The sequence below is a fragment of the Pseudolabrys sp. genome (assembly GCF_035943735.1).
In the GTDB taxonomy this organism is placed as follows: domain Bacteria; phylum Pseudomonadota; class Alphaproteobacteria; order Rhizobiales; family Xanthobacteraceae; genus Pseudolabrys.
Genome location: NZ_DASZBV010000027.1, coordinates 111,483 through 166,923, shown reverse-complemented (window position 1 = coordinate 166,923; position 55,441 = coordinate 111,483). Strand labels below are relative to the sequence as shown.

Genomic DNA, 55,441 nt, shown 5'->3' with positions numbered 1-55,441 from the left:
CCGACGTGGCGCCGCCGCCGGATCCCAAGCGCGACGCGGCAACCGACAAGGCCAACCAGGACATCCTGCGCCGCGTCGAGCGCCGCGAGGCCGAGAATCCGTTCGCCTTCTTCGACAAGATTTTCCGCTGAACATCAGAGCTGACGCGTGCGGCGTCATGGCCGGGACTCGCCCCGCCCCTGACGCCGGGAAATGGAACTATAGTTCCGCAAGCAGCGTCATGAATATTGCATTTCGTTCCCCGCGAAATTGCAGAAATCAATTCTCACGGTGCAATAAGACCGAAGTTCCCGCGCTTGCCGCATCCCCGACCCGGCCTCGACCATTTTCCGCCACGCTTTGCCGGTAAACAGCCGTAGTTCCGCGGGGGCAGCGACGAGCATCAACAGCGCCGATCCCGTCAACACTCATTCAAGCTTTGCTGCGGCGGGGACCCGCATCCGCGGCATCGGACGGTTGGGGCGTTTCAATTGTACGGACATCGCCAGTGGCATTGAGAGCCGCGCGTCGCCGCTTGCTGTCGAGCGCGCTCACGCGCATCGGCGCCACTGCCGCAGCCGCCGGCGTTCTCTTGTTCGCCGCCAGCATGCCGCTGCAAACCGCGATCGCCGAAGGCGACACGCGCGCGCTCACGTTCCATCACGTTCACACCGGCGAAAACATCACCATCACCTACAAGCGTGACGGCCGCTATGATGAGGCCGCGCTGAAGAAGCTCGACTGGTTCATGCGCGACTGGCGCAAGGAGCAGGCGACGAACATGGATCCGCACCTGTTCGACGTGCTCTGGGAGGTCTATCGCGAGCTCGGCGCGACGCAGCCGATCGAGGTGATCTGCGGCTATCGCTCACCGTCGACCAACGCGATGCTGCGCGGCCGCGCGGCCGCCTCGGGCGTCGCCGAACTGAGCGAGCACACGCTCGGCCATGCGATGGATTTTTATATTCCGGGCGTGCCGCTGGAGAAGCTGCGCGAGATCGGCCTGCGCCTGCAGCGCGGCGGCGTCGGCTTCTATCCGACGTCCGGCTCGCCGTTCGTGCACATGGACACCGGCAACATCCGACACTGGCCGCGCATGACCTATGCGCAGTTGTCCAAAGTATTCCCGGACGGGCGCACCGTCCACGTGTCGTCCGACGGACGGCCGCTGCCCGGCTATGCGCTGGCGCTCGCCGACATCGAGCGCCGCGGCCAGGCGCCGAACAAGTTGTCACTCGAGCAGGCGTTCGCGCATGGCGCCATCAGCGCCAGCCAGGAGCAGACGGCGGAAGCTGTGGCGCTCAGGCAGAAGCGAATGCTCGTCGCCAAGATTTACGGCAAGCAGGACGCCGAGGAGATCGCGGACGCTGCGGATGACGCGGCGCCGGTCGCAGCAGCCGGGAGCGGCCGCATAACCCTGGCGAGCGTCGGCGTCACGCCGGTCGTCACCCATCGCATCGTGCCGATGCCCCGCGTGCGGCCGCAGGCGGCCATGACGCTGGCCGCGGCCAAGACGGTCGCGAAGCCGGAGATCACCGCGTCCATCAAGAGCTTCACCGATCGCGGCGTCTGGCCGGCAGCGCCGAAGCCGAAGGCGTCGCCGTTCCAGGTGGCCGGGCCGGGCGCGGACGCGCTCGCCTACGCCGCCATCGCCGACGCCGCGCCCGCGCCGCAGCCGCGTGTTCGCGTCATGGGTCTCGGCGTGACCCAGGCGATGGCACACGAGGCGCCGGTCGCGCGCAACATGAGCATCGTCGCCGAGGCCGGACCGTTCGCGCAGATGACGAGCGGCGCGCAGCGGCTCGACAGCCCGTGGCTGCGCGCGGCGATGCTGACGCCGAGCGTCAGCGGCGCGATGACGGCGACGCGGCTCGGCGAAGTCGATCCGCGCGGCTACGAGCCGCTGCTGCACAAGCCGGTGCAGGCCGTGGCGATGAGCTTCTCGGGCGATCCGTGGTCGGGCCTGCGCGCCGACCGCTTCTCCGGTAGCGCCATCGTGTTCGTCGGCACCGCGACCTTCGTCCGCACGCGGACCGCGTCGCTGGACTAGCGCCTTACTGCGTCATCCCGAGCGCGTGCATGTAGGTCTCGAGCACGGCTTCCTGCTCGCGGCGCTCGTCGGTGTCCAGCTTGCGCAGCCGGACGATGGTGCGCAGCGCCTTCACGTCGAAGCCGTTGCCCTTGGCCTCGGCGTAGACGTCGCGGATGTCGTCGGAGGTCGCCTTTTTCTCCTCCTCGAGGCGCTCGATGCGCTCGATGATCGCCTTGAGCTGGTCGCGGGCGAACGAGGTGTTGGCCTTCTCCGCGGCACCTTCTTCGAGTTTCTCGGCAGCGGAACTGGCTGGCATCGACGTCTCCTTCAACTCCCGGACCGGCGGCGCGCGCCGTCGCTTTCGAGGAAGGAGCATTCGGAGTTGGCCGCCGCCGGGTCAAGGCGAGCGGGGGGTCATCCACGCTGTCCACACGCAATGGATTGGAACGAGAAAAGGCTTGCCAGCCTAATGCTGCGGCTTTGCCTTCTCGAAGGCGGCCTGCTGTGCCGGCGAAGCCTCCTTCTGGTGCTTCGCGCGCCACTCGTCGTAGGGCATGCCGTAGACGATCTCCCGGCTCTCGTCCTTGGTCATGGCGAGGCCCTTGGCGTCGGCGGCGTCCTTCATCCAGTTGGACAGGCAGTTGCGGCAGAAGCCGGCGAGATTCATCATGTCGATGTTCTGCACATCGGTACGTTCACGTAAGTGCTCGACCAGGCGGCGGTAGACGGCGGCTTCGAGCTCGGTGCGGGTTTTGTCGTCCATGACGATGGGCTCCGGATGCTTGGCCCGAAACATAGTTGCCGGCCGGGCATCTTGCCATAGGGCGGGAAAATGGGCCGTATCGCCCCATGTCGGACGCGCACGTCTTCCTTGATTCGCTCTTCGCCACGGCGGTCGCGGCGGCGCATCCGGCGAGCTTCCTGCCACCCCTGCTGCCGCCGCCGCCCAAGGGGCGCATCGTGCTGCTCGCCGCCGGCAAGGCGGCCGGCTCGATGGCCGAGGTAGCCGAGCGCGTCTACCTCGACGAGCGCACGCTGGCGCCGGATCGGCTCACCGGGATCGCGGTGGCGCGGCACGGCTACGGGCGACCGACGCGCGTCGTCGACATGGTCGGGGCGGGACATCCGATTCCCGACGCGGCGGGGCTCGCCGCCGCCGAGCGCGCGCTGAGCTACGCCGATGCTGCCGACAGCGACGATCTCGTGCTCGTGCTCATGTCCGGCGGCGCGTCGGCCAACTGGATCGCGCCGGCCGCCGGCATCAGCTTCGCTGACAAGCAGACGGTGACACGCGCGCTCCTGAAGTGCGGTGCGCACATTGGCGAGATCAACACGGTGCGCAAGCACCTCTCTCGGATCAAGGGCGGGCGGCTGGCGCGGCATGCCTTTCCGGCGCAGGTGGTGACGATCGCCATATCCGACGTCCCGGGCGACGACCCCGCAGTGATCGGCTCGGGGCCGACGGTTCCCGACCCGTCGACGCTTGCCGAGGCGCGCGCCATCGCTGCCAAGTATCGCCTCGATGTGCCCGGTACGATCACCCGGGCGCTCGCCGACGCCGCCAACGAGTCGCCGAAGCCGGGCGACAAGGTCTTCGCCAATGCGCGCTTCGTCCTGGCGGCGCGGCCGGCGGACGCCCTGCGCGCGGCCGAGACCGCCGCCATGGCCGTCGGCTACGAGGTGATCTCGCTCGGCGACCGCGTCGAGGGCGAGGCGCGCGAGGTCGCCGCCGCGCATGCGCGGCTCGCGCGCGATCTGCGGGCCGCCGGCCGGCGCGCCGTAATCCTGTCGGGGGGCGAACTCACCGTGACCATCCGCGGCCGCGGCCGGGGTGGTCCCAACCAGGAATATGCGCTGGCGCTGGCCATCGAGCTCGCCGGCATGGCGGGGGTCACGGCGCTCGCCGCCGATACAGACGGCACCGACGGCGGCGCCGGCGCAGCCACCGACCCCGCGGGCGCCGTCATCGACGGCGACACCGCCACGCAGGCCAAAACCCGCGGTCTCGATCCTGCCGCCTTTCTCGCCGACAACGATTCCACCGGCTTTTTCTCGCGTGCGGGCGGCCTTCTCGAGCCCGGCCCCACCTACACCAACGTGAACGACTTCCGCGCCATCGTCGTTGACAGCCCTTAGAGGGCCGCGCGACAACCCCCACCAGCGAAACCGACGGCCCGTGACCGCATTGGCTTTTTCCGCACCCCGGCGCTTTCTCCGCTCCGTTCTCCGCGCCGCGGTGCCGGCCCTGCTGTTCGCCGTCGTGACGACGCTGCCGGCCTTCGCCGACTTCCGCGTCTGCAACAACACCGGCAGCCGCGTCGGCATCGCCATCGGCTACAAGGATGCGGAAGGCTGGACCACCGAAGGCTGGTGGAACATCTCGGGCCGTTCCTGCGATACCTTGCTGCGCGGCGCGCTGGTTGCACGTTACTATTACATTTACGCGGTAGATTACGACCGCGGCGGTGAATGGTCCGGCCACGCCTTCATGTGCACGCGCGACAAGGAGTTCACCATTCGCGGTACCGAAAACTGTCTCGCACGCGGCTATGACCGGACCGGCTTCTTCGAGGTCGACACCGGCGAGCAGCGCTCGTGGACGGTGCAGTTGACCGACAGTGCGGAGCAGGGCGCGGGGCGCACGTTGTTGCCGCCGGGGCCGCCGCCGCCGCTGGCGCCGCCGCGACGGCAACCGCCGCCGCCCGGCGCGCCGGGAACACCGCCACCGCCTGCACCAGAAGGCCTACGGAAATGAGACGGCTGCGCCGCACCAAGATCGTCGCCACGCTCGGACCGGCGTCGTCGAGCCCGGAGATGATTGCGCGGCTGTTCGAGGCCGGTGCCGACGTCTTCCGCATCAATATGAGCCACACCTCGCCCGACCGCATGCGCGAACTCGTCGCCATGATCCGCGGCGTCGAACACGACACCGGGCGGCCGATCGGCATCCTCGTCGACCTGCAGGGGCCGAAGCTGCGCCTCGGCACCTTCGAGGGCGGCTCCGCGATGGTGAAGAAGGGCGACAGCTTCGTGCTCGATTCCGATCCGACGCCGGGCGACGCGACCCGCGCCTACCTGCCGCATCCGGAGATCTTCGCCGGCGTCGAGCCCGGCCACACGCTGCTCATCGACGACGGCAAGGTGCGCCTCACCGTCACCGCCGCGCAGCCCAAGCGCATGGTCACGCACGTCGAGGTCGCCGGCAAGGTGTCCGACCGCAAGGGCGTCAGCCTGCCCGACTCCACCATCCCCTTCTCCGCCCTCGCCGAGAAAGACCGCACCGATCTCGAGGCCGCGCTCGACGCCGGCATCGACTGGGTGGCGCTCTCCTTCATCCAGCGGCCGGAAGACATCGCCGAGGCGAAGAAGATCACGCGCGGCCGCGCCGCCGTGATGGCCAAGATCGAGAAGCCGCAGGCGGTGGTGCGTCTCTCCGAGATCATGGATCTCGCCGACGCGCTGATGGTCGCCCGCGGCGACCTCGGCGTCGAGATGCCGCTGGAGAAGGTGCCCGCCGTCCAGAAACAGATGACGCGCATGGGCCGCGCCACCGGCAAACCGGTCGTGGTCGCGACGCAGATGCTGGAGTCGATGATCACATCGCCGGTGCCGACACGCGCGGAGGTCTCCGACGTCGCTACCGCCATCTACGAAGGCGCCGACGCGATTATGCTCTCGGCGGAATCGGCCGCCGGCCAGTATCCGGTCGAAGCAGTGACGATGATGAACCGCATCGCGCGCGAGACGGAGAGCGATCCGACCTTTCGCAGCATCATCGACGCGCAGCGCGCCGAGCCGGAAGCGACCGGCGCCGACGCCATCGCCGATGCGGCGCGGCAGATCGCCGACACGCTCGATCTCGCCGCGGTGATCTGCTGGACCTCGTCCGGCTCGACCGCGCTGCGGGTCGCGCGCGAGCGGCCGCGGCCGCCGATCGTGGCGCTGTCGCCGAACATGTCGACCGGACGGCGGCTCGCGGTTGTCTGGGGCGTCCACTGCGTCGTCACCGAGGACGCACACGACCAGGACGACATGGTCGACCGCGCCTGCCGCATCGCCTTCAAGGAAGGCTTCGCCAAGCCGGGACAGCGCGTGATCGTCGTCGCCGGCGTGCCGCTCGGCACGCCCGGCGCCACCAACATGCTGCGCATTGCCTATGTCGGACAGGAGCTGGCGGGGGATTGAGACGTCCGTCGCCGGTGCGTTAAATTTCAAAGCCGATATGATTGCGCGCCAGGCAAGCAAAAGGCCCGAGACCTCAATCGCACGATGGACGACGTCGACGTTCTTATAGCCGGGGCCGGCCCGATTGGCCTCGCTTTGGCCGCCGATCTCGGCCGGCGAGGCGTGAACACGCTTGTCGTCGAAAAAGGGCCGAACGAGATCGGCTCCGCCAAGATGCTGGAGGTCAGCGTCAGGACGATGGAGTTCTGCCGGCAATTGGGAATTGCCGACAAGGTCCGCCACTGGGGCTTCCCCGACGATTGGGCGCTCGATACCGCGTTCGTCACCAGCATGACGGGATACGAGCTCGGCCGCGTCCGCATTGCTGACCTTGGCAGCCGATCGGATTCGGACTTCAGCCCTGAACGGGGGCGGCCGTGTCCTCAAACCTGGTTCGATCCGATCCTGCAGGATTTCGCCCGCACCTTCCCGAACGTCAGAATCGAGCACCAGTGCAAGCTGGAGAGCTTCCTGCAGGACGATAGCGGCGTGTCAGCGAGCATCCGGCTGCTCAAAGCCAACAGATCCGAGACGGTCAGAGCGCGATACCTTGTCGGTTGCGACGGCTATGCGAGCACGGTGAGGGACTTGCTCGGCATCGAGGTGCGCGGCGACAAGCACATCGACTGGTCGATGACGATCTACCTGCGGCTGCCGGAGTTCTCGGCCGTTCACGATAAGAAAAGCGCGTTCCGCTACGTGTTCGTGGGCGCCGAGGGGACGTGGTCGTTCCTCTCGATTGTGGATGGACGGGACCTGTGGCGGCTTCAGCTCGTCGGAGTCGACCGCGAGCGGCTTCAGGCGGCAGACATCGAAGCGCTTATCTTCCGTGCCGTCGGCCGACCTGTTGAATATGAAATCGTCGACCGCACTCTTTGGGTGCGAAAGCGGACTGTCGCTGACCGCTTTCGGGACGGCCGGGTGTTTCTCGCCGGCGATTCGGCCCATGCGCATCCGCCGAACGGCGGCCTCGGAATGAACACGGGCATCCAGGATGCCTTCGATCTGGGTTGGAAACTGACCGGCATGTTGCAAGGCTGGGGCGGCCCGGGCTTGCTGGACAGTTACGACTGCGAACGTCGCCCCGCGGCTTCGCGTGCGGTGGAGGTTTCGCTCCGTAACTATCGCAGCCTCCTTAGCGCCGAGCAGCGCTCGCACATCGAAACGGAAGGTCCGGCCGGCGACGCTGCACGCGCCGCAGTCGGAGCGGCGCTGGAGTCGGAGAATCAAAAAGTCTGGCAGGCCGTCGGGGTGCATCTCGGCTACATCTATCACCCCTCCCCGATCGTCGTTCCCGACGACAGCGAAAAGCCGATCGACGACACGATCGGCTATGTCCCGACGACGTTCCCCGGAGCCCGCGCACCGCATGTGTGGGTTGCCGAGAACAAGTCCATTCAGGACCTTTTCGGCATGAGCTTCGTGCTTTTGGACTTCGGCGCAGAGTCAACAGCACCGTTCGAGGCCGCGGCGGAAGAAAGGAAAGTGCCGTTCACTGTTCATCGGATCGACAATCCGGCGGCAGCGTCGCTTTATGCGCGGAAACTCGTTCTTGTGCGTCCGGACGGCCACGTTGCGTGGCGAGGCGAGGCCACTCCGAAAAACGCGGGAGCCGTCATAGACACGGTTCGCGGCGCGGGACTCAATGCTGTCGCCCGACGGGCGTAAACCGGCCGTATATTTGATCGATGGCCTTGAGAAACGGGCGAACATCCCGGCATGCCTGCCATGTGCTGGCGCGCGCTGCGCGTTCCGCCTAAACAGGGGCAAACCTGTCCGCACCGGGCGGCGCGACGCGGCCGCTTCGAAATGAAAACACACGGCGGACGCGCGGGAGAGACGTGACCGACAGCAACTCCGAAACCATCGCACGGCCTGGCGCTCGCCGCGGCGGCGCCGGCCGTCACGCCGGGCGCATATGGGTCTTCATTGCGGCGATCGCCGTCATCGTTATCTCCGCGATCGAAGGAACCATCGTCTCGACCTCGATGCCGACGATCGTCGGCGCGCTCGGCGGCTTCGAGTCGCTCACCTGGGTGTTCTCGGCGTATTTCCTGACGCAGGCGGTCACGATCCCCGTTTATGGCGGCCTCGCCGACCTCTACGGCCGCAAGCCGGTGCTGCTGTTCGGGATCGCGCTCTTTCTCGTCGGTTCGGTGCTGTGCGGCATGGCCTGGCGCATGGACATGCTCATCGCGTTTCGCGTCGTACAGGGCATTGGCGCCGGCGCGCTGGTGACCTTGGCGCAGACCATCATCGGCGATCACTACGAACCGGTCGAGCGTGCGCGCCTGCAGGGCTACATCTCGGGCGCCTGGGCCATCGGCGCGATCCTCGGGCCGCTGCTCGGCAGCATCATCGTCACCCATGTCAGCTGGGCCTGGGTGTTCTGGGTCAATGTGCCGGTCGGATGCGCGGCGGCGGTGATGATCATTGCCGCGCTTCATGAAACCGTGGAGCCACACCAACGGCGCATCGACTATGCCGGCTCGGCGCTGATGGCGGCCGGCACCGGCGTGCTCATGTTCGTGCTGATCCAGGCCTCGGCGCTCGGGATGCTCACGATCCTCGTGCTGACTGCGACGTCGGTCGCGCTGCTGACCTGCTTTGCCATGCACGAGGCGCGCACGCCCGACCCGATCCTGCCGATCGGACTGTTGACCAATCGGATCATCGTCGGCGGCATTGTCCTCGGCGTCGCGGTCGGCTCCGTATTGATGGGCAGCACCGTGTTCCTCTCGCTCTACATCCAGGGCGTCATGGGCCTGAGCGCCATGATCGCCGGTATCGCGGTCGGCGCGTCGTCGGTGAGCTGGCCGCTCGGCAGCTTCATTGGCGGCCGGCTGCTTGGCCGGATCTCGTACCGGGCGACGACCTTCGTCGGCCTGCCGCTGCTGGCGATCGGCGTGCTGATGTTGATCGCGCTGACGCCGACGCGCGGCGCGCTGTGGACCGGGGTCGCGCCGATGATCATCGGCATCGGCCTGGGCTTCATCGTGCCGACGTTTCTCGTTGCCGTTCAAGCGTCGGTCGGTTGGGAGAACCGCGGCATCGCCACGTCGACGACGGTCTTCTCCCGCATCGTCGGTCAGGCGATCGGCGCCGCGGTGTTCGGCGGCCTCCTCAACGCCGCGGTGTCGTCACACGCGATCGACAACGGCGAGGCTATCAACCGCGTCCTCAGCCCGACGTTGCGCGCCACGATGCCGCCGGCCGAGCTCAACCTCCTGGTGCAGGAGATCGCCACCGGGCTGCATCACGTCTATCTGATCCTCGGCGTGCTGGTGCTGGTCGTCTTTTGCGCGACGCTCGCGTTGCCGGCGCGCCTGCGCGTGTGACGGTCACGCGGATCCCGGCGACGCGGCGGGCAGCAGGCCAAGCTCGTCGAGAGCGCCGGACATGATCGCGCGCTCCGCCTCGAGAAACGCGGCGAGCGCGTCGCCTGTCATGAAGGTGTTCGCCCAGTATTTCCTGGCGAGCTCGGCGCGCCACTGTTCGGTCGCGGTCGCCTGTTTCAGCACCCCGTGCCAGAACACCGTCGCCGCCGGCGCGATGCCGGCCGGGGCGATGACGCCGCGCCACATGCCGATCTTGCAGTCGACGCCGCTCTCGACGAGCGTGGGCACGCCAGCGAACAGGCGATCGAGCCGACGCGGCGCCGAGATCATCAGCGCCGACAGCGCGCCGCTCGTCAGTTCCGGAACGGCGCTCACCGCGGTGATGACGCCGAGCTCGGCGCCACCCTCGACCACGTGCGCGATGGCGTAGCGCGCCGAATCGAAGACATCGATCGTCAGCGCGCGCGGATCGCAGCCGGCATGACGCGCCACCTGCGCCAGCGCGATGTGATTGGTGTTGCCGATGGCGGTGGCGAGCGCGACGCGCAACCCCTTGATGTCGGCCTTGAGGCGGCGCTCGAGCGCGGCCGCATCGGCGAGCGGCGAGCCGGCGCGCACGATGAAGATCGGATACTCTGTGTAGAGGTTGGCGAGCGGCGTCAGCGCGGCATAGTCGTAGGCGCTGACCCCGAGCAGCTTGTTGCTGATGATGGTCGGCGAATTGATCGCCAGCACGTGCGCGTCGCCGCTCTTGCCGCGCAGATAATCCCAGGCATTGCCGCCGCCCCGGCCGGGAATGTTGGTGAGCTTGATTGGCTGCTCGACGAGCTTGAGGCTCGTCAGCACCTCGATCAAGGCGCGCGCCGGCCGATCCTGGCCGCCGCCCGCCGGCGTCCCCGCCACGAGCTCGATCTCCCGGGTCGGGCGCCAGTTCGCGTCGTTCTGCATCGGCACGCTCCGGCTTACTTCTTTTCGTTCGCCTTGTTGCCGAACACCTTGCGCCACAGCGCGACCTCGTTCGTGTAGAAGCGTTCGAAGTAGGCGGGACTGCGCTCGTTCGGCGGCGGCACGTCGTAACCGAGAGCGGCGAAACGTTTGACCACCTCGGGATCGCTCAACGCGACGTTCAGCGCCTTGCTGAGCTTGTCGACGATCGGCTGCGGCGTGCCTTTCGGCGCCGACAATCCGAACCAGACCGACAATTTGAAGTCCGGCATGCCGGCCTCGGCGGTCGTCGGCACTTCGGGCAGCATCGTCGAGCGCTTGTCGCTGGTCACCGCATAGGCCTTCAACTTGCCCTGCTTGATGTACTGAGCGGTGGTGACGGGCTGGTTGCAGCCGAAGTCGACATTGCCGGCGAGCAAATCCATCGTCACCTGCGGCGTGCCGCGATAGGACACGACGGTCGGATGCACGTCCGCCAGCATATGGAAGACCGAGCAGGCGAGATTGGAAACCGAGCCGACGCCGGCATCGGCCTCGGTCAATTTCTTCTCGTTGGCGCGCAGATAGACGAGGAAGTCCTTCAGGTTGTTCGCCGGGACGGCGCTGCGCGCGACCAGGATCATCGGCGAGGTGTTGATCAGGCCGATCTGCGTGAAGTCGGTCGCGTGGTAGGGCAGCCCGGCATGCAGGAATTCGGCGGCCGAATGCGTGCCGGAGCCGGAGATCATGATGGTGTAGCCGTCAGGCGCGGACTTCGCGACCTTGTTGGTGCCGATGACGCCGCCGGCGCCGGTCACGTTGTCGATGATGATCTGTTTGCCCAGCGCCTGCGACATCGGCCCGACGACGATCCGCGCCGCCGTGTCGGACGGACCGCCGGGCGGAAACGGCGAGACCAGGGTGATGACGCGCGACGGATAATCGTCGGCAAAAGCCTGCGGCGCAAAGGCGAGCAGCGCCAGCGCCAGCAGCAAACTCCTCGTCTTCATTGCTGTCCTCCTCTTTTCCGGCCTGTCGAACACGCGCCGTATTATTCTTCATTGCGAGCGTACCTTATCGGCGCGGACACTGCTGCCGGTCAACGGGTGCCGGCAATGGCCGAGCACAGGTATCGCCGTGGCCGCCGGGCTCTCGACAGAGAGGGTAAGCAAAGCCGAGAATGTGACATCATGAAACCTTCGACGCTGTCGACGCGGCTCCGGCGCTCGGCCCTCTTGCAATGGTTGGTGCCCGGCACCTGCGGGGCGCTGGCGCATTCGCTGCTGATGTATCTGAAGGCGCGGCTGGGATGGCTGCCGGCATTCTCGCCCTACGAGCGCCTGCAGGCGGCGCTGAGCACACTGTCCGGCAGCGACGTGAGCCAGGTCGTGCCGTGGGCGCTTTCCTTCGTCAGCGGCGCCACCGTGCTCGGCTTCCTGTTCGCCCGTCTCTATCGTTTTCTTCCCGGCACCAGCGGCATCGTCAAAGGCGCGACTTTCGCCGTGCTGGCCTGGGCGCTGATGAACCTGCTGCTGTTTCCTGCGATCGGGCTCGGCTTCTTCGGGCTGGCAGCCGGATTGGGCGCCGCCGCGTCGCTGTTCTCGCTGGCGATGCTGCTCGTCTACAGCACGGTGGCGGGCGTCGCCTATGCGATGATGCAGGACCGCAACTAGACGCGCGGCTCAATGATGATGCGCGGAGCCGGCAAGGCCGCGAGCGGGATTGGCGGCCTGCGCGAGATCGTGAACTCTCTGCTGCAGCACTTCAGGATTCGTCCAAGGCTCTCCGTGTTCCGGCGACCACTGCGCGCGCAGCAGGCCCTGCGCATCGACCAGCCACTCCGATGTCGTGGACCCCTGCCCCATCTGCTGCGCGTAGAAGCGCCCGAGCCGCAGCGCATCCGGCGCGCGCGCGACGCACGCGCGCGCGAGCTTGCCCGCGTACGCGGCGACGAGGATCGGCAGCACGGCCTTCGGCTCGGCCTCCATCCGTTGCGCGCTGACGTCGCCATCGGCGAAGACAATGTGCAGCGCCTGTCCCTTCATTTGGTCCGTTGCAACGATGGCGCCGTCCGGGCACTCGGCGGAAAACCGCGGCACCGGATATCCGTTAGCGGTGACGCGCCCTTCGGCCGCGCGCAATCGCACGGCGTCGGCATTGGCGTGGATGAAGTCGACCAGATTCCAGCGCGCCTGCTCGTCCAGCGCGGCGGCGAACGGCGGCATGACGCCGCCGAAACCATTGCCGATCCACCAGAACATATCGCCGTCGAGATGCGCATAGACGTGATCTGCGGTGAGGTCCGCCGGCGGGACCTTCAGGCCGGCCGCGGCCGGTCCGTCGCCGCGGCCTTCCGCGCCATGACAGGTCGAGCAGTTGGTGCGGAAGAGCTGCTGACCTTTCAGGATCGACGCCGCGGTGTATTCGGTCGGCGACGACCAGTACGTCGTCGGATAGGCCTGCTGTGCGGATTGCAAAAGCACCGGCACGCAGAACGGAACGGCGGCGACGGCGGCGATCACAATGGGCCAGCGTGAGGTTGCCGACGTGAAAGCGAAGGCGATCACCAGGACGAAAGCGAGCACGAGCAGGCCGAGCAGAATTTCCGTCTTCGGGTCGAAAACGATGCGGAACGGCAAGGGCCAGACCGGCTGATCGTGCAGCCCCGGCGTCATCGTGCCGAGCAACGCGACGGCAACGACGACGCCGAGGCCGAGCACCCATTCGACGAGGCTGTTGCGCACGAGCGACCGCATGGCGACGATCGCATCGCCCGCCGTCATCAGCGCCGGCGTGAGCCGGCGCCGGTTGACCGCAGCGAGGCCAATCATTGCGGCGAACAAGGCGATTTTGACGATGAGCAGGCGACCGTAGGGCGTGCCGATCAGCGCCGGCACCGAGCCCGCAAGAACGTAGGTGTTGACGATGCCCGTGACGAGCAGCACCACGACGCCGGCGAGCGCCAGCAGCGAGAAACGCGCCGTCGCGTCACGCGCCAGCGTGAACCCGGCCGGTCCCTGCCGACACGCGAGCGCCAGCGTCACGGCAAACGGCAGCAGCCCACCGAGCCAGACGCCAGACGCCACGAGATGCAGCACGTCGCCTGCCAACTGGATGTCGCCGATCGCGGCGGGCGTCGAGGCGCCATGACCGGCCCAGGCCAATGACCCCAGCAACGCGGCAGCGACAAGCGCGGCCGCGGCATCGCGCCAGACGCGCGGCGCACCGGACCGTTGCAGCACCAGCAGCGCAAGCACAAGCATGAGCGCGGACCGAATTTGCCAGACCGCGCCGAACTGCGTGTCGGTAAGCACGGTGAGCGCCGCGCCGTGCGAGACGGCTTCGCCGACCGGCACGGCCGCGATGCGCGCGGCGAGCAGGACAAGCCACGCCGCGCCGGACACCACGCCGACGGCGAGCGACGACCACATGGTCCAGAGCAGCCAGGGTCGGAGCGCATGGCGCAGCTCGTCGGCTTGCGGCGACGCCGGCACGCGCGCGAGGACGAGAAGGCGATAGACGATCGCGCCCTCGAGCATGATCATCGCGGCGAAATGCGCCGCGCGCGCGATGATCAATGCGTCGAGGACGGGCATCTCGCTTCGCCTTCCCGGGCCTTTCGCCTAACGGCCGACCGTCAGATTGTAGTTGCCCTGCGTCCGGTGCGTATCGACCGACAGCACGTGCCAGTTCACGCGATAGCTGCCGGGACCGACGGCTTTCAAGGGGACGTGCATCAGCCTGCGGTTATGCGCGTCGATCTGTGCCTTGCCGGCATTGACCGCATGCCCCTGCGCGTCGGTGACTGTCGCGCCGCTGAACGCCGGCTCCAGGTCTTCGGAGAACCAGAGCGAGAGTTGCGGCGGCGCCTTCTGCATCGCGCTGCCGACCGGCGGCTCGGCGTGATCGAGAAAGGCGTGTGCGCCGGCCGGCGCGGTCAACGCGAGCATCGCGGCGAGAGCGATGATGAGGGATCGCATGTCAGTTTCCTTTGCCGATGGCGGACGTGTCGATGAGCGGGCGGCCGATGGTGTTGGGGAAGATGTCGTCCAGGTAGAGATGAACCTGCCCGATGACCCCGATATTGCCGCCGCTGTCGCGATTGATCGGAACGATAGCCTCGACGCCGACCTGGTATTTGTCGCCGATATAGATGATGCCGGGGTTAACGGTGCCGGTCGTCTTGGTGCCGCTGTCGATCGTGTTGCCGACCGGCGTCGAGAATTGCGCCTCGACGATCGGCACGAGGCGATTGACGACGTCGGGCAGGCCGAGATCGACGACCGCCGACTTGAGATAGGGCATGCTGTATTGCAGGGAGCCGCCCCATTGCAGGACGCGCGGGTTCTGCGTGGCCGTTGGGTCGCCCGTGTCCGGATCGGTCGACGTCGTCGACGAGCTGCCGGGGATGGCGTAGCCGAGACCGCCGGTGACGGCGAAGGCGCGCAGCCAGCCGACCTCCGCCGGCAGATCGCCGAAACCCTTTCCGAACAGAAGCGTCGGCGTAGTGGTGGTGAAGGGATCCGCGCCGACCGAGGATGCGCCGGTGCGGCCCCATTCGATATCGAGGCTCGCCATCATGGCGAACTCGTGCGTCGCGTCCTTGAGCAATTGATACTGGAACGCCGTCTCCAGATTCTGGAAGCCGCTCACCGTCGGGCTTCCCGGCGTTCGCAACTGGCTCCACGTGCTTCCGACCGAGACCCCGAACCTGTCGGTGATCCGTTTGGAGAATTCACCGGAGATATCGAGCTCGCGTGCCGCCGGATCGTCGCCGGTCTTGAACGACGAGATGGTCGGCAACGATAGTTCATCGGCGACGCAGGGGTCGTCGACATTCAAGGTCGCAGGAAAGAAGCGATTGCCAACGACGCAGTGCGCGAACGCACTGCCCAACGGCACGAGACTAGTCATCAGCGCCAGCAGTCCGGCGCGCAGCCACAGGCGTCCCATCGGGAGCCTCCCTCACAAGCGTAAATTGGACCGAGTGATAAGCCGTCGCGATCAGGCGAACGGCGGTCCGCGCGGAGGGCCGGCCGGATGGCGCGAGGGACGCGGCAGCAGGATCTGCACCGCAACGAGCGCCGGTCTCGTCCAGGTGACGACGAGCGGAAGCTCGAGCTTGGGGCCGGTGTCGGCACCGACGAGCGAGGGGCAGCAGCCCTGGCAGCACTGGCCGCCGTCGTCGGTCCCGTTCGGATGCTGGGTCTGGCCGTCGCCGCTGTCGGAATGATGGGCGCAGATCGGCTGCCCAAAGGCGTCGAGGGTCGGCTGCTGGGAATTGCAGAACGGGCTGAAGGCGACGTTCAGCGCGATCACCCACATCGCGACAACAGCCGCAATGGAGCGCCCGCCGAACCGACGCGACCTCACCTCGAACACCGATCCATACCCCGCAAGCCACCTGCGCGCGGAACATTAGATGCGATCCGGCACCCGCACCAGAGCATCGGCCGGCGAACAGCACAGCCATGCGTGCGGCCCCGGGGAGTAGGCATTTGCCGGCTTCTGGCTTATCAGAGGCCCCCGGCCGCGCGCGCCGCGGCCCGTTCTCCCACGGGTCTTTCAGAACGTGTCCACGACAATGCCGGCTTCCATATCCGACCAGGCGCAGGCACGCGTCCGCGTGTTCCTCGCGCTGTTCCTGCTCTGGCTGGCGGGCAATGCCCTGCGCCTGACCATCCTGGCGGTGCCGCCGGTCATTCCGCTCATCCACGATCAATTGCGGCTCTCGGCGACGCAAATCGGCATCTTGACCGGCCTGCCGTCGATGCTGCTCGCCGCCGCCGCCGTGCCCGGTTCGCTGATTGTCGCCAAGCTCGGCGTACGCTGGGCACTGGTTGTCGGGCTACTGGCAACCGCGATCGGCGGTGCGCTGCGCGGCCTCTTCCCGGATGTCGGCTGGCTCTACGCCATGACCATCGCGACCGCCGCCGGCGTCGCCATCATGCAGGTCACCATGCCCTCGGCGGTGCGCGCATGGGTGCCGGACCGTATTGCTTTCGCCACCGCCGTCTACACCAACGGTCTGCTGATCGGCGAAGTGATTCCGGTGGCGCTGATGCTGCCGTTCGTCGTGCCGCTGGTCGGAAGCTGGCAATGGGGCTTCGTCGTCTTCAGCGTTCCGGTCGCGATCATCGCCCTCATCGTCGCCGCGTTCGCGCCGAAGCCCGCAACGGCCGCCGGAGCTCCTGTGCGCCGGCGCTGGTGGCCGGACTGGCGCAATCACCTGATCTGGCGGCTCGGCTTCATGCTCGGTACCGTCAACGCCGTTTATTTCTCCACGAACGCGTTTATTCCCGACTACCTGCGCGGGCACGGCCAAGGCGAATGGATCAGCGCGGCGCTGACCGGCCTCAATGCCGGGCAGTTGCCGGCCTCGGCCCTGCTGCTCCTCTTCGCCAGCCGTTTGCAGCTCAAGGCCTGGCCGATCATCGCTGTCGGCGTCTTCAGCGTCATCGCCACCCTCGGCATCGTCTTCGGCAACGGCCCGATCGTGGTCGCGGCGGCGAGCCTGCAGGGCTTCGCGTCCGCCGCCATCCTGGTGCTGCTGCTGGCGCTGCCGCCGCTGCTGAGCCCGCCGGACGACGTGCACCGCGTCACCGCGGCGATGTTCACCATCAGCTACAGCTGCGCGGTGATCACGCCGATCATCAGCGGAATGCTCTGGGACTGGAGCGGCATGGCGGCACTGGCCTTCGCACCGATCGGAATTGCGGGTTTACTGCTCATCCTGCTGGCCCCGGCGATCAACCACGTGCCGCGCGCAGAGGCCTGAAAAACATGCGTCCCATCCCTGTCGGCGCCAAGGGCACATTCACGCTGCGCGTGATGCCCGGCCATCTCGCCAACCAGTTCAAGGATGCGATCCTGCCGCAGGTCTTCGCCACGCCGATGATGGTGACGATCGTGGAGAACGCAGCGCTCAACGCCATCCGCGATTACCTCGAGCCGGGTGAGAGCGCGGTCGGCACCATCGTCAACATCAAGCATCTGGCGGCGACGCCGGTGGGGCATCAGGTGACCGCGACCGCGGAGGTGACCAAGGTCGACGGCCGCCGCATCGAGTTCACCGTCAGCGCGCGCGACGAGATCGAGGAAATCGGCACCGGTACGCACGAGCGCATGGTGGTCGACATGGCGCGGCTCGACAAAAAGCTGGCGGCGAAAAAGCCGCGATAGATCACGAGGGAAGGACGGGGCGATGGCGGAAGCTTTGGTTCGCGGGGTTCACATCAACTACGAGATCGTCGGTACGCGCGGACCGTTCATCGCGCTGACGCCGGGCAGCCGCCGCTCCTACGCCGAGCTGGTCGATCTCTCCAAGGCCATCGCCGCCTCCGGCTATCGCGTGCTGCTGCACGACCGCCGCAACTGCGGCGCTTCCGACGTCGCCTTCGACGGCGCCGCCTCCGAGCACGAGGTGTGGGCCGACGATCTCTACGAGCTCGGCCGCCAGCTCGGCGCGCTGCCGATGTATGTCGGCGGCTCCTCGGCCGGGGCGCGGCTGGCGATCCTCTATGCCATGCGCCACCCGGACGGCCTGCGCGGACTGATGCTGTGGCGGGTCACCGGCGGCCAGGAGGCGGTCGACAAGCTGTCCGAGAACTACTACGGCCAGTACATCAAGCTCGCGCGCGCCGGCGGCATGCAGGCGGTGGCCGAGAGCGAGCACTTCGCCGAATGCATTGCGGCGCGTCCGGCGAACCGCGCGCGGCTGATGGCGGCGAACGTCGATGAATTCATCAAGGTGATGGAGTTCTGGCGCCAGCGTTTCCTCGAGTCGGCGACGCTGCCGATCGTCGGCGCCAGCGAGGCCGACCTCAACGCCATCAAAGCGCCGGCCTGCCTCATCGCCGGCAACGACGTCATCCACACGCCGGCGACGGCGCGCAAGGCGGCGCGGCTCATCCCCAACAGCGAATTGCACGACGACGTCGTCGCCAAGCGCGCCGACGACAATCTGCTCAAGGACTGGGACCGCAAGGAATGGCGCGACGCCGAGCCGCGCCTTGCCGCGCTGTTCGCCGATTTTCTCAAGCGCGCCGAAAGCGCTCGCGCCGCCTGATCCGATCATTCACGGAAGGACACGTTCGATGAGCCTGCAGATTCGCCGCGTCGTCACCGGCCACACGAAGAACGGCCGCGCCAAGGTCGAGATCGACGAGATCGCGACCAACGTCATTTCCAACCGCCCCGGGGCTTCCTCGTGCGTGGTATGGTCGACGAAGGGCTTCCCGGTCGACAATGACGGTTTCAACGACCCGACCAAGGCGTCGTTCAAGACGACGGTCGAGGGCGGCAGCGTATTCCGCATCGTGCGCTACGAGCCGGGCGTGTCGCCGCGCAATCACCGCACCGACTCGATCGACTACGCGGTGGTGATGTCGGGCGCGATCGAGATGGAGCTCGACGACGGCGTCGTGGCGAAGCTGAAAGCCGGTGACGTGCTGGTGCAGCGCGGCACCATCCACAATTGGGTCAACCGCGGTCCCGAGGTCTGCGTCGTCGCCTTCGTGCTGATCAGCGCCAAGCCGGTGACCGCCGACGGCAAGCCGCTCACCGCCGTCGGCTGATCTCCGCTCTTACTGCGGCTGGATGCCGGCCGCCTTCACGGCGACGGCAGTCTCCTTCACCTTCTCGCGAAAGAAGGCCTGCGTCTCGGCAGCGTTGCGCTTGTCCGGCATGTAGCCGTCGCGCTGCATGATCTTTGCCACCGCCGGTTCGAGCAGTGCGGCGTGAATGGCGCCGTTGAGCTTGTCGACGACGGCGTCGGGCGTCTTGCCCGGCGCGAAGAACATGCCCCACGAGCCCTCGACGAAACCTGGCAGGTATTGCTTCATCAACGGCACGTTCGGGAAGGCCGGGAACGGCTTCGAGCCGGTGAAGGCCAGCGCGCGCACGCGGCCCTCCTTCAAGAGGCCCATAACCGACGGCGGCGTGACGAACATCATCTGCACGCTGCCGCTTAGAAGGCCGTTCATCACTTCGGACGCGCCCTTGTAGGGGATGTGCTCCATGGTGATGCCGGCCTTGCGCGCGAACAGCTCGGCGCGCAGGTGTAACTCATTGCCGACGCCGGGCGAGCCGTAGAGCATGCGGTGCGTCTTGGCGTAATCGATGAACTCCGGCACCGTCTTGAGCGGCGATTTGCTGTCGACCAGCATGAAGATGCCGTCGAGCTCGCCGATGGTGGCGATCGGCTTGAGATCGGTGAGCACGTCATAGCCGAGATGCTTGTAGATATAGGGCGTCGGCGAGATCGACGAGGACGAGAACAGCAGCGTGTAGCCGTCCGGCGTCGCGGTCGCGACGGCGCGCGCGGCGATGGTGCCGTTGGCGCCGGTGCGATTCTCGACGATGAACGACTGGTGCAGGCTCTCGCTCAATTGATGTGCGACGGTGCGCGCCTGGATGTCGGGGCCGCTGCCCGCGGCGTAGCCGACCAGCACGCGTACCGGATGGTCCGGATATTGCTGCGCCTGCGCGGCCGAGGCCGCGGCTGCGGCGAGCACAAACGCCATCAGTGTCCTGAGCATGTCGTCCCTCCCGCGCCGGCTTGTTGTTTTGACGATCGGCTGCCGTCCGACGCGCGGCTATCATCACCACTTCGGCCGGCGTGACAATCGACTGCAGCGGAATGGCGCGCATGCGTGGGCGCATTGGGCAGCAGCAGACGCAGACGCGGCAAGCGCGCCGGCCGCGTTGCGGCGCGTGCAGCGCATCGGCGCAGCCGCCGTTATTCGCCAAGCTCTGGCAGGACCATTTACCTATGAACCTCCGTCTGCGCAGCGTCTAAACGCTTGTCAGGACAGAGGTCGGGGCACCATCGTTAGACGAAAGTCTATGGGCGTTCATGCGCGCCATCGCACGCAAAAGTTTGGTGCGGCAGTAACGCGCTGTTGCGTAATCTGAAATTGTCAGTAGCATCGCGCAAAAATCTATCTCGCCTGGGTGACCGGAAGACCGGCGCGCAGGTGCGATTAATCAAAAGCCACCGGAGGAGCCCCTAAATGAATGAGATCAAATTCAACCGCCGTACACTGATCAAGACGGCGGCGCTTGCCGGCGTCGCGCAGGTCGCGTCGCCGTTCGTGATCACGGCGCGCGCCGAGGACATCGTCAAGATCGGCCTCGATAACCCGCTGACCGGCACCTATGCGGCTAACGGCAAAAATGAGATGATCGGCTGTCAGCTTGCGGTCGAACAGATGAACGCCAAGGGCGGCATTCTCGGCCGCAAGGTCGAACTGCTGGTCGAGGACTCGACTTCGGGCGACGCCGGCACCGCGGTGCAGAAGGCGCGCAAGCTGATCGACCGCGACAAAGTCAACTTCCTGCTCGGCAACGTGAACTCGGCGCTCGCCGCGGCCATGGCCAACGTCGCCTACGAGAAGGGCGTCCTCATGGTCGACCCGGGCGGCCACACCGATCCGATCACCGGCACGAACTGCCACTGGAACGTCTTCCGCGTCTGCAACACCACGCAGATGGAGGCGAATGCGGTGGCCGGCACGCTGATCAAGAAGGCCGGCAAAAAATGGTACTACATCACGCCTGACTATGCCTTCGGTCATACCTTGCAGGCGGGCCTCGAGAAGGCCGCGGCCAAGCTCGGCGGCATCAAGGTCGGCGGCGACCTCACCCCTCTCGGGACCACCGACTTCTCGTCGTACCTGATCAAGGCGCAGGCGACGAACCCGGACGTCATCATCTTCCTCACGGCAGGCGACGACGCGGTCAACTCGCTCAAGCAGGCGGTGCAGTTCGGCCTCGACAAGAAGACACACCTCGCCGGCGCACAGCAGGAGCTCGAAGTACTCAACGGTCTGCCGCCGGAAGCCCGCGTCGGCACCTGGGTCTTCGAATGGTGGTGGAACCAGCCGAACGTCCCGCATGTGAAGGAGTTCGTCGCCGACATCCGCAAGCGCAGCGGCGGTCACGTGCCGACGGCACGTACCTGGTTCGGCTACGCGTCGGCCTGGACCTGCGCGCTGGCCGCGAACGGCGCCAAGTCGCTCGAGGCAGTGAAGATGGCCAAGTTCCTGCAGGACTTCCATCTGCCGCCGGAAATCGCGCTGATGCCCGATGGAGCCTACTATCGCAAGGGCCAGAACCAGCTCATCCCCGACCTCTATGTCGGGCATGCGGTGTCGAAGGGCAAGGACGATCCGGAAGATCTCTTCGTCGTCGACGAGGTGGTCAAAGGCCCGGCGATCGCCGGCACTCTGGAAGAGACCGGCTGCAAGATGACCTGGCCGGCCTGATCGGCTTACGCAACCGGACGCCGCGCAGGCGGTGTCCGGTTGCCGCCGTTCACTGAGGGGACTAAAACAACCGCACCGTTGCTCCGTGCTGACCGTGCACCTGCGCGCGGCGGAGCGTGGTTTCGCAACATGACGGTCGTGCCGAGAGGGGGCTGACGCTGCCGCAATGACCCAAGTCGTCCTGTTCAACGTCTTCAACGGCCTCATCGTCGGCGCGTTCTACGCGCTGATGGCGCTCGGCCTCTCTCTCATCATGAACCTGTCTGGCGTGATCAATTTCGCGCACGGCGGCTTCCTTGCCATCGGCGGCTATCTCGCCTTCGCGCTGCTTCCCTATGTCGGCTTCTGGGGCGCATTGATCCTCGCGCCGATGCTGACCGCGGTGCTGGGATTGTTCGTCGAACGGGTCCTGATACGCCGGCTCTATGGCCGCGACCCTCTTTACAGCCTCCTGCTGACATTCGGCCTCGCCTTCATGTTCGAGGACGGCACGCGCTTCATCTGGGGCGCACAGGGTTTGCCCTTCCAGGTTCCCGGCTGGCTGCTGTCGCCGCTGTCGACCGACTACTTCTTTCTCACCGGCTACCGGCTGTTCATGGTGCTGATCGTCGGCATCGCAGTGGCCGGCCTGTTCTTCATCCTCAACAAGACCCGGCTGGGCATTCGCATCCGCGCCGGCACGCTCGATCTCGAGACGGTGTCGGTGCTGGGCGTGAACGTGCGCATCCTCCGCAATATGAACTTCGGCCTCGGCATTTATCTCGCCGGCCTCGCCGGCGTGCTGGCGGTCGGCCAGCTCGGCCTGCAGCCGACGATCGGCTCGTCGCTGATCATGCCGAGCTTCGTCGCAATTATCGTCGGCGGCCTGGGCAGCCTGCCGGGCACGCTGCTCGGCGGCCTGCTGATCGGCGTCGCCTCCGGCGTGACGACCGTGTTTTTCCCGTCGGCCACCGAAGCGGTGATGTACGTGATGATGGCGGCGGTGCTGCTGGTGCGCCCGCGCGGCCTGCTCGGCGAAGAAGGTAGATTCTGATGAATAAGGAAGTTTTCAACAAGCAGGCGGCGAACGTTCTCGTCTGGCTGTTGCTGCTGGCGATGCCGTATTGGTTGCCGGCGATCGGCGGCTATATCGAGCTCGGCACCCGCGTGGTCGTGCTTGGCCTCGCCGCGATGGCGCTCAACTTCCTGCTCGGTTACACCGGCGTGCTCTCGTTCGGTCACGCCGCTTATTTCGGCCTCGGCGCCTACGGCGCCGGCATGACCGTCCGTTATCTGGTGCCGAGCACAGGCCTCGGCCTGCTGGTCGGCACCGTTGTCGGCGCCGTGGCCGGCGCGATCATCGGCCCCATGATCATCCGCCTGCGCGGCGTCTACTTCGCGATGGTGACGATCGCCTTCGCGCAGGTGTTCTATTTCATCGCCTTCCGCTGGAGCACCGTGACGGGCGGCGACGACGGACTGACCGGCTGGACACGGCAGCCTCTGCATCTCGGCTTCACCACGATCGACATCCTGCATAACCCGACGGCGTTCTATTATCTGGTGTTCGTCGTGTTTGCGGTCGCGATTGCCATCATGGCGTGGCTGTTGCGCTCGCCGTTCGGCCGCACTTTGCTGGCGATCCGCGAGAACGAGCGCCGCGCCCGCTTTCTCGGCATCCCCGTCGATCAGCACATCTGGATCTCGTGGACGATCTCCTGCGCCTTCGCGAGCCTCGCCGGCGCGCTTTATGCGTACGTGAACAACTTCGTCGACCCGCGTGCGCTGTATTGGACCCAATCCGGCGACTTCGTGATCATGGCGGTGCTCGGGGGCATGCGCTCGTTCTGGGGACCGCTCATCGGCGCGGCGATATTCGTCACGCTGCAGGATTACGTCTCGAGCCAGACCGAGAACTGGATGTCGTTCGTCGGTCTTTTCTTCGTCCTGGTCGTGCTGTTCTTCCCGCGCGGCATCCTCGGCATGATCCGGCGCAAGGTGGCGTCATGAGTCTCCTGAAAGTCGAAAACCTCTCCAAGCACTTCGGCAGCCTCATCGCCGTCGACACCGTGTCGATGACGGTGGAGCCCGGCGAACTGCGCGCGGTGATCGGCCCGAACGGCGCCGGCAAGACGACCTTCTTCAACATGATCTCGGGCTTCCTGACACAGACGTCGGGCAAGATCGTCTTCGACGGCGAGGACATCTCCGACCTGTCGCCGGCGCGCCGCGTGTGGCGCGGCATCGCCCGCACCTTCCAGATCACCGAGGTCTTCCCCGAGCTCAGCGTGCGCGAAAACCTGCGCATCGCCGTCGAGACAGCGTCGGGCCTGCGCCTGAGCCCCTGGCTTTCGGCGGAACGGGACAAGGAGATCCGCGCCCGCATCGACGAACTGCTCGGCATGGGCGGGCTCTCCGGCAAGGCAAACCGCCTCGTCGGCGAGATGAGCCATGGCGACCAGCGCGCCTGCGAGATCATGATGGCTTTGGCGCTCAAGCCGCGGCTCCTGTTGCTCGACGAGCCCACCGCCGGCATGGGCGACCAGGAGACCTACGACATCACCCAGTTGATCCGGCGGCTGCATCGCGATGAAAAGCTCACCATCGTCCTGATCGAGCACGACATGCGCGTTGTCTTCCATCTCGCCGACCGCATCCTCGTGCTCGCCGAAGGCAAGATGCTCGCCGAAGGCACGCCGCAGGAGATCGCATCCAACGAGGCCGTGCAGGCCGCTTACCTCGGAAAGGCTGCGGCATGAGCGCCACGGTCCTCGAAGCCCATAACCTCAACACGTTCTACGGCAAGAGCCACATCCTGCACGGCGTCAGCCTGGAGGTGGGCGAGGGCGAGATTGTCACCCTGCTCGGCCGCAACGGCGCCGGCAAAAGCACCACGCTGCGCAGCCTCGTCGGCTTGACCCCCGCGCGCGAAGGCCAGGTAAAGATCTTCGGCAATACCACCACCGACTGGCCGTCCTACCGCATCGCCGGGCTCGGCGTTGGCTTCGTGCCGGAAGGCCGCCGCATCTTTCCGTACCTGACGGTCGAAGAAAACATGAAGGTGCCGATCGACCGCCCGGGTCCGTGGGACATTCCGCGCATCTATCAGCTGTTCCCGCGGCTGGCCGAGCGCAAGAGCAACATGGGCCGCCAGCTCTCCGGCGGCGAGCAGGAGATGCTGGCGATCGCCCGCGCCCTTCTGCTCAATCCGAAGCTCATCATCCTCGACGAGCCGTCGCAGGGTCTGGCTCCGCTGATCGTGCAGGAGGTGTTTCGGGTCGTCACCTCGGCGCGCAAAGAGGGCATTTCGGTGCTGCTGGTCGAGCAGAACGTGCGCGCGGCCTGTGAAATCGCCGACCGCTGCTACGTGCTCGACGACGGCAAGGTGGTGCATACGGGACCCGCGCCGGAGTTCGCCAAGGACGAGAAGCGCGTGCGCGAGCTCGCCGGCGTCAGCAGCGAAAAGTGGGACTGACCGCGCCTTAATCCGACGAGCGGGTGTCCTTGCGCACCGGGGCCACCTGCCCTGCCGTGACCGGCGACGCTGCATTGCCCCAGGAGCTGCGGATGTAGGTCGCGACCGCCGCGACCTGCGCGTCGGTCAGCTTCCAGCCGAAGGCCGGCATCGACAGCGGCGTCGGCCGCGCCTTGGTCGGCACCGAACGGGCGCCCTCCAGGATCACGCGGACGACCGTTGTCGGGTCCGACTGCTGCACGTTGTTGTTGCCCTTGAGCGGCGGGAAGAAGGTCGGCTCGCCGCTGCCGTCGGCTCCGTGGCACTCGGCGCATTGGTCGCCGAAGATCGCCTTTCCCGCACTGGCGACATTGGCGTCGACCGAGGGCTTGGTGTTGTCGCCGCCGCCCTGCCCCTTGGTTGGCAAGTCCTTGAGATAGGCGGCGATTGCGTGCAGGTCGTCGTCGGTCAGCTTCGAGGTCGAATACTGCACGACCTCGGACATCGGACCAGTCGCGTTGCTGAACCGGTTGCGGCCCGTCTTGAGATATTCGGCGATGTCGTCGGACGACCAGTGGCCGAGGCCGACGCGCAGATCGGGTCCGAGATCGGGCGCAAACCAGTTCTGCAGGTTACCGCCGTGCAAGGCGCTGCCGCTATCGTCGGCGCCGGCGAAATTCTTCGGCGTGTGACAGGCGCCGCAGTGGCCGAGCCCCTCGACCAGATAGGCACCACGATTCCACTGCTGCGACTTCTTCGGATCCGGCTTGAAGGTGCCGTCCTTGAAATACATCCAGTTCCAGACATGCATGACCGTCCGCTCGTTCAACGGAAACGGCAGCTCATTGGCCGGCGGCCGGTTCGACACCGGCGCGATCGACTGCAGATAGGCCCGGATGTCCGCCACGTCGCCGCGCGAGACATGCGTGTAATAGGGATATGGGAACGCCGGATAGAGCCGGTGACCGCCGGCATCGATGCCCTCGTGCAGCGCGCGATAGAACTGGTCGCCGCTCCAGGCGCCGATACCGGTCGTGCGGTCCGGCGTGATATTGGCCGAATAGATGACACCGAACGGCGTCTGCAGCGGGCGGCCGCCGGCGAAGGGCTTGCCGCCATCCGCCGTGTGGCAGTCCTTGCAGTCACCGGCGTCGACCAGATATTTGCCGCGCTGGATGCGATTGAAATCGGTATCCGCGCGGCTCGCGGTGGCGAATGCCGCGACGCAGACCGCGCCCGCGAAAAGAGCCTGTTTCAGCGCGCTCTTCATCGCTCGATCCTCACGCCTGCACCAGCGGTCCGGGGTTCTTGAGATACTGGTTGCGGATCGCATCCGCCGCCCAATAGGTCAGCGCGCCGATGGTACCGGTCGGGTTGTAGCCGGGGTTCTGCGGAAACACCGACGAGCCCATGACGAACACGTTCGGCACGTCCCAGCTCTGCAGATAGCGGTTGACCGCGCTGGTCTTCGGATCGGCGCCCATGGCGGCGCCGCCCGTGTTGTGCGTCGTCTGGTACGGCACGATTGAATAGGGTCCGGTGCGCTTGTTGACGCTCATTTCGCGCGGCTTCATCGCCTTGGCGATTTCGGCAGCCTTGTCGGTCAGGTAGTCCGACATCTTCCGTTCGTTGTCCTTGTAATCGAACGTCAGCCGCAGCATCGGATTGCCGTAGACGTCGCGATACGTCGGGTCGAGATCGAGGTAGTTGTCGCGGAAACTCATCACCGCGCCGTGCGTACTGATCGACGTCTGCCTCAGGTAATTGTCGGCGACCGCCTTCTTCCATTTGCCGCCCCAGCGCGGCGTGCCCTTGGGCGTCGGATGCGTCTCGATCGGCCGGCCGTTGGTGGTCCAGCAGGCCAGATAGCCGCCGCCGATGAAACCCAACCCACCGTGATCGAAGTTGTCGCCGTTGAATTCGTCGACACCCATACCAAGTGCGCCGGCGCCGACGAAGGTATTGGTGTATTTGTCGTCGTAGAACAGGTTTACCGAACTGACGATCTGATAGGCGTAATTACGACCGACGACGCCGCTGTCGGCCTTCGGATCGTATGGCTTGCCAATGCCGGACAGCAGCATCAGATGCACGTTGTTGTAGGCGAAGGCGCACAGGATGACGATCTCGGCCGGCTGCTCCCATTCTTCGCCCTGCTCGTCGATGTAGAGGACGCCGGTCGCCTTCTTGCCGGTGTTGTCCATCAGGACTTTCAACACCTCGCACTGCGTCTTCAGCGTGAAATTGTCCTTGCGCATCAGCACCGGCAGGATGGTCGTCTGCGCGCTCGCCTTCGAGTAGTTGCCGCAGGCGTATTTCTCGCAGAAACCGCAATAGGTGCACTGGCCGAGTTGCACGCCGAGCGGATTGGTGTACGGCCGCGACATGTTGGCGGCAGGACACGGGAATGGCTTGTGACCGAGCTCCTGCGCCGCCTTGGCGAACAAGGTTGGAGCATAGGTCATGTTCAGCGGCGGGTTGGGATAGTCGCGGCTGCGCGCGCCCTCGAACGGATTGCCGCCGGGCTGCTTCTGCCCTTTCAGATTGCCGGCCTTGCCGGAGATGCCGCAGAGATACTCGAAGCGATCGTAGTGCGGCTCCAGCTCGTCGTAGGTGACGCCCCAGTCCTGCACCGTCATGTTGTCGTCCGGCAGCTTGCCGTAGCGCTGAATGTTGTGGCTGCGGGCGAGGAAGTCACTCGGCAGGAAACGCCAGGTCTGCCCGTTCCAGTGGATGCCGGCGCCGCCGACGCCGGTCGCCGGCAGGAATGAGCCGAGCTGCCGCATCGGCAGCGCCGTCTCGTTCATCGCGTTACGGAAGGTCAGCGTCTCGCGCGACGGCTCGGCGAAAAGCTTTCGACGAAAATAATAGCGCAGCTCGTCCTGGATGAAGGTCGGTGCGAAGTCGGTCGGCGTGTCGCGCCAACCGCCGCGTTCGAGCGCCAGCACCTGCAGGCCGGCGTCGGTGAGTTCTTGACCGAGGATCGCGGCGGTCCAGCCGAAGCCGACGAGAACGACATCCTTGGGTGGGAGCTTGCGGGCCATGACGCTCTTTCTTCAGGTCTTCGGATTCCAGCCCGGCCGCCCCTGGATGCTGACCGGAGGCAGATCGAGCTTCTGATTGTGCTTATCGACGTAGGGCCGATAGTCGTAGCGCGCGCCCGGGAAGCCGATCAGCTTCCAGCCGGCCATGTCGCGGTTGCCGCCGTGGATCGGATCGGAGAAAAAGCCTTCGATCGTGTTTTGCAGCAGCAACTCAAAGAATGCCTTGCCGCTGACATTCGTGAGCTTGATCTTGTCGTTGTCGAGATCGCCCAGGACCTTGTCCTGCTCGTCGGGCGAGAGCTGTGCGAAGATCTTGCCGTTCGCCTGCTTGAGATGTTCGTCGATCGCCTTGATCGCGGCGCGATAGAGCTGCGCCGGCGTCAAGCGCGACTGGTAGCCCTGCGACTTCGTGCCGGCGCGCCAGGGCCCGAGCATGTACCAGCGCTCGGCGCGGCCATACTCGCCGGCCATCTGCCGATCGAGGAAAGTCGGCACGGCTGCCTCTTTCGCGCCGGGACCGAGATCGTCCTTCGGGATAATTCGCGACACCGCCGCCTCGATGAAGGCGGCTTCGTCAGGCGTGAAGAATTCATACGGACCGGGCTCGACCGGCACGGGCGCATCGGCCGCCGACGGCGACCACGGCATCTCGCCGTGGTAGGTGCGCGCTTCGGCCGGCTGCGGCGCCGCAGTCAGAGCCGCACCCGCGGCGCTCACGGCGCCGGCGGCGAGCAGCGTGCGGCGACTCAAGCCCGTTGACGACATCGCGTTCTCCTTGGCCTTGCGCATCAGCCCGGCCCGCCCGACTGCGTGCTCGATGGCGGCTTCTTCTTGGTTTCGGCCGGCGTCCCGATATGCGGCGACGGCACGCCCGTCTGCGCCGCGGGCTGCTTGTAGGCCGGCGCCGCGACGAGCTGGCTCAACGTCATCGGCACGGTGATGCGGGTGATGTTGCCGCCACCGTATTGCGCGTTCGGAAAATGGCGGGGCACATCATCCGGCGTAGTGACGTGCAAGCCCTTGGCGGGGATGGCCACGTCCTTCTCGCCCTGGCCGAGGTAGCCGGCGAGCCCGATGACGAGTTGATCGCCGGACACCTGATCGACCGCGCCGGCGAGGCGTCCGTCCTTGCTGTAGACCGTCGCGCCAAGCGGATTCTGGTCTTTCGCGGGCACCGTTTGCACGGCGGCGAGGCCGGGCATTTGCGCCGCAGCGGCTGGCTGTACCTGAGCCGGGCTATTCGTCTGCGCTGCAGCGGGCGCGGCGGACAGGGTCGTCAACGGGACGACAATGGTGAGGGATATCGAGAAAACGAGGGCAGCCGCTCCGGGCCACGCACCGCCACCGCGAGCTGAACCCATGTGCCGTTTCCCCGGACAACATGTCCGCGCCTGCGGGTGCGGCGGGACCGTGTCACGGCAGGAACAGTGGTGAGGTCTGCTTAGTTCCCCCTATAGGGACTCGTGCACTTGCGACATTTTGCACAGCCGACGCCGCGCCCGCGGTGACGGGCGCGGCCGGAAACGTCAACCGCCAAAGAGGCCCAAGAACTTCTTCGTGGCGGTCGGCTGAGCCGCGCCACCGTTGGCGGTCGCCGCGGTCTGACCGTTCCCGCCTGACGCCGCTTGGCCGGTCGTGGTCGGCTTGTGGTGACGCACGTGACGGGCCTGGTGGCGCGCACGGACGTGATGCCGGACCGGCTTGGCGTGGTGCTCCGCGTTCTGCTCCTGCGCCACCCGGTGCGGCGGCGGAGCAGCCGCGGTCTCTGGCGCGGCGGGCGCTGCCGGCGCACCCGCCGCCGCCAGCGCGGGATCGGTGCCTTCGATCGCGGCTTGCGCCGGCGACCCGCCCCAGAGGTTTAGAGGCGACCGCAGCGGATCGAACGAGGCCGCCACGTTCGGGGTAGCCGACGCATCGAGGCGATCGCCTTTCGACGTGTCGACCGGTACCGCAGCCATAGCGTCGGCGGTCGCGACCTGCGCCGACTGCGCGGGGCGCGCCCGGCTGACGGGCTGATTGGGCGTGAGGCGCGCCGCGATCTTAGCGGGCGCGGCGGGCGCTTGTGCGACCGGGGGCGCGGCCGCGGATGCTGCAGCGGGCGCAACGGGAAGGACGCCGTTCGTCTCGAATGCGATGTAAGCGACAGCGACCGCAGCCATGGCGACCGCGCCGCCGGCAAAGGCCGCGACCACTGCAAACGGAAAGCGCCGCCCCGGGACGACGATGAATTCAGTCTCCGGCAACGAGGCCGGATCGACGTCGCCGCTCAGCCTTTCGTCCGCGGAATAATCGCGTGTGCCACCGCGCAAGCGCTCCAATACTGGCTGCAAGGTCGCTTCCCGCGCGACAACGCGCCGCTGGCGTGGCGCGTAATAGCGATGGCTCCGCGGATCCCCCGGATCGTTCACACTCAATGCGCTCATACCGAACTCCCCGCTTCTGATTGGCGGCCGCGGCTGCGACGGGCGTCGCAACGCGACTCACTTGGGCCGCGGCATCCGCAGCGGCGCAAAGGTGAAACAGCAGGCAGGGCATTATTGGGTCGCAAGCGGGCCGGAAATGTGAATCGCGTGGCAAGAGTCGGGAACCCGGCCGATTGCGCCTCAGCGCCGCCGCGGTTCCCGCAGGCGGCGGGCAGAGGGGGTATTATGTTATTGACGCCCCTAGCGTGCGGCGAAGGACGGATCGGCGGCGGCGCTAGCCCGCGCGGTTTCGGCCGCTATCGGCCGTTCGTTGAGCCAGCGGCGCATCGGTTTTTCGAAGAACCGGTAGCTCGCGATCGATACGACGAAGACCGTCAGCAGCATCAGCGCCAGCGCGGCCCAGGAATGAGCGACGGAAAATTCCGTCTGGTCCAGCTCCAGCGCGTTGAGCGCGTGCGTGGTCGCGTGCTGCACCAGCCCGTGCACAAGATAGATGGAACAGGAAATCTCCCCGAGCAGCACCACCGGCCGCGCGTTCAGGATACGGCCGGAAACACCGCGCGCGCTCACGGCGCAGAGGATGACTAGCGGAAAGAGCGTGACCACGACGATATCGCGATAATCGAAATACAACATCAGCAGCGCCGCGACGAAAACGAGCCCCGCCCAGGCCCGCGCATCGATCAGCCCCTGCCGGTAAACGCGATAGCAGATGCAGCCGAGGAAGAACTGCGGCAGGCAGCGCCATAAGGCCGTGAGGCCGTCCCATTGGTTCATGTCGCCGCCGGCGACGTATGCAAGCGCCCAGACGGTGGCGAGCGCCGCAAGCGCTGCGGCGAACAACGATCGGCCGGAGATGCGCCACAACAGGCCGATGACAAGCGGAAACATGAGGTAGGCGGCGAATTCGACGCTGATCGACCAGGCCGGATAATTCCAGCTCAGTTCACCCGCCTGCACGCCCTGCAGCATCAAGACGTTGGCGACCAGCGCCTCGAGCGAGCGGGCGCCGGTGAGCGGAAGCGGATAGTAAGCGCCGTCCTGCACATAATGAATGCCGCGTACGGCGAAAGCCATCGCCACGAACAGGGCCAGCACGAAGAGATGCAACGGGTAGATGCGCGCAACGCGCGCGCGCATGAAGGAACGGAAGAACGCGAAGCCCTTGCGTTCGGCGGCGTCGCTGTAGACGTGCGCGAGCACGAATCCGCTGAGCAGGAAGAACAGATCGACCGCGAGATAGCCGCGCGATAGCAGCCCGCCGAGCCAATGGGCATCGAGTGCCGGCAGATAGAGGCTGCAATAGTGATACAGCACCACCCACAGCGCGGCGAGGCCACGCAGGCCTGTCAGGCCGGGCAGTGATTTCGGTGTTCGGTTCGGCGCTTTACTCGCCGCAGGACTGCCGGGCACGCAGCGCCTTTCTTCGCACGGTGGGACACGTGCGAAAACGAGAACAGCGCTGCGGAGTTCCACATGCTTGGCGCCCACGGGTCGTGGCGGAACCTTAGCAATGGCTACCTTCGCTGCGCCGTCGCGAGCGGCTGCTCTCACGGTGGACGTAAGGATTACGCCTTACTGAAAATCCAATCGCGCAGGATCCGCGTCGTGGCCAGCCCGACCGAACCACCAACGAAGGCGCCGGCGATCACGTCACCGAGGAAATGATAGTTGCCGCCAATCAGCCCCGCAGCGATGGCAAGGGCGGCGGCGGCCCACAGCGGCCGGCCGCGCGGATAGCATAACCACAGCACCGACAACAGCGCGCAGGCGGCGCCCATGTGGCCGGAGGGGAAGGACTGATAGACATTGCCGCCGTGCAGCCAATGAAAGCCATAGGTGCCGTCACCGATCAGCGACGGGCGATGGTGGCCGCCGCTCGTCGGCCAACTGCGCCCGAACACGAATTTCAGCTGATCCTTGATCGTTTCCGCGACGAGGATACTCAGCCCGCAGGCGGAGGCGATCCTGTGATGCACGGTCAGCGGCAGCCGGCGCAGGATGCGGAAGGCCTCGAAGATCAGGAGCACGATTGCCGCCGGTATCAAGGGATCCGGCACGCGCGTGAGGAAATCTAGAACGCCGAAATGACCATGCCCCAGATGTACGTGCACGAAGAAGGCGATCGGCCGGTCGAACCACCGGTACGACACGGTGACCAAGGCAGCGGTCGCGGCGAGCGCGACGAGCCAGAGCAGCAGGGCACGCGCAATGGTGCGGGGCATGTTCGGGGGCGTGATACCGGTCGGGCTGCGGAGAACAGGGGTGCTTAGCGAAACCCGGCCTGTCTCACAACCCGCCCGGCGAACGCGCTAGTGCCGCAGCTGCGACGGCTCGCCCGCGCCCAGCACGCTTTCGATGACGCGCGATAGCGCATCGGTGTCGAACGGCTTGCGCAGCACCTGCAGCCCGTCGGGCACCTTCTGCGCCGAGTCGGTATAACCGGTGCTGAGAACGACCGGCAGCCCCGGATAGCGAACGCGGATTTCCTTGGCGAGACCGATGCCGTCGATGCTGCCCGGCATGACGATGTCGCTGAAGACGAGATCGGTACGCTTGCCCTGCGCCAGGAATTGCAACGCCGATTCCGCCGAGTCGCGGAACGACGTGTCATAGCCCATCTGCTCGAACAGCGACGACGTCACCTGGGCGACGTCCGGATTGTCATCAACCACGAGCACGCGCGGCCGGTGCGATTCGATGCGCGCCGCTGCCGCGGTGACGGCGGTCTCCTGCTCGGAGCATAGCGGCAGGTAGATGGTGAAGGTCGTGCCCTCGCCTACCCGGCTATCGACCTTGATGGTGCCGCCGGCCTGATGCACAAAACCGTAGACCTGCGACAGCCCAAGCCCCGTTCCCTTCCCGACCTCCTTCGTCGTGAAGAACGGATCGAAGATCTTCGACAGGAGATTGGGCGGAATGCCGGCGCCGGTGTCGCTGAACGCGATCGAGGCAAAGCCGCCCTCGAGGCGGTTGCCCTGCGCGTCCTGCGGCTCGCTGACCTGAGCGAGCGACAACGTGAACGTACCGCCGTGCGGCATGGCATCGCGCGCATTGACCGCGATGTTGACGATGGCGAGCTCCAGCTCGGCGAGGTCGACTTTCGTCTTGATCGTGCCGGGTGCGACGCCTTCCTTGTAGACGATGTTGCCGCGCAACGAGCTCTCGATCATCGGCCGCATGTTGCGGATGACGGCAGCGATATCCATGACGGACGGGCTGAGGTGCTGGCTGCGCGAGAATGTCAGGAGTTGGCGCGTCAGCGTCTCGCCGCGCTTCGCGGCGGTCTGGATCGCCTCGATGGCGCGCGGCAGCTTGGGATCGAGCAGGCGTTTGAACATCTGGGCGTTGCCGCCGATGATCATCAGCAGGTTGTTGAAGTCGTGCGCGATGCCGCCGGTGAGCTTGCCGATGGCTTCCATCTTCTGCGCCATCGCGAGCTGTTCGCGCGCCTCGACCAGCTTCTCCTGCGTATCGCGCCGCTCGGTGGTGTCGCGCATGATGCTGGAAAAGCCGATCAGGTCGCCTTTCTGGTTGCGGATGACCGAGACGACGCCGGTGACGAAGAACGGCGTCCCATCCTTGCGCATGCGCCAGCCTTCGAGCTCATGCTTGCCCTTCTGGATCGCGAGCTCCAGGGTGCGCACGGCCTCGCCGGAGCGGCGCTCGTCCGGCCGATAGAAGATGCCGAACGGCTTGCCGAGAACCTCCTCCTGGGCGTGGCCGGTGATCCGCTGCGCCGAATTGTTCCAGCTGGCGACGCGGCCCGCGGTATCGAGCACGAAAACGGCGTGGTCGGCGACGTCGTCGACCAACGCCTGGAAGTGATGCTTGGCACGATCGAGCGCGGTCAGCGTCTGCTCGAGCTCGTCGTTAAGGCGGTCGCGCGCGGCGCCGAGGCGAGCATAGGCGTCGCGGCGCGAAGCGAAAGCAGCGGTGAGAACCAGCGTCGCCAGCGACACGCAGATCGACAGCGTTAGCAGGAGCAAGATCGGGTCGCCGATGCGCTCGCCCGCGGCCCACACCGGCTTCAATCCCAGCGCCGCCGCGTCGATGAAGGCGAGCACGCAGGTCACCGCGATGCGCTGGTCGTTGCGCAGCATCGCCCAGGTGAGCGGGGCCAACAGCAGGAATCCGAGCAGCGGGCGATGCAGGCCGGCGAGCTTGTCGCCGATCAACACGCCGGCCACCGGACTGAACGCGACGAAGCCCACGACGAGCGACACCGCCGCCGCCAGTCCCGATTCGACGATGATCGCCCGCGACGCCGGCCGCGCCCACAGCAGGATCAGCGGCGCCAGCACGAGCGATCCGCCGAGGTCGGCAAACGACCAGACGAGCCAGGTCGAGCCGAAGGCATTGAAGCTTGGATCGGCGACGCCGACTCCGCCAACGGAAGCCGCCGCGGCGATCGCCGCCGCCGGCACGATGGCAAGGGCTACGAATTTGAGAACGCCCGCCGGACTGTTGAACGCTTTCCATCCGTGCGCCCACCGACGCGCGGCAAGGCTGCCGGCCAGCCCCGCGGCGACCGCGCCCATGACGGCGAGCACGGACACCAGAACGGCTTGCCCGCTCATGATGCACGAGAGATAAGCGCCGACCGCGATCGCCGGCCACAGCGCATTCCCCGCCAGCAGCAGGATGCTGATGGCCAATCCGCTCGGCGGCCAAATTGGAGCGCCGGTCGGGTTAACCCACGGCGCGTCGCGCCACAGCGCGGCAAAGGCGGCATAGACCGCGGCGATGGCGACGATCTTCAGCGCGTAAAGCGCAAGCTCTCTCGTGCGGCGCCAGGCGGCCGCCGCGCTCTGGCTTGCTGCTTTCTCCGGCGCCTGTGCAGCCGTGTCCGTGCTCGCTAGCGCCTGTGCACCTGTGTTCGCATGTCGCAATGCCGAGGCCCCCGCCAGGAGGGACCGTCAGCCAGGCCCCTGCACGGATAGCACTCAAGAGATGCGGCAACTTAGTGGCATCACGAACGCTGATGCTGAACACTTCGTTGCGACGCGAGAGGAAAATCTTTTGTCGCAGATACGTCATGCACGCTAAGCCGCTGTCGCACATGCGCATTCTCTGCGCCCGACCGCAATCCGGCGGTCAGGAAGTACCGTGTAGCGCATGGCCCTGCGCGCCGTCTTTTTTCACAGGGCGCCGCCGCGCCGCAGGCGTCGACCGGTTCCATCCCACCTGCTAAGTCAGATGCGCCACCAAGGAACTCGTCATGACACACCAAAAGCATCGAATCATCGCGATCGAAGAACACTACTGGGACCCGGTGCTGACCGCCCACTTCGTGCAGCGCGCCGGACGGCCAGACACGACGCAGCAGAAGCTGTACGACCTCGGCGCCACGCGGCTGAAGGAAATGGACGAGGCTGGCATCGACGTTCAGGTGCTGTCGCATGGTGCGCCGTCGACGCAGACGCTCGGGGTGGAGATTGCCGCGCGCGTCGCTACCGAGGTCAATGACCGCCTTGCACAGGTCTGCGTCGCCAAGCCCGAACGCTTCTGCGCGCTGGCGGCGCTGCCGACAGTCGATCCTTCCGCGGCCGCGGACGAGCTCGAGCGCACGGTGCGTCAGCATGGCTTCAAGGGCGCCATGATCCACGGCATGTCCACCGGCGAGTTCATCGACCACAAGAAATACTGGCCGATCTTTGCACGCGCGGAAAAGCTCGACGTGCCGATCTATCTGCATCCGTCGGCGCCGGACGACCGGGTCGCGAAGGTCTACTACGACGACTACACCAAGGACTTTCCATTGGTGGCGCGGCCGGCTTGGGGCTACACCGTTGAGACCGCGACGCAGGCGATCCGCCTCATCCTCTCCGGCGTGTTCGATGCGCACCCGAAGCTCAAGATCATTCTCGGCCATCTCGGCGAGACTCTGCCGTTCCTGATGTGGCGCATCGACGCCGCCCTGAAGCGGCCGGGACAGAAATCGATCGATTTCCGCGCGATCTTCTCCAACAATTTCTATATCACGACCAGCGGCTTCTTCTCCGATCCGGCGCTCTTGTGCTGCGTGATGGAGATGGGCGTCGACCACATCCTCTTCGCCATCGACTGGCCGTTCGTCGACAATCAGCCGGGCGTGGACTGGCTGGCGTCGGTGCCGCTCAGCGAGGAGGACAAGCGCAAGATCGCCAGCGGCAACGCCGAGCGGCTGCTGAAGCTCTGATCCTGCGAAATGAACGAAGCGGGGTTGAGGCCCCGCTTCGTTCGCATTTGCGTCGCAGCAATCTCAGTGCTTAACGAGCCCGGCGCGCTCGACAATTTCCTTCCACATCGGCACTTCCTGCTGCAGGCGGGCATGCAATTGCTCGGGACCCGCATAGCCCGCGCGGGAGCCGGCCTTCATCATCTTCTCCTTGATGTCCGGGTCCTGCATGATCGCCTGGACGGCATCGGCGAGCTTCTTGATGACCGGTTGCGGCGTGCCGGCAGGTGCGAGCAGCATCTGCCACGTCTCAACCACGGCGTTGGGAATGCCGGCTTCCTTCATGGTCGGCACGTCGGGCAGATCCGGCCAGCGTTCGCTGCCGGTCTGCACCAGCGCCTTCACCAAGCCGGATTTGATCTGGCCGACCACGCCGCCGATGCTGACGGAGGCGATATCGGTGGTGCCGGCGGCGGCGGCCTGCAGCGCCGGCGCGGCGCCGGAATAAGGCACGTGCGTCATGGTGATATTCGCACGCACCTTGAGAAGTTCGACCGCCAGGTCGGACACACTGCCGACGCCGGTCGTGCCATAAGTGAGCTTGCCGGGATTGGCCTTCGCCTTGGCGATCAGATCGGCGACGCTGGTGATGCCCGAGCCCGGCCGCGTGACGATCGCATTGGGCGAGGCGCCGATATAGGCGATCGGCGCGAAGCTCTTCAACGGATCGTAGGAAACCGGCTTGATGCTCGGATTGATGACGATCACGTTGGACGTTTCCAACAGCGTGTAGCCGTCGGGCTGGGCGCGCGACGCGGCAGTGATGCCGATATTGCCGACGGCGCCGACACGGTTCTCGACGATGACGTTAGTCTTGAGCTTCTCGGCCAAGGCCTTTGCGAGCAGACGGCCGGTGACGTCGCCGGGCCCGCCGGCGGCGAACGGCACGATCATCGTGATGGTGCGCTCCGGCCACTCCGCATAGGCCGGCGCTGCCGCCACAGAAATGCCGACCAGCGCTAGAAAAGCGAAAGCCGAGCGCGACAAACGATTAAGCATGTGATCCTCTCGAATACAGAAATGGCGCGGCATTCTCTGCGGACCGCACGCGGGAGTAAACCCGTCTGGTCATTGCAGCCACATCGCAGCCGGTTGCTGTGGACAGAGACGTCATCGCTACCACCGCACCGGACGACGCGAAAAAAGGTGGGAGTTGCTGCCGGTGGCGGAAGACCGCCTGCACTGCCTGTGCTAATCGCGGAGTCGGATGGAATTCGTGTCGCCTGCAATGGAATCCGTGGTGCGCTGAAGGCTTATGGTCGACCTTCCCAATCATGGAGCGGCTCTCGATGTAGACGAGCCGCTCGCCGCCGATGAAGCTGTCGCTGTTGCAGTGCACGCGTCGGAGGGCCTCAACGCCCGCAGCGTCCGCAACGCCGCCCTCGGAACCGGTATCGTTGTCGCGCTCGGCGCAGCCGCGTGGGCGATCTGGTCCGGCGACAGCATGCCGATGACGGTGATGCTGCTCTACGGCATGGTGGCGAGCACGCTGGCCCTCTATGCGGCCACCGCCACGCCGACAGCGCAGGCCGCGCCCGTCTCCGTCGCCGCCGAGACCACCTCTCCCGGCACGTCGGAGGCCTGGAAGCTGGTCGAGACGCTGACCGTGTCCGACGCCTCGCGTTTGTGGTGCAGCATCGAGCCGGGCGCGGCGGCGACGCAGGAGACGATCGCCTGGGGCCGCGCGCTCCTCGACGCCATCACGCGCGAGGAGTTGCCGATCGTGCTCAAGCCGGGCGCGCCGAAGGACGCCGTCGACTGGGAGCGGAAGAACCCGCACTACCAGACGCAGGTCACGCGCGCCTCGTTGAAGAGCTGGGCCAACGAGCACGGCCACTTTCCCGCCTTCCTGCAGGACTGAAGCCGCTTCGTCATCATTGCATTTGAATGCGTCGCGCCGGCAAAGCGCACGGTTCCGGCCGCGCGCCTTGCATATACGACGGCGGCCTCAGGGGTGCTTGAACAGAGCGACGATCTCGGTCGCCCCCTTGTCGTGACCCTTCAGCGCGTTCAGCAATTCAGGGATCGTCAGCCCGGGCTTCAGCGCCTTCGGATCGAGATCGGTGGCGATGAGCGTGATGACGTAGTGGTGATAGGTCGTATTCGGCGGCGCGCACGGGCCAAAATAGAGGCCCGTCTTCGGCAGGTTTTGTCCACCGACGAATTTATCAGAAGGCTTACTGGCTTCGCCTTCGGCAAAGCCAGTAACCGAGGCGGGGATACCGTAGATCACCCAGTGATCGACGCCGAGCCCGCCCCGCCCGGCCAGATCGCGCATGGTGATGGCGTAGCTCTTGGTGCCCTCGGGCGCGTTCTTCCAGGCCAGCGGCGGCGAGACGTTGTCGCCGACACAGTTCGGGTTTTTCTTGATGTTGCCTGCGTTCTTGACCTGCAACATGCCGCCGTCCTTGAACGCGGACGATGAAATCGTGAATGGCTCCGCGGCCTGTGCCGGCTGTCCGCCGGCCAGCGCCAGGCCGGCAATCCCGAACGCCATGCCGAGTGCGCGCAGATAGCAATTCTTGGTCATCTGGTTTTCTCCCCGTTTGTCGCGGGACGTCGTTGCTTCATGCGCCCTGCGGAAGCGGATGACATCGCAAACCAGACCGATCCGCAAGGTACCTCGGTCTGGAGGCCCGAGCCGAGGCCGCAAACAGAATTGATCCGGGTCAAGGGCCGTCGCGCGGAGCGGCGCATTCTCTGGCTTCTGGAGATTTGCCATGCCCCATACCTTATCTACGCATAAGCGCGCCAAGCCCGGCAGCCGCGGCGGCGGCCGCTTTTTCCATATCGAACTCAGGCCTTCGAACCAGTTCGTCGCCTTCCGCGTTCAGGACGTAGGCGAGCCCGACGGGGTCGAGCGGGTCGCCGGCCTGCGGGCCTCAGGCTCATGGGACACCGTCAAATGGCTGGTCGAGAAGACGCATGCGCACGTGGAGGACGGACACTTGATCGCCGACAGCGCCGAAGCCAGGAAGCTGTTCAAGAGCCTCGGCTCGGAGCCGGTGCTGGTTGATGGCGACCGCTTTCGTGCCAAGCCGCGGCGCGACATTCCTGAATCCGAGAAGCCGACGCCGGCGATGCGCAAGGCGCAAGCTGCCAACATCAAGAAGGCGCGGGCCGCCGTGCGCAAGCGCAGGACGGCAGCGCCATGATCCGCAAGCTCGCGTCCGGCGGCTATCGCCTCTATTCGCGCAAGAAGAACCCGAAGACCGGCAAGCGCCGCAATCTCGGCACCTTTCACACGCGCAAGGCCGCCGAAAAACACGAACGCGAGATCCAGTATTTCAAGCGGCATTGAGCCATGACTCCTCGCATGCAGCTGTTCGCGCTCACCGCCACGGCCGACCTTGGCCGCGCGGTGGCGGCGGCGTTGAACGTTCCGCTCGCCGCGCACGAGGAACGCGGCTTCGAGGACGGCGAGCACAAGGTGCGGCCGCTCGACGACGTCGCCGGCAATGACGTTTATGTGGTGCAGGGCACCCATGGCGGCCTGGACGAGAGCGCCAATGACAAGCTCGTGCGGCTGATATTCTTCATCGGCGCGCTGAAGGACGCCGGCGCCGCGCGCGTCGCCGCGGTCGTCCCCTATCTCGCTTATGCGCGCAAGGATCGGCGTACCAAACCGAACGATCCCGTCACGACGCGCTACGTGGCGCAGATGATGGAGAGCGTCGGCGCCGACTGCGTCGTCACACTGGAGGTGCATAATCCGGCGGCGTTCGAGAACGCGTTCCGCTGCCGCACCGTGGCGCTGACCGCGACGCCGCTGTTCGTCGATTACATCAAGATGCAATTGGCCGGTGAACCGCTCGCTGTCGTCTCGCCCGACGCCGGCGGCATGAAGCGCGCCGAACTGCTGCGTGAGGTGCTGGAACCGGCCCTCGGCCAGCCGGTCGGCAAGGGACTTGCCGAAAAGCATCGCAGTTCTGGAATCGTGTCAGGCGACCTGTTCGTCGGCGACGTCGCGGGCCGCACCGCGCTGATTGTCGACGATCTCGTCAGCACCGGCGGCACGCTCTTGCGCGCGGCGAAATCGGCGCGCGCAGCAGGCGCCAAGCGCGTGCTGGCGCTGATCACGCACGGCCTTTTCATGCCCGGCGCGGAGGCCGTGCTCGCCGATCCGGCGATCGACCGGGTGATCGTCACAGACGCGGTGCCACCATTCCGGCTCAAGGGGCCGTCGGCAAAGCTTGTCACCTTGCCCTGCGCGCCGCTTTTGGCCGGGGCGATCCGCCGGCTGCACGAGAACCGCAACCTGACCGACTTGCTGGTGTTCTGAGCCAGGCTTCGAGCCTGCGCGCGCTCCCCGCCGCCAACACCAGATAAGCGCGCGCGAGGGGCGCCCATTTCTGCGGTGTGCGCGGTGTCGGCTCGTAAAGATGCGCGATGGCAAGACGCGCGCGCAGCATCGCGCGGTAGCCGTGATAAAAGATAAACAGTGCGTCGGTCGGGCCATCGCGCAGCAACCGCGTCATGCGGCGGCGTAGCCGCGCGCCGGCCCACGCCGCGCCGAGCCGCTCGCATTCGAGCGCCAGATAGGCGATTTCGTCGAACGGATCGACCACGCGCAGGCGGTCGTTGAACTCGAGGCAGTCGATGATGCGAATGCGCTCGCCGAGCCAGATATGCTCGGGACGCAGGTCGCCGTGGCCATCGACGATGCGGCGGTGCCGGAAGCGCGCTGTGATGAGTCCGCCGCATTGCGCAATGAAGCGGCGTTGCACCGCGTCGATGCGCCGGACCAGCCCAGCCGGCAGCGTAAAGCGCGGATCGAGCAGCACGCTGCGGTTATAGGCGAGCGTGCGTCTGATCTCGGTGAGTTGCACCGCCTGCGGCAGCATCGTCGGCTGCGCCGAGCGGTAGAAATCCGCCAGCATATCGGCAAGGCGATCGATGTCCCTGGGCCCGAGGCGGCGCTCCGCGATCAGCCGGTCGAGCATGAAGCGCTCATCGAGCCGCTTCATATGCACCAGCCAATCGATTGGCGCTCCGTCGCCGCCGAGCGCGAGGCCCCGTGCGGCTTGGGTGAGCGGCACGACGCCGAGATAGATGTCCGGCGCGAGCCGCCGGTTGAGCCTGACCTCGGCGCGGCAGGCCACTTCGCGCCGCACCAGCGACGAGAAATCGAGATAGGGGAACCGTACCGGCTTCTTCAGCTTGAAGACGTTGTCGCCGACGAGAAACACCCACGACATATGCGTCTCGCGGGCGATCACGGCCGCCGGCGCGGGCCGGTAAGTATCGGGACGGCCAAGAAGAGCGACTTTGTCGGCGAGCGTGGGCGCGGCACGGTCGCGATTTATCAATGTCGTCGCCACGGCCTGCTCCATGCGATGCAAGAATAGCGAAGCCCGGCATCGGCTTGCTTGATTCTTGTCAAAGGCACACATGCCCCGCGCGGCCATAGTGTTGCCATGGCGAACGATGTTGTCCTGAAGGCGGCGGCGCGACAGATCGCGGTCGGCCGGATTGCCCTGCCCGGCGATCTCACCACTCCGGAGAACGCCTACGCGTTGATCGCGTTCGCGCATGGCAGTGGCTCGAGCCGGCTGAGCCCGCGCAACCGCGCCGTCGCGCGCGCCCTGAACGCGCGCGGCATGGCCACGCTGCTGTTCGACCTGCTCACGCACGAGGAAGAGCGCGACCGCGCCAACGTCTTCGCCATTCCGTTGCTCGCCGAACGCCTCATCGAAGCGGTGCACTGGGTCGACTGGCAACCTGAACTCGCCGACATCCCCGTAGGCCTATTCGGGGCCAGCACCGGCGCCGCGGCGGCGCTCGTTGCGGCGGCGGCGCTCGGCGATCGCGTGGGCGCAGTCGTGTCGCGCGGCGGCCGGCCAGACCTTGCCGCGAATGCGCTGGACCGCGTCGGCGCACCTACTCTGCTGATTGTCGGTGGCCTCGACGATGACGTCATCGAACTCAATGAGCGGGCCTTGGCGCGTTTACAGTGCATCAAGGCGTTGGAGATCGTGCCCGGCGCCACGCATCTGTTTCCCGAACCAGGCACGCTGGAACGAGTCATCGCACTCGCCGGCGACTGGTTCGCCGATCATCTCAGACCGCGCGGAACAAAGGGATAGCGCCATGCCCTTCAGCGATCGCAGCGAGGCCGGACGTCAGCTTGCCAAGGCGCTCGCCCGTTACAAGACCGACAAGCCCGTGGTGCTGGCACTGCCGCGCGGCGGCGTGCCGGTGGCCGCCGAGATCGCCAGCGCGCTCGACGCGCCGCTCGACCTCGTGCTCGTGCGCAAGATCGGCACGCCCTATCAGCCGGAGCTCGCTGCCGGCGCCGTCGTCGACGGCGCGACACCGACCGTCGTGCGCAACGAGAGCATCATCAGGCTCGCCGGCATCAGCGAGGCTGATTTCGCCGCCATCCGCGACCGCGAGCTCGCCGAGATCGAACGGCGCCGCAAGCTCTATCTCGGCGACCGGCCGCGTTCCCAGATGAAGGACCGTACCGTGATCGTCGTCGATGATGGCGTCGCCACCGGCGCCACAACGCGCGCCGCGCTGCGCGCGATCCGCGCGCGCAAGCCGCGGCGACTGATACTGGCGGTACCGGTGGCGCCGACCTCGACTTTGGCCGAGTTGAAAGGCGAAGCCGACGACATCGTCTGCCTCGAGGACCACGAGGATTTCGGCGCGATCGGCCTGTTCTATGCCGATTTTACGCAGGTCGCCGACGCCACCGTTACCGCGCTGCTGGCGCAGCATCCGGTCAAACGGGACCCATCCGCGACCACCCAAGCCTGAGAAGCAGGCTCTGCGTCCGGGACGCTCGGGCCCTCTGCTTACACGTCGACGATACAGGCCGCCGACCAGGTGCCCGTGGCATCCTGTGCCACCTTGACCGCCGTATAGGTCGCGGCTTTCGGCTCGCAGGCCGGCGCGTGGCGCGCGACGTCGATCGGCTCGCCCCACATCGTGCCGGTCAGATGGTTGCCACGGATGCGCACGGCAAAGCGCGCAAACAGCATCTTGCGCACGCTCATTTCGTAGATGATTAGGTTGAGCCATTCGGCGAACAGGAGGTCGAGGTCCGGCGCCTGGCATTTCACCTGCACCGTCTCGCACTCGGCGATCTTTGCTGCGGTGACGATGGCGGTCAGCGCCCGCGCGCCCTGCTCGAAGGCTTCCTCCACGGTCCGGCCATAGCCGCGCACGCCCACGTCGGCCGCGAGCTGGAAATGCTCCCAGCCGGCGCGATGCGGCGCGCTGACGGCAGAGGCGCTCACGAGCGTAGCGCGTGCTTGCCGACCAGCTTCACCGTGCTCGCCTGCGGCCCCTTCTCGCCGGCCTCCTCGGCGAAGGTGACACGGGCGCCCGCCTCTAAAGGCTTGCCGCCGAGCACGCTGTTGCGGTGGAAATAGATTTCACGGCCGTCCCCGGTCTCGAGGAAGCCGAACTCGCCCGACGGATCAATGCGCGCGACACGCGCCGTCGGCTCCGCCTCATGATGTTTCACCTGCCCCTGCATGCGGCGCACATCGTCCTGCAATTGCCGGCGCGCATGCTTGAAGGCGTCGCTGATGGCGAAGGACAGATCAGTCTGCCGGTCGTCGGCGTCCGGCGTGCGGCCGGCAATCACCTCGTGGCCGTCCGGCAGCGCCAGGTGGATATTGATCTCGTAATTGCCGATGCGGTGATGGCCGCCCGGCGCCTTCAGCACGACGCGCGCGGCGGTGATGCGGCCGAAGCGCTCCTCGAGCTCATCGACGTGCCTGGCAATGATGCCGCGGACGCCCGCATCGGCGTCCATGCCCTGAAAATCGATCTCGACCGGCGTTTGCATGATGTCACCCGTTGCGAAGAGGTGATCCACCTTTCCCCACCGAACGCCCGCTGCATTGATCTGCCTCAAGCCCGCCTGCCGGCTGCTTCAGTCCTCGCCGCCGAAGCGGGCGCCGAGATCGCGCCAGAGCTGGAAGCGGATGTTGGGATCGGGGTCGTCGCCGAGATAGGTGTTGCCGAAGTAGAGCGGCCCGGTGGGAAACACATTGGCGCCCCAGGCGCCGGACCGGACCTGAGCGGCCACCGGCGGATGTACGACCTTCTTGTGCTTGCGCGCCTTGGCATCGACCGGCGCAACCGACACGATGGCGGCCACCAGAGCCAGACCGAGCAGCTTCGACGGACGCGACGACATGGCAAACCTCCATGGCATTCATTGCCGTCGTTCGCATTAGCCGAACGGCACGGCGATACAATGCCGACGCCATGGCCGCGACGATCAACTTACGGTGTTGGAATATCCGCACCCGGCGCGTGTTTCACGCACCGGCCTCAGCGCGGATCCGTGATCGGCGGTCCGCGCTTGATGTTCAGGCGGCGGCAATCGGCCTCGCTGAAGTCCTCGTCGCTCTTGAGCCCGACGGCGCGGATGCCGGCGATGGCGCAGAGATCGTCGACCTCGTTGACGTCGCCGGTGACGCCGATGGCGCCGACGATCTCGCCGTCGTCGGCGCGGATCAATTGTCCGCCGGCTTCGAGAAACAGCGGGCTGTCCGCCATCGCGCGCAAAGTGTCCATGAACAGCGGCTTCTCGCGCGCCTTCTGCAGTACCAGGCGCGAGGAGCGGTTCATGGCCAGCGCGGCGAAGGCCTTGCCGCGCGCGACCTCGAAGCGCATCAGCGAGGCGCCATCCTGCTTGAGAAAGGCCTTCACGCGGCCGCCCGCGTCGAGCACGCAGGCCGCGAGCGCGTGCGACTTCATCGCCTCAGCGTGTTTGAAGGTGTTGAGGATAGTGGCCAGTGCCTGATCCATCGTGAGCGCACGCATATCCGGCTCCTCACTGCCTCTTCGGCGCGATTGTCTGCTGTCGCTCGGAGGCTGCGGGCCCGGCCGCAATCGCCTCCGCCGCGAAAGCGCGGCCTGCGCGGCCCGGTGGCCGCCATGTCGCACGGATGAGCTTGCGCTTCTCCGCATAGCTCACCTGCGGCGTCTCCAGGCTCTCGCACTCTTCGCACATGTCGATCGTCTCAGATTGAAGGAAACACGCCGCCGTCGACCGTAAAGGCGGCGCCGGTGATGAAACTCGCCCGCTCCGAGGCGAGAAAGGCGACGAGCCCGCTGATCTCCTGCGAGCTGCCGATGCGGCCGAGCGGATTGCTGACCTGCCGCGCCGTCTTGCCGGCGGCGGGCGTCACGTCCTGCACCAGTCGCTCCGAGGCGATGCCTTGCGGCAGGATGGCGTTCACCAGGATGTTGTCCTTGGCCAGGTCGTTGGCGAGCGCTTTCGTCAGCGTAAGCACTGCGGCGTTGTTCATGCTGACGCCGATGCGGGCGAGACGCGGCGTGCGCGCGGCGCCGCCGGAGAAGTTGATGATGCGGCCCCACCGGCGCTCGCGCATCATGGGCACAACGCGGCGCACGAGCCGCGCGGTGCCGTTGAGCTTGTTCTCGAACAGACCGGCGAAGTCGTCGTCGGACATTGCAAAGAAATCGCCGTCGATGATATCTGCCGCGGCATTTATCAGAATGTCGACCGTGCCAAACGCGTCACGCGCCAGTGCGACCGCGGCATCGACTGCCGCATTGTCGCGCAGATCGGAGGCGATGCCGCGCACGCGCTCGCCGGCGGCTTTCGCCAACGCCTCGCGCGCTGCAGCATTGCGGTTCGCGTCCTTGCTCACGATGACGACTTTGGCTCCCTCCGCGAGCAGCTCCGCCGCGCAGGCATAGCCGATGCCGCGGCTACCGCCGGTAATGATTGCGACTTTGCCGTCGAGGCCGAGATTCATGACGCCATCCTGTAAATCAAATTATCGCGCCAACTGATCGACGCGCTTGGCGTGGCCGGCAGAGATCTTGCCCTCGAGCGCGTCACGCATCCAGTCCGCGACGTGCAGATAGAAGTCCGGCAGGCGGCCGCCGAAGGTGTGCGTCTCGTCTTCGTAGACCCACAGTTCCTTCGGGCACTTGAGCATGTCGAAGATGCGCTCGCCGTCCTCGAGCGGGCAAAGCTCGTCGAACTCACCCATCGCCAGAAGCGTCGGGCACTTGATTTTCGGCGCCACGGGCTCAAGCGTCATCTGCGCCGCCATGGCGTCGAAGGCGTCCTCGTCGTGGATGTTCGACATATACATGTAGTTGGCGCGGTAGGCGGGCTTCGAGTGCTTGAAAATCGTGTCTTTCTGCAGGAACACACCCATAGCGCCGACCAGCGCCTTCACGCGCGGATCGAATGCGGCGACGCGCGGCCCCCAATAGCTGCCCATGCTCCAGCCATAGACACCGACTTTTCCGGCGTCGAGCTCCGGGAAGGTCTCGATGAAATCGATGGCCGCCTTGCCGGCGCGCTCGAAATTGTCGAGCGTCACCCAGGTTTCGCGCGTGTTGCTCTCGCCCTGCCCCGGTCCGTCAATAGTGAGCGTCGCCATGCCGCGGCGGCGGAAGTGATTGTGGTAGGGGCTCGGCATGTACTCCTTGATCGTGTCCATGCCGGGGATGACCAGCACGCAGGGCGACTTCTTCGCCCCGGGAACGGTCTGCAGGATGCCGGGAATGGTCTTGCCGTTCTCGAACGGAATCTCGACGCGGCGGACGCTCGCTTCCTCGAACAGCTCGGTGAAGCGCGTGTAACAGGCGACGAGGCGTTTGTAGAGCTCCAGCTTGCGTGGCGTGTTCGCGTGGAGCACGCCGCAGGCCGGGCCGTAATAGAGCGCCGCGCGGTAATAGAACTCCGCGGCGCTCTCGCGATGACCTTTGACTTCAGCCTCCTCGGCGAGCTTTTGCTCCTGCTCGGCCGTGCGCACCCACTGCTTCACCACGGCCAGCGGATGCTTGATGCGCTCGGTCGTGCGTCGCACGTCGGCGGGGCGGAAGCCCCACTCGACGAACATCACCGACCGGAAGCCGAAGACGTCGAGGACCTTGTAGAATTCCTCGTTGACCCATTTCTGCGCGCGACGGCTTCGATCGTTCAAGCTTTCCTCCTGGAAGACACCGGACGGCGCGCGGGAAAAAGGGGGCGGCGTTACCGCCCCTTCAGGCCCGCCGATTGGATGAACGCCGTCCAGTTCTTGATATCGTTGGCGACGCGCGCCTTCAACTCGGCACCGCCGGCATATTCCGGCGTGATGTCGAGCGCCTTGAGGCGCGCCACAAGTTCGGGATCCTTCAACGCGTCCTGGACCGCCTTCTGCAGCTTCGCCGTTACGGCATCCGGCATGCCCTTCGGCCCAAACATCGAGAACCAGAAGCGCAGATCGACGTCGGCGTGCTTGATGCCGGCTTGGTCAACCGTCGGCACCTGAGGCAGCGCCGGCGAGCGGTCCTTGCCGGTCACCGCCAGGCACTTGATGCGCTTGTCGGCGATCAAAGGCTTCGCCACCTGGCTCGAAGGCAGCGTCATGTCGACGTGACCGGCGATCAGATCGGCCATGGCAGGGCCGCCGCCACGATAGGGAATATCCATCGTCTGAATGCCGGCGCCTTCGCGCACCACGTCCCAGACCAGTTGCGACACCGACGTCACGCCCGCCGACGCGAAGGTGAGTTTCTTCGAGGACGCCTTCGACAGCGCAATCAACTGCTTCATGCTGTCGGCCTTTATCGTATTGGCGACGCAAATGGCGAGCGGCGAGGTGGCGGCGAACGCAATCGGCGTGAACTGCGTGAGTGGATCGAACTGCGGCTCGATGTCCTTGAAACCGGGTCGGATGACCAGCGCGTTCTCGGCCATCATCAGCGTATACCCGTCCGGTGCCGAGCTCGCGACCTTGGTCCAGCCGATGTAGCCGCTCGCGCCGGAGACGTTTTCAACGATCACTGTCTCGTTGAGCGTCTTGCCCAGGGCTACCGAGAAGATGCGGGCGAAGGTGTCAGTTGCGCCGCCCGGCCCGAAGCCGACGACGAGGCGGATTGCCCGCGATGGGAAACTGTCCTCAGCCTGCGCACTCGAGACTATGCCTGCACCGAACGCGATGCAGACAGACAAGACCGACAGCAGCTTTCGCATGTTCGTTTCCTCCCCTTGCATTGGCGCCTGTTATGAAGACCGGATGAGATGACGCGCGCCGGCGGCGCTGCCGGCGTTGCTGCATTCATCCGATCAGTGCGTTCTCATCTGTGCCCCTCGTTGAACCTCGGAGGGAAAGCTCGTTTGCGTCGCGGCGAATGTTGCGCCAGTCCGCGCATCGCGTCACTGCGAGCGCGGCACGGAAACGACAACAGACGCTGTGGGGCGGCCAGCACCGCTGGCCGCATCAGCAAAGCTCTTCTCATATTGCTAACACTCATTCTGGAATGTGACAATTGCAGAACTGCAATCGGACGCGCAATTTCAACGGATCAAAACAAAAAGGACTAGACATTGCAAAGACCCCTGCTTGACGGCGATTGAGCAAAGAGCCTATCGAAGTCCGGATCAATCTCTACGAAAACCGTACAGAGCTATTCGACAATGTCGGAAACTCTGGCGCGGACGCGGACCGTCGATGAGACGGCATCTGCACCTCGCCGCTTCCGTGCAAAGGACCATTCGATGACCCGCGGCCCCTGGATCGATCACTTCGGCGACAATTTTCTCTGGTCGAACGCAACCCTGATCCTCAAGGGCATGGCTCCGTACGGTGTAGTTTCGATCGAGGAAATCGACCGCTGCTGCGAGAGGCTACGCCCGCGCTGGAACGAGGCGGACCGCGGCAAGGCCTGGTTCGAGGAATGGCGCGCGCTCGGCGACCAGATCGAGAAACGCGGCGACGCAGCGCTCGCCAAGAATCACAAGATCACCGCCGGAGACTATTACCTGCGCGCGGGCATCTATCACTACAACGCCGAGCGCTTCATCGTGCCCGGTCCGGAGAAGAAGGCGCAGTGCGGGCATGCCTACAAGGTCTGGCATCAGGGCATCAGGCTACGCCAGCCGAACGTCGAATTCATCGAGGTACCCTATGAGGGCACGACGCTACCGGCCTTGTTCATGAAGGCGCCCGGCGACGGCGCCAAGCCCACCGTGGTGGTGGTCAACGGCATGGACAACGCAAAGGAGATGAGCATCTTCTTTTGCGGCCTCGAATTCGCGCGACGCGGCTACAACACGCTCTGCCTCGACGGGCCCGGCATGGGCGAGATGCGGCGCATGCGCGACATGCCGAGCCGCTACGACTACGAGGTACCGGGCGCCGCGGCGCTCGATTTTTTGCTGACGCGGCCCGAGGTCGACGGCAAGCGCGTCGCCATCATGGGCTACAGCTTCGGCGGCTATTACTCCTCGCGCATCGCGGCCTTCGAGAAACGCTATGCTGCCTGCATCGCGCTGTCGGCGCTTCATTGGGATCTCGCCGCCTGGCAGCAGAAGATCAAGGATGCCAACCGCAACGCACCCGGGTCGGTGGCTCAATCGAACTTCCAGTGGCGCTGGGTCGCCGGCGCCAAGGACGAGGACGAAGGCATCGAGATCGCCAAGAAGTTCTCGCTCAAGGACGTGGCCAGGAACATCACCTGCCCGTTCCTGGTGACGCATGCCGGCAATGACCGTGTCGTGCCGGTCGAAAACGCGCAGAAGCTCTATGACGCGGTCGGCTCCAAGAACAAGACCATCAAGATCTTCACCACCGAGGAAGGCGGCGCCGAGCATGCGCATGTCGACAATCGTCAGATCGGTATCGACTTCGCCGCCGACTGGCTCGGCGACAACATGTGAGAGGCCGCTTCGATCGCCTACGACCAATGTGCGAGCGTAACGGGTAAGCCATGAGCGACCGCGGTCATGCGAAGAAAGGCGCCGAGATCCAGTCGCTGGTCCGCGCCTCGGCGCTGCTGCGCGAGATCGCGCGCAACCGCGACGGCATCGGGCTGGCGCAGCTCAGCCGCACGCTCGACCTGCACACCAGCACCGCCTTTCACCTGCTCAAGACCTTGGCGAACCTCGGCTACGTGCGGCAGGACGAGACGACTAAGCTTTACCGGGTCGGCTCGCAAATCTTCAACCTGGCGGCGACCGCGTCCGACGAGGTCGAGATCGCCAAGCTCGCCGAGCCGTTCATTGATGAGCTCGCCATGCGCACCGGCGAGACCAGCCATTTGGCGCTGCGCTCCGGCGAAGAGATCGTCGTCGTCGCCCGCAGCTATGGCAATACCGCCTTCCATTTCGCCGAGCGCACGGGGACGACGCGGCCGCCGCACGCTACCGCCATCGGCAAGGCGCTGCTCGCCGCAATGCCACAGAAGAACCTTGAAGCGCTGGTGAGCAAGCTCGAGCTGCGCGCCATCACGCCGCGCACCATCACCGACCCGCAGAAGCTGCTCGAGGAGATCGAGAAGGTGCGACGCACCGAGATCGCTTATGACGACGGCGAATTCCATCCCGAGCTGCGCTGCGTCGCCGTGCACGTGCGCAACTTCACCGGCCGCATCGTCGGCGCGCTCGGCATGTCGACGGCCATCTGGCGCCTTTCGCTCAACGATCTTGCCGATAAGAGTATCGTGCTGCGGCAGGTCGCGCAGGACTTGTCGCGGGCGCTAGGCTATACCGGCCCGCACGAGAATGCGCCTCCGGCCGCGCTCGGCGGGGCCACGGCCAACGAGCTGACTACGCAACGCCGCTAGCAATCAAGCAAACGTCTCCCGGGAGTGCGCGAATGAGCGATCGACTGCCAGAAGAAGCCAAGAACTTCCGCCTGCTCGGCCACGATTCGTCGGCCGCCTTCGGCGGCGGCAGCATCGTCGAGGTGAGCAAGGGCTTTGCCTATGTCGGCTCGGTCGGCGGCTCGAGCTTCAGTGCGCCGGAAGGCTTCACCGTCCACGACGTCTCCGACCCGCGCAAGCCGCACAAGGTCGCCGAATTCCGCGCGCCGCCGGGCGTGCATTGTCACAAGCTGCGCCTGGTCGGAAACGACCTGCTTTACGTCAATTCCGAGAAGCTCGCCGGCGAGAAAGGCAAGGACGGCCGCGCTGGTCTGTTCATCTTCGACATCAGCAAGCCGACCGCGCCGCGGCAGGTCGGCTTCTACGACATGCCCGGTAGCGGCCCGCACCGCTTCGGCATCGACCACGCACGCAAGCTCGCGCTCTTGCCCTGCGACGCGGAAGGCTGGAACAAGCGCGTGATCTGGACGCTCGACATCCGCGATCCGCTCAAGCCGGAGATCGTCAGCATCTGGGGCCTGCCGTGGCAGAAGTCGCAGGACGCCGGCAGCGGCAACGATCCGATGCCGGCCGACGACACCTGCACGCTGCACGGCCCGCCGGTGATCCGCGGCAACCGCATGTACGCGGCATTCTGGGGCGGCGGCGTCGCCGTGATCGACTGCGGCGACCTCACGAACATGCAACTGCTCGGCCACGTCTGCTGGTCGCCGCCCTTCCCCGGCGGCACGCACACAGCCTGGCCGATCGGCGACAAGCCCTATCTCATCGTCACCGACGAAGCGCGTGCGCGGCAGAAGTTCTGGGACGCGCAGTTCATGTGGGTGCTCGACATCCGCGACGAGACTAATCCGGTGCCGGTCGCGAAATTCTGGCCTGACCGCGACAAGTACTTCCATCGCCCCGGCCGTTTCGGCGCGCACAACATCCTCGAGAACATCACGACCGAGGGCCCGTGGGCGAACCTGGTGTTTCTTACCTACTTCAACGCCGGCCTGCGCGCCGTCGACGTCAGCGATCCGCTGGTACCGAAGGAGGTCGGCTACTATGTGCCGGCGACGCCATCGACGCAGGAGGCGATCCAGTCGAATGACATCGGCAGCGACGAGCACGGCCGTCTGTATCTCATCGACCGCTGGGGCGCCGGGATGCACATCCTCGAATACACCGGCTGATCTCACAAGCGCACAAACGAAAACGCCCGCTCAAATCCGACAGGGTGCAGGCGTTCTCGAAGAATGCCGGCATGGACGCGAAGGGCATGGCTCCGGCCGCGATGACGACGCTCATCAAGGATGACGTCGCGACGTGGACGGAAGTGATCCAGAAGGCGGGGATCAAGAAGCGCTGACGCAGCTTGCGCCGAAACGGAATTGCGGAGAGAGTACGACCGCCTTTCCTCACCTCCATTTCGCGCGGCACGAATGGCCACCGCTACGAGCTCTTCTGAACTGCCTCCTCATCCCTTCGCCGCGCAGCTCGCTGCCTACGCGCACGGTCTCAGCTTTGCCGATCTCGACGCGGCCACCGTCGAACGGGTCAAGACCCATGTCGTCGACACGATCGGCTGCGGCATGGGCGCCTTCGACGAGCGGCCGGTGCGGGTCTGCCGCGATATCGCGCTGGCGGTCCAGGGCAACGCCACGATCATCGGCACCGACCGGCGCACGACAGCCGATCTCGCGGCGTTCGCCAATTGCGCCGCGTTCCGCTACCTCGATTTCAACGACACCTATGTCGGCCGCTTCTCGGTGCATCCGAGCGATCTGATCGCCGCCTGTCTCGCCGTCGCGGAGACAGAGCGGCGCAGCGCGCAGGAGCTGATCGCGGCCATCGCCATCGCCTACGAGGTGAACTGCCGGCTCGTCGACGCCTGCGATATCTCGACGCGCGGCTGGGATCCGACGGTCATGAGCCCGCCGGCCGTCGCACTCGCCACCGGCAGACTGATGCAGCTTTCGCCGGCGCAACTGACCCACGCCGTCAACATCGCCATCAACGACCACGTGCCGATGGCGCAGACGCGCGTGCAGACACTGTCCGACTGGAAGGGCCTGTCCGACGCGGAAGCGAGCCGCAACGCGGTGTTCGCCGCAATGCTGGCGCGCGGCGGGCTGACAGGCCCGTCGCCGATCTTCGAAGGCCGCTCCGGCTTTTTCCAGCAGGTGACCGGCCCGGCCACTCTCGACGTCGCCGCTTTCGGCGGCAGGACGAACGAATTCCGTATCCATCAATGCAGCCTGAAGCGCTACCCGGCGGTGATCTACACGCAGACCGCGGTCGTCGCAGGTATCGAAGTGGCGAGGGACGTCGGTTCGCTCGACCGCATCACCGCGATCGAGATCGCCACGACGCGGCGGGGCTATCAGCGCACCGGCAGCGAGCGAGAGAAATGGACGCCGGAAACGCGCGACACCGCCGACCACAGCCTGCCCTACATCACGGCGCGGGCGATGTTCGACGGCGACATAACCAATGAGACCTTCGAACCGCACATGTTCCGCGATCCGAAGATCCGCGCCTTCATGCAGAAGATCACGGTAAGCGAAGATCCGGCTCTCACCGCGCGGCAGGGCGCCTCGGCGCCGACGCGCGTCACCGCGATCTTGAGCGACGGTCAGCGCATCACGCGCGAGGTCGATTATGCCCCGGGCTTCGCCAAGAGCCCGATGAGCCGCGGCGACGTCGAACAGAAATTCCGCGGCAATGTCCGCAGGCGCTGGTCGGAGCAACAGACCGGCGCAGCTCTGGCCTCGCTGTGGCAGCTCGAGCGCATCGACGATCTCGCCGCATTCCTCGGCACTTTGGTCGTGCAGGCAGGTGGCTGAACGCCGTCGCCGTTCCGACCTCGATCTCGTTCATCGCTTCGCGCAATTGCGCCGCGAGCGTCAGCAACGGCGGCGCGAGGGTGCGCACGACCGACCCCGCCGCTTCTTCCGTGGTCACGCTGACGTTGAGCACATGGATCGGATGCCGCGCCGACACCAATGGCGCTGCCACGGCGACCACCTGCGGCTGCCATGACGCGACACAGTAGCCGCGCTGCGCGACCGAAACCCCCGCCTCGGCAATCTCCTTCTCCAGCCTCCGCCAGCGCGTGCGCCGTCTGGTCTTGAGCTGTGCGAGCAGCGCCCTGCGCTCGACCTCCGGCGCCACGGCGAGCCAGGCGCGACCGAGTGCCGTCAATTCGATCGGCACGCGCTGCCCGGAAACGACCGAGCGTTGCGCGCCTTTGGCGTTGAAGCGAACCGATTCAAGATAAATCATCTCGTCGCCGTCGCGCACCGCGAGCCCGACATTGATGCGCAGGCGCCGCGCCAAGGCCGTCATCGGCGGCGTGGCGACGCGCAGCACCGGCGAGCCCGAACGCATCGCGTGCGCCAGCGTCAGCACCGGTGCACCAAGCCGGTAGGCGCGCTCGGGCGCGCAATAATCGAGATAGCCGGCCTCGGTCAGCGTCTGCGTCAGGCGGCTGATGCTGGCGCGCGGCAACCCGGTGCGTTCAGCGATCTCGCCATTGCCAAGCAGCGCTGTTCCCGGGCGGAAGGCACGCAGGACGGCGATGCCGCGGCCGAGCGAGCGGTTGAGCGGTGAGCGGCCTCGTTTCATGCGTCGGAGGATACCTGAGCGCCGGCAATTCCACCATGTGGAATTGTCGCACGTCCATCCCGCCGCCCCTCGTGTTAGGTTTCGGGCTGACGCAAAGACAAAGAATGCCAGCAGGAGCTGGCCGCCAGGGAGGACTTCATGCCGACGATCTGCACTCCGATCGCGCGGGCGCTTTTCACCGCCTTCGCCCTGCTCGCTCTCTCGCCCGGCGCGTTCGCCGCCGAGTTCGCCGGCCAGGTCACGAAGATCGTGGTGCCATTCGCCCCAGGCGGCGGCACCGACATCATCTCGCGCACCTTGGCGCAGGAGATGCAGAAGCAGCTCGGCGGCTCGGTGATCGTCGAGAACAA

The 55,441-nt window shown here is 66.1% G+C and carries 56 protein-coding genes and 1 pseudogene (2 of these 57 only partly in view); 29 read left to right on the top strand and 28 right to left on the bottom strand.

Annotation, left to right across the window (positions count from 1 at the left end; all coding sequences use genetic code 11):
• Both VGV41_RS21295 and VGV41_RS21290 read left to right on the top strand, forming a co-directional pair.
• Positions 1 to 131: the 3' end of a L,D-transpeptidase family protein gene (locus tag VGV41_RS21295; RefSeq protein WP_326866170.1), read on the top strand. It extends 1,828 nt beyond the left edge of the window; the window shows 131 of its 1,959 coding nt (coding positions 1,829–1,959); its start codon lies off the left edge, out of view; its stop codon occupies positions 129 to 131.
• Positions 132 to 487: 356 nt separating this feature from the next.
• Complete coding sequence (locus VGV41_RS21290; RefSeq protein ID WP_326866169.1) at positions 488 to 2,029, top strand: DUF882 domain-containing protein; 1,542 nt, start codon at positions 488 to 490, stop codon at positions 2,027 to 2,029.
• 4 nt (positions 2,030 to 2,033) lie between these two features.
• On the opposite strand, the gene VGV41_RS21285 is transcribed toward VGV41_RS21290, so the two are convergent.
• Positions 2,034 to 2,327, bottom strand: coding sequence for a DUF2312 domain-containing protein (locus tag VGV41_RS21285; protein ID WP_326866168.1), 294 nt, complete (start codon positions 2,325 to 2,327; stop codon positions 2,034 to 2,036).
• 150 nt (positions 2,328 to 2,477) lie between these two features.
• Positions 2,478 to 2,774: a DUF1244 domain-containing protein gene (locus tag VGV41_RS21280; protein WP_326866167.1), complete on the bottom strand. Its 297-nt coding sequence runs from the start codon at positions 2,772 to 2,774 to the stop codon at positions 2,478 to 2,480.
• 86 nt (positions 2,775 to 2,860) lie between these two features.
• Here VGV41_RS21280 and VGV41_RS21275 point away from each other — a divergent pair, with 86 nt between their 5' ends.
• From VGV41_RS21275 to VGV41_RS21255, 5 genes are all read left to right on the top strand, one after another.
• Positions 2,861 to 4,147: a glycerate kinase gene (locus VGV41_RS21275; RefSeq protein ID WP_326866166.1), complete on the top strand. Its 1,287-nt coding sequence runs from the start codon at positions 2,861 to 2,863 to the stop codon at positions 4,145 to 4,147.
• Positions 4,148 to 4,196: 49 nt separating this feature from the next.
• The gene (locus tag VGV41_RS21270) at positions 4,197 to 4,766 is read left to right on the top strand and encodes a DUF1036 domain-containing protein (protein WP_326866505.1); all 570 of its coding nucleotides are present in this window, start codon (positions 4,197 to 4,199) and stop codon (positions 4,764 to 4,766) included.
• Positions 4,763 to 6,196: a pyruvate kinase gene (gene pyk, locus VGV41_RS21265; protein ID WP_326866165.1), complete on the top strand. Its 1,434-nt coding sequence runs from the start codon at positions 4,763 to 4,765 to the stop codon at positions 6,194 to 6,196. Before VGV41_RS21270 ends, pyk begins: the two co-directional genes overlap by 4 nt.
• 84 nt (positions 6,197 to 6,280) lie before the next feature.
• Entirely contained in the window at positions 6,281 to 7,903 is a 1,623-nt protein-coding gene (locus VGV41_RS21260) for an FAD-dependent monooxygenase (RefSeq protein ID WP_326866164.1), read from the top strand.
• A gap of 173 nt (positions 7,904 to 8,076) precedes the next feature.
• Positions 8,077 to 9,573, top strand: a complete 1,497-nt coding sequence (locus VGV41_RS21255) for an MDR family MFS transporter (RefSeq protein WP_326866163.1) — start codon at positions 8,077 to 8,079, stop codon at positions 9,571 to 9,573.
• A 3-nt stretch (positions 9,574 to 9,576) separates the two neighbouring features.
• Here the strand turns inward: VGV41_RS21255 and VGV41_RS21250 are convergent, their stop codons facing one another.
• Both VGV41_RS21250 and VGV41_RS21245 read right to left on the bottom strand, forming a co-directional pair.
• Positions 9,577 to 10,521: a tripartite tricarboxylate transporter substrate-binding protein gene (locus tag VGV41_RS21250; RefSeq protein ID WP_326866162.1), complete on the bottom strand. Its 945-nt coding sequence runs from the start codon at positions 10,519 to 10,521 to the stop codon at positions 9,577 to 9,579.
• Between the two features lie 14 nt (positions 10,522 to 10,535).
• Entirely contained in the window at positions 10,536 to 11,507 is a 972-nt protein-coding gene (locus VGV41_RS21245) for a Bug family tripartite tricarboxylate transporter substrate binding protein (protein ID WP_326866161.1), read from the bottom strand.
• A 180-nt stretch (positions 11,508 to 11,687) separates the two neighbouring features.
• On the opposite strand from VGV41_RS21245, the gene VGV41_RS21240 reads away from it, so the two are divergent.
• Positions 11,688 to 12,170: a DUF6789 family protein gene (locus VGV41_RS21240; RefSeq protein WP_326866160.1), complete on the top strand. Its 483-nt coding sequence runs from the start codon at positions 11,688 to 11,690 to the stop codon at positions 12,168 to 12,170.
• Positions 12,171 to 12,179: 9 nt separating this feature from the next.
• Here the strand turns inward: VGV41_RS21240 and copD are convergent, their stop codons facing one another.
• The 4 genes from copD to VGV41_RS21220 are packed head-to-tail and all read right to left on the bottom strand — an operon-like array spanning position 12,180 to position 15,870.
• Positions 12,180 to 14,093: a copper homeostasis membrane protein CopD gene (gene copD, locus VGV41_RS21235; protein ID WP_326866159.1), complete on the bottom strand. Its 1,914-nt coding sequence runs from the start codon at positions 14,091 to 14,093 to the stop codon at positions 12,180 to 12,182.
• A 27-nt stretch (positions 14,094 to 14,120) separates the two neighbouring features.
• Positions 14,121 to 14,477 (bottom strand): copper resistance CopC family protein, encoded by a 357-nt coding sequence (locus VGV41_RS21230; protein WP_326866158.1) that lies wholly within the window; start codon positions 14,475 to 14,477, stop codon positions 14,121 to 14,123.
• Position 14,478: 1 nt separating this feature from the next.
• Complete coding sequence (locus tag VGV41_RS21225; protein WP_326866157.1) at positions 14,479 to 15,450, bottom strand: hypothetical protein; 972 nt, start codon at positions 15,448 to 15,450, stop codon at positions 14,479 to 14,481.
• A 51-nt stretch (positions 15,451 to 15,501) separates the two neighbouring features.
• Positions 15,502 to 15,870 carry a DUF2946 family protein gene (locus VGV41_RS21220; protein ID WP_326866156.1) on the bottom strand — a complete coding sequence of 123 codons (369 nt, stop codon included), beginning with the start codon at positions 15,868 to 15,870 and terminating at the stop codon, positions 15,502 to 15,504.
• A 211-nt stretch (positions 15,871 to 16,081) separates the two neighbouring features.
• Between VGV41_RS21220 and VGV41_RS21215 the strand changes: the two genes are divergently transcribed.
• Genes VGV41_RS21215 through VGV41_RS21200 form a run of 4 tightly spaced genes read left to right on the top strand, consistent with a single transcriptional unit; the run spans position 16,082 to position 19,073 of the window.
• Positions 16,082 to 17,275: a CynX/NimT family MFS transporter gene (locus VGV41_RS21215; protein WP_326866155.1), complete on the top strand. Its 1,194-nt coding sequence runs from the start codon at positions 16,082 to 16,084 to the stop codon at positions 17,273 to 17,275.
• 5 nt (positions 17,276 to 17,280) lie between these two features.
• Entirely contained in the window at positions 17,281 to 17,679 is a 399-nt protein-coding gene (locus VGV41_RS21210) for a thioesterase family protein (RefSeq protein ID WP_326866154.1), read from the top strand.
• 22 nt (positions 17,680 to 17,701) lie between these two features.
• Positions 17,702 to 18,565 (top strand): alpha/beta hydrolase, encoded by an 864-nt coding sequence (locus VGV41_RS21205; RefSeq protein ID WP_326866153.1) that lies wholly within the window; start codon positions 17,702 to 17,704, stop codon positions 18,563 to 18,565.
• Positions 18,566 to 18,593: 28 nt separating this feature from the next.
• A complete protein-coding gene (locus VGV41_RS21200) occupies positions 18,594 to 19,073 on the top strand; it encodes a cupin domain-containing protein (RefSeq protein WP_326866152.1) in 480 nt (159 codons plus the stop codon).
• Between the two features lie 9 nt (positions 19,074 to 19,082).
• Here the strand turns inward: VGV41_RS21200 and VGV41_RS21195 are convergent, their stop codons facing one another.
• Positions 19,083 to 20,036 (bottom strand): tripartite tricarboxylate transporter substrate binding protein, encoded by a 954-nt coding sequence (locus VGV41_RS21195; protein ID WP_326866150.1) that lies wholly within the window; start codon positions 20,034 to 20,036, stop codon positions 19,083 to 19,085.
• A gap of 474 nt (positions 20,037 to 20,510) precedes the next feature.
• On the opposite strand from VGV41_RS21195, the gene VGV41_RS21190 reads away from it, so the two are divergent.
• The 5 genes from VGV41_RS21190 to VGV41_RS21170 all read left to right on the top strand — a co-directional run bounded on the left by VGV41_RS21190 (position 20,511) and on the right by VGV41_RS21170 (position 25,218).
• Positions 20,511 to 21,764 carry an ABC transporter substrate-binding protein gene (locus tag VGV41_RS21190; RefSeq protein WP_326866149.1) on the top strand — a complete coding sequence of 418 codons (1,254 nt, stop codon included), beginning with the start codon at positions 20,511 to 20,513 and terminating at the stop codon, positions 21,762 to 21,764.
• 166 nt (positions 21,765 to 21,930) lie between these two features.
• Positions 21,931 to 22,797: a branched-chain amino acid ABC transporter permease gene (locus tag VGV41_RS21185; RefSeq protein ID WP_326866148.1), complete on the top strand. Its 867-nt coding sequence runs from the start codon at positions 21,931 to 21,933 to the stop codon at positions 22,795 to 22,797.
• Positions 22,797 to 23,753, top strand: a complete 957-nt coding sequence (locus VGV41_RS21180) for a branched-chain amino acid ABC transporter permease (protein ID WP_326866147.1) — start codon at positions 22,797 to 22,799, stop codon at positions 23,751 to 23,753. Before VGV41_RS21185 ends, VGV41_RS21180 begins: the two co-directional genes overlap by 1 nt.
• Complete coding sequence (locus tag VGV41_RS21175; RefSeq protein WP_326866146.1) at positions 23,750 to 24,502, top strand: ABC transporter ATP-binding protein; 753 nt, start codon at positions 23,750 to 23,752, stop codon at positions 24,500 to 24,502. Before VGV41_RS21180 ends, VGV41_RS21175 begins: the two co-directional genes overlap by 4 nt.
• Entirely contained in the window at positions 24,499 to 25,218 is a 720-nt protein-coding gene (locus tag VGV41_RS21170) for an ABC transporter ATP-binding protein (protein ID WP_326866145.1), read from the top strand. The genes VGV41_RS21175 and VGV41_RS21170 overlap by 4 nt, the downstream gene beginning before the upstream one ends.
• 7 nt (positions 25,219 to 25,225) lie before the next feature.
• Here VGV41_RS21170 and VGV41_RS21165 read toward each other — a convergent pair whose 3' ends face one another.
• From VGV41_RS21165 to VGV41_RS21130, 8 genes are all read right to left on the bottom strand, one after another.
• Positions 25,226 to 26,467 carry a c-type cytochrome gene (locus tag VGV41_RS21165; RefSeq protein WP_326866143.1) on the bottom strand — a complete coding sequence of 414 codons (1,242 nt, stop codon included), beginning with the start codon at positions 26,465 to 26,467 and terminating at the stop codon, positions 25,226 to 25,228.
• A 10-nt stretch (positions 26,468 to 26,477) separates the two neighbouring features.
• Positions 26,478 to 28,241: a GMC family oxidoreductase gene (locus VGV41_RS21160; RefSeq protein ID WP_326866142.1), complete on the bottom strand. Its 1,764-nt coding sequence runs from the start codon at positions 28,239 to 28,241 to the stop codon at positions 26,478 to 26,480.
• A 12-nt stretch (positions 28,242 to 28,253) separates the two neighbouring features.
• Positions 28,254 to 29,006: a gluconate 2-dehydrogenase subunit 3 family protein gene (locus VGV41_RS21155; RefSeq protein WP_326866141.1), complete on the bottom strand. Its 753-nt coding sequence runs from the start codon at positions 29,004 to 29,006 to the stop codon at positions 28,254 to 28,256.
• Between the two features lie 23 nt (positions 29,007 to 29,029).
• Positions 29,030 to 29,443: a hypothetical protein gene (locus VGV41_RS21150; protein ID WP_326866140.1), complete on the bottom strand. Its 414-nt coding sequence runs from the start codon at positions 29,441 to 29,443 to the stop codon at positions 29,030 to 29,032.
• A gap of 324 nt (positions 29,444 to 29,767) precedes the next feature.
• Entirely contained in the window at positions 29,768 to 30,664 is an 897-nt protein-coding gene (locus tag VGV41_RS21145; RefSeq protein ID WP_326866138.1) for a hypothetical protein, read from the bottom strand.
• A 240-nt stretch (positions 30,665 to 30,904) separates the two neighbouring features.
• The gene (locus VGV41_RS21140; protein ID WP_326866137.1) at positions 30,905 to 32,077 is read right to left on the bottom strand and encodes an acyltransferase; all 1,173 of its coding nucleotides are present in this window, start codon (positions 32,075 to 32,077) and stop codon (positions 30,905 to 30,907) included.
• Positions 32,078 to 32,232: 155 nt separating this feature from the next.
• On the bottom strand, positions 32,233 to 32,889 hold the full coding sequence (locus VGV41_RS21135) for a phosphatase PAP2 family protein (protein ID WP_326866136.1): 657 nt from the start codon (positions 32,887 to 32,889) through the stop codon (positions 32,233 to 32,235).
• 87 nt (positions 32,890 to 32,976) lie between these two features.
• Positions 32,977 to 35,556, bottom strand: a complete 2,580-nt coding sequence (locus tag VGV41_RS21130) for an ATP-binding protein (protein WP_326866135.1) — start codon at positions 35,554 to 35,556, stop codon at positions 32,977 to 32,979.
• Between the two features lie 329 nt (positions 35,557 to 35,885).
• Between VGV41_RS21130 and VGV41_RS21125 the strand changes: the two genes are divergently transcribed.
• Complete coding sequence (locus VGV41_RS21125; RefSeq protein ID WP_326866134.1) at positions 35,886 to 36,845, top strand: amidohydrolase family protein; 960 nt, start codon at positions 35,886 to 35,888, stop codon at positions 36,843 to 36,845.
• Between the two features lie 63 nt (positions 36,846 to 36,908).
• Here the strand turns inward: VGV41_RS21125 and VGV41_RS21120 are convergent, their stop codons facing one another.
• Entirely contained in the window at positions 36,909 to 37,883 is a 975-nt protein-coding gene (locus VGV41_RS21120) for a tripartite tricarboxylate transporter substrate binding protein (RefSeq protein WP_326866133.1), read from the bottom strand.
• Positions 37,884 to 38,139: 256 nt separating this feature from the next.
• Here VGV41_RS21120 and VGV41_RS21115 point away from each other — a divergent pair, with 256 nt between their 5' ends.
• Entirely contained in the window at positions 38,140 to 38,745 is a 606-nt protein-coding gene (locus VGV41_RS21115; RefSeq protein WP_326866132.1) for a hypothetical protein, read from the top strand.
• 87 nt (positions 38,746 to 38,832) lie between these two features.
• Here VGV41_RS21115 and VGV41_RS21110 read toward each other — a convergent pair whose 3' ends face one another.
• The gene (locus VGV41_RS21110) at positions 38,833 to 39,606 is read right to left on the bottom strand and encodes a YbhB/YbcL family Raf kinase inhibitor-like protein (RefSeq protein WP_326866130.1); all 774 of its coding nucleotides are present in this window, start codon (positions 39,604 to 39,606) and stop codon (positions 38,833 to 38,835) included.
• Here VGV41_RS21110 and VGV41_RS21105 point away from each other — a divergent pair.
• The 3 genes from VGV41_RS21105 to VGV41_RS21095 are packed head-to-tail and all read left to right on the top strand — an operon-like array spanning position 39,605 to position 41,166.
• A complete protein-coding gene (locus VGV41_RS21105; RefSeq protein WP_326866128.1) occupies positions 39,605 to 40,039 on the top strand; it encodes a hypothetical protein in 435 nt (144 codons plus the stop codon). The genes VGV41_RS21110 and VGV41_RS21105 overlap by 2 nt on opposite strands.
• Positions 40,036 to 40,185, top strand: a complete 150-nt coding sequence (locus tag VGV41_RS21100; RefSeq protein ID WP_326866127.1) for a hypothetical protein — start codon at positions 40,036 to 40,038, stop codon at positions 40,183 to 40,185. The genes VGV41_RS21105 and VGV41_RS21100 overlap by 4 nt, the downstream gene beginning before the upstream one ends.
• Positions 40,186 to 40,200: 15 nt before the next feature.
• Positions 40,201 to 41,166, top strand: a complete 966-nt coding sequence (locus VGV41_RS21095; protein WP_326866126.1) for a ribose-phosphate diphosphokinase — start codon at positions 40,201 to 40,203, stop codon at positions 41,164 to 41,166.
• On the opposite strand, the gene VGV41_RS21090 is transcribed toward VGV41_RS21095, so the two are convergent.
• Positions 41,081 to 42,205, bottom strand: coding sequence for a hypothetical protein (locus VGV41_RS21090; protein WP_326866124.1), 1,125 nt, complete (start codon positions 42,203 to 42,205; stop codon positions 41,081 to 41,083). The genes VGV41_RS21095 and VGV41_RS21090 overlap by 86 nt on opposite strands.
• Before the next feature lie 96 nt (positions 42,206 to 42,301).
• Here VGV41_RS21090 and VGV41_RS21085 point away from each other — a divergent pair, with 96 nt between their 5' ends.
• Together VGV41_RS21085 and VGV41_RS21080 are read left to right on the top strand one after the other, a co-directional pair.
• Positions 42,302 to 42,970, top strand: coding sequence for a dienelactone hydrolase family protein (locus VGV41_RS21085; RefSeq protein WP_326866123.1), 669 nt, complete (start codon positions 42,302 to 42,304; stop codon positions 42,968 to 42,970).
• 4 nt (positions 42,971 to 42,974) lie between these two features.
• On the top strand, positions 42,975 to 43,646 hold the full coding sequence (locus VGV41_RS21080) for a phosphoribosyltransferase (protein WP_326866122.1): 672 nt from the start codon (positions 42,975 to 42,977) through the stop codon (positions 43,644 to 43,646).
• 38 nt (positions 43,647 to 43,684) lie between these two features.
• Here the strand turns inward: VGV41_RS21080 and VGV41_RS21075 are convergent, their stop codons facing one another.
• The 7 genes from VGV41_RS21075 to VGV41_RS21045 form a co-directional block, all read right to left on the bottom strand.
• Positions 43,685 to 44,128 carry an archease gene (locus VGV41_RS21075; RefSeq protein ID WP_326866121.1) on the bottom strand — a complete coding sequence of 148 codons (444 nt, stop codon included), beginning with the start codon at positions 44,126 to 44,128 and terminating at the stop codon, positions 43,685 to 43,687.
• On the bottom strand, positions 44,125 to 44,685 hold the full coding sequence (locus tag VGV41_RS21070) for an HPF/RaiA family ribosome-associated protein (RefSeq protein ID WP_326866120.1): 561 nt from the start codon (positions 44,683 to 44,685) through the stop codon (positions 44,125 to 44,127). Before VGV41_RS21070 ends, VGV41_RS21075 begins: the two co-directional genes overlap by 4 nt.
• Before the next feature lie 87 nt (positions 44,686 to 44,772).
• Entirely contained in the window at positions 44,773 to 45,039 is a 267-nt protein-coding gene (locus VGV41_RS21065) for a hypothetical protein (protein ID WP_326866119.1), read from the bottom strand.
• Between the two features lie 137 nt (positions 45,040 to 45,176).
• Positions 45,177 to 45,671, bottom strand: coding sequence for a GlcG/HbpS family heme-binding protein (locus VGV41_RS21060; RefSeq protein WP_326866118.1), 495 nt, complete (start codon positions 45,669 to 45,671; stop codon positions 45,177 to 45,179).
• A 200-nt stretch (positions 45,672 to 45,871) separates the two neighbouring features.
• Complete coding sequence (locus VGV41_RS21055; protein WP_326866116.1) at positions 45,872 to 46,633, bottom strand: SDR family NAD(P)-dependent oxidoreductase; 762 nt, start codon at positions 46,631 to 46,633, stop codon at positions 45,872 to 45,874.
• A 21-nt stretch (positions 46,634 to 46,654) separates the two neighbouring features.
• Complete coding sequence (locus tag VGV41_RS21050) at positions 46,655 to 47,818, bottom strand: alpha/beta hydrolase family protein (protein ID WP_326866115.1); 1,164 nt, start codon at positions 47,816 to 47,818, stop codon at positions 46,655 to 46,657.
• Positions 47,819 to 47,868: 50 nt separating this feature from the next.
• On the bottom strand, positions 47,869 to 48,852 hold the full coding sequence (locus tag VGV41_RS21045; RefSeq protein ID WP_326866113.1) for a tripartite tricarboxylate transporter substrate binding protein: 984 nt from the start codon (positions 48,850 to 48,852) through the stop codon (positions 47,869 to 47,871).
• Positions 48,853 to 49,377: 525 nt separating this feature from the next.
• Between VGV41_RS21045 and VGV41_RS21040 the strand changes: the two genes are divergently transcribed.
• The 4 genes from VGV41_RS21040 to VGV41_RS21025 all read left to right on the top strand — a co-directional run bounded on the left by VGV41_RS21040 (position 49,378) and on the right by VGV41_RS21025 (position 54,310).
• Positions 49,378 to 50,538 carry an alpha/beta hydrolase family protein gene (locus VGV41_RS21040; RefSeq protein ID WP_326866111.1) on the top strand — a complete coding sequence of 387 codons (1,161 nt, stop codon included), beginning with the start codon at positions 49,378 to 49,380 and terminating at the stop codon, positions 50,536 to 50,538.
• A 50-nt stretch (positions 50,539 to 50,588) separates the two neighbouring features.
• On the top strand, positions 50,589 to 51,443 hold the full coding sequence (locus VGV41_RS21035; protein ID WP_326866109.1) for an IclR family transcriptional regulator: 855 nt from the start codon (positions 50,589 to 50,591) through the stop codon (positions 51,441 to 51,443).
• Between the two features lie 32 nt (positions 51,444 to 51,475).
• A complete protein-coding gene (locus VGV41_RS21030; RefSeq protein ID WP_326866107.1) occupies positions 51,476 to 52,657 on the top strand; it encodes a hypothetical protein in 1,182 nt (393 codons plus the stop codon).
• Between the two features lie 249 nt (positions 52,658 to 52,906).
• The gene (locus VGV41_RS21025; protein WP_326866106.1) at positions 52,907 to 54,310 is read left to right on the top strand and encodes an MmgE/PrpD family protein; all 1,404 of its coding nucleotides are present in this window, start codon (positions 52,907 to 52,909) and stop codon (positions 54,308 to 54,310) included.
• A gap of 58 nt (positions 54,311 to 54,368) precedes the next feature.
• Here the strand turns inward: VGV41_RS21025 and VGV41_RS21020 are convergent.
• Positions 54,369 to 55,091, bottom strand: a pseudogene (locus VGV41_RS21020) (IclR family transcriptional regulator); the annotation flags it as partial.
• A 138-nt stretch (positions 55,092 to 55,229) separates the two neighbouring features.
• Here VGV41_RS21020 and VGV41_RS21015 point away from each other — a divergent pair.
• On the top strand, positions 55,230 to 55,441 hold the 5' portion of the coding sequence (locus VGV41_RS21015; RefSeq protein WP_326866105.1) for a tripartite tricarboxylate transporter substrate binding protein. 769 nt of this gene lie beyond the right edge of the window; the window shows 212 of its 981 coding nt (coding positions 1–212); its start codon is at positions 55,230 to 55,232; its stop codon lies off the right edge, out of view.

Bases quoted from the DNA above. Each gene is read 5' to 3' on its own strand.
- VGV41_RS21285 (WP_326866168.1), bottom strand. From the start codon at position 2,327: ATGCCAGCCAGTTCCGCTGCCGAGAAACTCGAAGAAGGTGCCGCGGAG.
- VGV41_RS21280 (WP_326866167.1), bottom strand. From the start codon at position 2,774: ATGGACGACAAAACCCGCACCGAGCTCGAAGCCGCCGTCTACCGCCGC.
- VGV41_RS21275 (WP_326866166.1), top strand. From the start codon at position 2,861: ATGTCGGACGCGCACGTCTTCCTTGATTCGCTCTTCGCCACGGCGGTC.
- pyk (WP_326866165.1), top strand. From the start codon at position 4,763: ATGAGACGGCTGCGCCGCACCAAGATCGTCGCCACGCTCGGACCGGCG.
- VGV41_RS21260 (WP_326866164.1), top strand. From the start codon at position 6,281: ATGGACGACGTCGACGTTCTTATAGCCGGGGCCGGCCCGATTGGCCTC.
- VGV41_RS21250 (WP_326866162.1), bottom strand. From the start codon at position 10,521: ATGCAGAACGACGCGAACTGGCGCCCGACCCGGGAGATCGAGCTCGTG.
- VGV41_RS21245 (WP_326866161.1), bottom strand. From the start codon at position 11,507: ATGAAGACGAGGAGTTTGCTGCTGGCGCTGGCGCTGCTCGCCTTTGCG.
- VGV41_RS21240 (WP_326866160.1), top strand. From the start codon at position 11,688: ATGAAACCTTCGACGCTGTCGACGCGGCTCCGGCGCTCGGCCCTCTTG.
- copD (WP_326866159.1), bottom strand. From the start codon at position 14,093: ATGCCCGTCCTCGACGCATTGATCATCGCGCGCGCGGCGCATTTCGCC.
- VGV41_RS21230 (WP_326866158.1), bottom strand. From the start codon at position 14,477: ATGCGATCCCTCATCATCGCTCTCGCCGCGATGCTCGCGTTGACCGCG.
- VGV41_RS21225 (WP_326866157.1), bottom strand. From the start codon at position 15,450: ATGGGACGCCTGTGGCTGCGCGCCGGACTGCTGGCGCTGATGACTAGT.
- VGV41_RS21215 (WP_326866155.1), top strand. From the start codon at position 16,082: ATGCCGGCTTCCATATCCGACCAGGCGCAGGCACGCGTCCGCGTGTTC.
- VGV41_RS21210 (WP_326866154.1), top strand. From the start codon at position 17,281: ATGCGTCCCATCCCTGTCGGCGCCAAGGGCACATTCACGCTGCGCGTG.
- VGV41_RS21205 (WP_326866153.1), top strand. From the start codon at position 17,702: ATGGCGGAAGCTTTGGTTCGCGGGGTTCACATCAACTACGAGATCGTC.
- VGV41_RS21200 (WP_326866152.1), top strand. From the start codon at position 18,594: ATGAGCCTGCAGATTCGCCGCGTCGTCACCGGCCACACGAAGAACGGC.
- VGV41_RS21195 (WP_326866150.1), bottom strand. From the start codon at position 20,036: ATGCTCAGGACACTGATGGCGTTTGTGCTCGCCGCAGCCGCGGCCTCG.
- VGV41_RS21190 (WP_326866149.1), top strand. From the start codon at position 20,511: ATGAATGAGATCAAATTCAACCGCCGTACACTGATCAAGACGGCGGCG.
- VGV41_RS21185 (WP_326866148.1), top strand. From the start codon at position 21,931: ATGACCCAAGTCGTCCTGTTCAACGTCTTCAACGGCCTCATCGTCGGC.
- VGV41_RS21180 (WP_326866147.1), top strand. From the start codon at position 22,797: ATGAATAAGGAAGTTTTCAACAAGCAGGCGGCGAACGTTCTCGTCTGG.
- VGV41_RS21175 (WP_326866146.1), top strand. From the start codon at position 23,750: ATGAGTCTCCTGAAAGTCGAAAACCTCTCCAAGCACTTCGGCAGCCTC.
- VGV41_RS21170 (WP_326866145.1), top strand. From the start codon at position 24,499: ATGAGCGCCACGGTCCTCGAAGCCCATAACCTCAACACGTTCTACGGC.
- VGV41_RS21165 (WP_326866143.1), bottom strand. From the start codon at position 26,467: ATGAAGAGCGCGCTGAAACAGGCTCTTTTCGCGGGCGCGGTCTGCGTC.
- VGV41_RS21160 (WP_326866142.1), bottom strand. From the start codon at position 28,241: ATGGCCCGCAAGCTCCCACCCAAGGATGTCGTTCTCGTCGGCTTCGGC.
- VGV41_RS21155 (WP_326866141.1), bottom strand. From the start codon at position 29,006: ATGTCGTCAACGGGCTTGAGTCGCCGCACGCTGCTCGCCGCCGGCGCC.
- VGV41_RS21150 (WP_326866140.1), bottom strand. From the start codon at position 29,443: ATGCCCGGCCTCGCCGCCGTGCAAACGGTGCCCGCGAAAGACCAGAAT.
- VGV41_RS21145 (WP_326866138.1), bottom strand. From the start codon at position 30,664: ATGAGCGCATTGAGTGTGAACGATCCGGGGGATCCGCGGAGCCATCGC.
- VGV41_RS21135 (WP_326866136.1), bottom strand. From the start codon at position 32,889: ATGCCCCGCACCATTGCGCGTGCCCTGCTGCTCTGGCTCGTCGCGCTC.
- VGV41_RS21125 (WP_326866134.1), top strand. From the start codon at position 35,886: ATGACACACCAAAAGCATCGAATCATCGCGATCGAAGAACACTACTGG.
- VGV41_RS21120 (WP_326866133.1), bottom strand. From the start codon at position 37,883: ATGCTTAATCGTTTGTCGCGCTCGGCTTTCGCTTTTCTAGCGCTGGTC.
- VGV41_RS21115 (WP_326866132.1), top strand. From the start codon at position 38,140: ATGGTCGACCTTCCCAATCATGGAGCGGCTCTCGATGTAGACGAGCCG.
- VGV41_RS21105 (WP_326866128.1), top strand. From the start codon at position 39,605: ATGCCCCATACCTTATCTACGCATAAGCGCGCCAAGCCCGGCAGCCGC.
- VGV41_RS21110 (WP_326866130.1), bottom strand. From the start codon at position 39,606: ATGGCAAATCTCCAGAAGCCAGAGAATGCGCCGCTCCGCGCGACGGCC.
- VGV41_RS21100 (WP_326866127.1), top strand. From the start codon at position 40,036: ATGATCCGCAAGCTCGCGTCCGGCGGCTATCGCCTCTATTCGCGCAAG.
- VGV41_RS21095 (WP_326866126.1), top strand. From the start codon at position 40,201: ATGCAGCTGTTCGCGCTCACCGCCACGGCCGACCTTGGCCGCGCGGTG.
- VGV41_RS21085 (WP_326866123.1), top strand. From the start codon at position 42,302: ATGGCGAACGATGTTGTCCTGAAGGCGGCGGCGCGACAGATCGCGGTC.
- VGV41_RS21080 (WP_326866122.1), top strand. From the start codon at position 42,975: ATGCCCTTCAGCGATCGCAGCGAGGCCGGACGTCAGCTTGCCAAGGCG.
- VGV41_RS21070 (WP_326866120.1), bottom strand. From the start codon at position 44,685: ATGCAAACGCCGGTCGAGATCGATTTTCAGGGCATGGACGCCGATGCG.
- VGV41_RS21065 (WP_326866119.1), bottom strand. From the start codon at position 45,039: ATGTCGTCGCGTCCGTCGAAGCTGCTCGGTCTGGCTCTGGTGGCCGCC.
- VGV41_RS21060 (WP_326866118.1), bottom strand. From the start codon at position 45,671: ATGCGTGCGCTCACGATGGATCAGGCACTGGCCACTATCCTCAACACC.
- VGV41_RS21055 (WP_326866116.1), bottom strand. From the start codon at position 46,633: ATGAATCTCGGCCTCGACGGCAAAGTCGCAATCATTACCGGCGGTAGC.
- VGV41_RS21045 (WP_326866113.1), bottom strand. From the start codon at position 48,852: ATGCGAAAGCTGCTGTCGGTCTTGTCTGTCTGCATCGCGTTCGGTGCA.
- VGV41_RS21040 (WP_326866111.1), top strand. From the start codon at position 49,378: ATGACCCGCGGCCCCTGGATCGATCACTTCGGCGACAATTTTCTCTGG.
- VGV41_RS21035 (WP_326866109.1), top strand. From the start codon at position 50,589: ATGAGCGACCGCGGTCATGCGAAGAAAGGCGCCGAGATCCAGTCGCTG.
- VGV41_RS21030 (WP_326866107.1), top strand. From the start codon at position 51,476: ATGAGCGATCGACTGCCAGAAGAAGCCAAGAACTTCCGCCTGCTCGGC.
- VGV41_RS21025 (WP_326866106.1), top strand. From the start codon at position 52,907: ATGGCCACCGCTACGAGCTCTTCTGAACTGCCTCCTCATCCCTTCGCC.